Annotated in this window: 55 protein-coding genes (2 of these 55 running past the window's edge); 20 read left to right on the top strand and 35 right to left on the bottom strand. The window is 61.9% G+C overall.

Translation table 11 applies throughout. The features are described from left to right. Positions 1-379 carry the 5' portion of a TetR/AcrR family transcriptional regulator gene (locus tag ACSMXM_RS00245; protein ID WP_460312906.1) on the bottom strand. It extends 278 nt beyond the left edge of the window, so the window shows 379 of its 657 coding nt (coding positions 1-379); the start codon lies at positions 377-379; the stop codon falls past the left edge of the window. A 55-nt stretch (positions 380-434) separates the two neighbouring features. Beyond that, positions 435-1,424: a quinone oxidoreductase family protein gene (locus tag ACSMXM_RS00250; protein WP_460312908.1), complete on the bottom strand. Its 990-nt coding sequence runs from the start codon at positions 1,422-1,424 to the stop codon at positions 435-437. Between the two features lie 89 nt (positions 1,425-1,513). Here ACSMXM_RS00250 and ACSMXM_RS00255 point away from each other — a divergent pair, with 89 nt between their 5' ends. Genes ACSMXM_RS00255 through ACSMXM_RS00265 form a run of 3 tightly spaced genes read left to right on the top strand, consistent with a single transcriptional unit; the run spans position 1,514 to position 3,364 of the window. Then, positions 1,514-2,410: an SDR family NAD(P)-dependent oxidoreductase gene (locus ACSMXM_RS00255; RefSeq protein WP_460312910.1), complete on the top strand. Its 897-nt coding sequence runs from the start codon at positions 1,514-1,516 to the stop codon at positions 2,408-2,410. 2 nt (positions 2,411-2,412) lie between these two features. Further along, positions 2,413-2,757, top strand: a complete 345-nt coding sequence (locus tag ACSMXM_RS00260; protein ID WP_460312912.1) for a hypothetical protein — start codon at positions 2,413-2,415, stop codon at positions 2,755-2,757. Then, on the top strand, positions 2,750-3,364 hold the full coding sequence (locus ACSMXM_RS00265; RefSeq protein ID WP_460312913.1) for a Dabb family protein: 615 nt from the start codon (positions 2,750-2,752) through the stop codon (positions 3,362-3,364). Before ACSMXM_RS00260 ends, ACSMXM_RS00265 begins: the two co-directional genes overlap by 8 nt. A gap of 7 nt (positions 3,365-3,371) precedes the next feature. Here ACSMXM_RS00265 and ACSMXM_RS00270 read toward each other — a convergent pair whose 3' ends face one another. Beyond that, positions 3,372-3,785 (bottom strand): hypothetical protein, encoded by a 414-nt coding sequence (locus tag ACSMXM_RS00270; RefSeq protein WP_460312915.1) that lies wholly within the window; start codon positions 3,783-3,785, stop codon positions 3,372-3,374. Then, positions 3,775-4,236 carry a hypothetical protein gene (locus ACSMXM_RS00275; RefSeq protein WP_460312917.1) on the bottom strand — a complete coding sequence of 154 codons (462 nt, stop codon included), beginning with the start codon at positions 4,234-4,236 and terminating at the stop codon, positions 3,775-3,777. Before ACSMXM_RS00275 ends, ACSMXM_RS00270 begins: the two co-directional genes overlap by 11 nt. A 361-nt stretch (positions 4,237-4,597) precedes the next feature. On the opposite strand from ACSMXM_RS00275, the gene ACSMXM_RS00280 reads away from it, so the two are divergent. The 4 genes from ACSMXM_RS00280 to ACSMXM_RS00295 all read left to right on the top strand — a co-directional run bounded on the left by ACSMXM_RS00280 (position 4,598) and on the right by ACSMXM_RS00295 (position 8,726). Continuing rightward, positions 4,598-5,518, top strand: a complete 921-nt coding sequence (locus ACSMXM_RS00280; RefSeq protein WP_460312919.1) for a serine hydrolase domain-containing protein — start codon at positions 4,598-4,600, stop codon at positions 5,516-5,518. A 192-nt stretch (positions 5,519-5,710) separates the two neighbouring features. Then, entirely contained in the window at positions 5,711-6,457 is a 747-nt protein-coding gene (locus tag ACSMXM_RS00285; RefSeq protein ID WP_460312920.1) for an N-formylglutamate amidohydrolase, read from the top strand. Continuing rightward, the gene (locus ACSMXM_RS00290) at positions 6,454-7,665 is read left to right on the top strand and encodes a tyrosine/phenylalanine carboxypeptidase domain-containing protein (protein WP_460312922.1); all 1,212 of its coding nucleotides are present in this window, start codon (positions 6,454-6,456) and stop codon (positions 7,663-7,665) included. The genes ACSMXM_RS00285 and ACSMXM_RS00290 overlap by 4 nt, the downstream gene beginning before the upstream one ends. Next, on the top strand, positions 7,665-8,726 hold the full coding sequence (locus ACSMXM_RS00295) for an ATP-grasp domain-containing protein (protein WP_460312924.1): 1,062 nt from the start codon (positions 7,665-7,667) through the stop codon (positions 8,724-8,726). Before ACSMXM_RS00290 ends, ACSMXM_RS00295 begins: the two co-directional genes overlap by 1 nt. Positions 8,727-8,980: 254 nt before the next feature. Here the strand turns inward: ACSMXM_RS00295 and ACSMXM_RS00300 are convergent, their stop codons facing one another. After that, on the bottom strand, positions 8,981-11,062 hold the full coding sequence (locus tag ACSMXM_RS00300; RefSeq protein ID WP_460312926.1) for a serine hydrolase domain-containing protein: 2,082 nt from the start codon (positions 11,060-11,062) through the stop codon (positions 8,981-8,983). Between the two features lie 128 nt (positions 11,063-11,190). Here ACSMXM_RS00300 and ACSMXM_RS00305 point away from each other — a divergent pair, with 128 nt between their 5' ends. Continuing rightward, entirely contained in the window at positions 11,191-11,781 is a 591-nt protein-coding gene (locus ACSMXM_RS00305) for a TetR/AcrR family transcriptional regulator (RefSeq protein ID WP_460312928.1), read from the top strand. Positions 11,782-11,787: 6 nt separating this feature from the next. Here ACSMXM_RS00305 and ACSMXM_RS00310 read toward each other — a convergent pair whose 3' ends face one another. From ACSMXM_RS00310 to ACSMXM_RS00325, 4 genes are all read right to left on the bottom strand, one after another. Next, complete coding sequence (locus ACSMXM_RS00310) at positions 11,788-12,051, bottom strand: hypothetical protein (RefSeq protein WP_460312930.1); 264 nt, start codon at positions 12,049-12,051, stop codon at positions 11,788-11,790. Continuing rightward, positions 12,048-12,638, bottom strand: coding sequence for a DUF1989 domain-containing protein (locus ACSMXM_RS00315; RefSeq protein WP_460312932.1), 591 nt, complete (start codon positions 12,636-12,638; stop codon positions 12,048-12,050). The genes ACSMXM_RS00310 and ACSMXM_RS00315 overlap by 4 nt, the downstream gene beginning before the upstream one ends. Then, the gene (gntA, locus tag ACSMXM_RS00320) at positions 12,635-13,327 is read right to left on the bottom strand and encodes a guanitoxin biosynthesis heme-dependent pre-guanitoxin N-hydroxylase GntA (protein ID WP_460312933.1); all 693 of its coding nucleotides are present in this window, start codon (positions 13,325-13,327) and stop codon (positions 12,635-12,637) included. The genes ACSMXM_RS00315 and gntA overlap by 4 nt, the downstream gene beginning before the upstream one ends. A 106-nt stretch (positions 13,328-13,433) precedes the next feature. Next, entirely contained in the window at positions 13,434-15,062 is a 1,629-nt protein-coding gene (locus tag ACSMXM_RS00325; protein ID WP_460312935.1) for an alkaline phosphatase D family protein, read from the bottom strand. Positions 15,063-15,105: 43 nt separating this feature from the next. Between ACSMXM_RS00325 and ACSMXM_RS00330 the strand changes: the two genes are divergently transcribed. Continuing rightward, positions 15,106-15,696 carry a TIGR04282 family arsenosugar biosynthesis glycosyltransferase gene (locus ACSMXM_RS00330; protein WP_460312937.1) on the top strand — a complete coding sequence of 197 codons (591 nt, stop codon included), beginning with the start codon at positions 15,106-15,108 and terminating at the stop codon, positions 15,694-15,696. Next, on the top strand, positions 15,669-16,364 hold the full coding sequence (locus ACSMXM_RS00335) for a TIGR04283 family arsenosugar biosynthesis glycosyltransferase (RefSeq protein WP_460312939.1): 696 nt from the start codon (positions 15,669-15,671) through the stop codon (positions 16,362-16,364). The genes ACSMXM_RS00330 and ACSMXM_RS00335 overlap by 28 nt, the downstream gene beginning before the upstream one ends. An 8-nt stretch (positions 16,365-16,372) precedes the next feature. On the opposite strand, the gene nadB is transcribed toward ACSMXM_RS00335, so the two are convergent. The 13 genes from nadB to ACSMXM_RS00400 all read right to left on the bottom strand — a co-directional run bounded on the left by nadB (position 16,373) and on the right by ACSMXM_RS00400 (position 29,127). Continuing rightward, positions 16,373-17,986: an L-aspartate oxidase gene (gene nadB, locus ACSMXM_RS00340; protein ID WP_460312941.1), complete on the bottom strand. Its 1,614-nt coding sequence runs from the start codon at positions 17,984-17,986 to the stop codon at positions 16,373-16,375. Further along, entirely contained in the window at positions 17,976-18,923 is a 948-nt protein-coding gene (locus tag ACSMXM_RS00345; RefSeq protein WP_460312943.1) for an ABC transporter ATP-binding protein, read from the bottom strand. Before ACSMXM_RS00345 ends, nadB begins: the two co-directional genes overlap by 11 nt. Positions 18,924-18,976: 53 nt before the next feature. Next, the gene (gene tldD, locus ACSMXM_RS00350; protein ID WP_460316316.1) at positions 18,977-20,407 is read right to left on the bottom strand and encodes a metalloprotease TldD; all 1,431 of its coding nucleotides are present in this window, start codon (positions 20,405-20,407) and stop codon (positions 18,977-18,979) included. 70 nt (positions 20,408-20,477) lie between these two features. Next, the gene (locus ACSMXM_RS00355) at positions 20,478-22,061 is read right to left on the bottom strand and encodes an amino acid permease (protein ID WP_460312945.1); all 1,584 of its coding nucleotides are present in this window, start codon (positions 22,059-22,061) and stop codon (positions 20,478-20,480) included. Positions 22,062-22,123: 62 nt separating this feature from the next. After that, a complete protein-coding gene (locus ACSMXM_RS00360; protein WP_460312947.1) occupies positions 22,124-23,554 on the bottom strand; it encodes a sodium-dependent transporter in 1,431 nt (476 codons plus the stop codon). Positions 23,555-23,624: 70 nt separating this feature from the next. Continuing rightward, entirely contained in the window at positions 23,625-24,017 is a 393-nt protein-coding gene (locus tag ACSMXM_RS00365; protein WP_460312949.1) for a histidine triad nucleotide-binding protein, read from the bottom strand. A 47-nt stretch (positions 24,018-24,064) separates the two neighbouring features. After that, positions 24,065-24,382 carry a phosphoribosyl-ATP diphosphatase gene (locus ACSMXM_RS00370; RefSeq protein ID WP_460312951.1) on the bottom strand — a complete coding sequence of 106 codons (318 nt, stop codon included), beginning with the start codon at positions 24,380-24,382 and terminating at the stop codon, positions 24,065-24,067. After that, positions 24,379-25,158 carry an imidazole glycerol phosphate synthase subunit HisF gene (gene hisF / locus ACSMXM_RS00375; protein ID WP_460312953.1) on the bottom strand — a complete coding sequence of 260 codons (780 nt, stop codon included), beginning with the start codon at positions 25,156-25,158 and terminating at the stop codon, positions 24,379-24,381. The genes ACSMXM_RS00370 and hisF overlap by 4 nt, the downstream gene beginning before the upstream one ends. Positions 25,159-25,206: 48 nt before the next feature. Continuing rightward, positions 25,207-25,938: a 1-(5-phosphoribosyl)-5-[(5-phosphoribosylamino)methylideneamino]imidazole-4-carboxamide isomerase gene (gene hisA / locus ACSMXM_RS00380; RefSeq protein WP_460312955.1), complete on the bottom strand. Its 732-nt coding sequence runs from the start codon at positions 25,936-25,938 to the stop codon at positions 25,207-25,209. Positions 25,939-25,985: 47 nt separating this feature from the next. Then, on the bottom strand, positions 25,986-26,642 hold the full coding sequence (gene hisH, locus ACSMXM_RS00385; protein ID WP_460312957.1) for an imidazole glycerol phosphate synthase subunit HisH: 657 nt from the start codon (positions 26,640-26,642) through the stop codon (positions 25,986-25,988). A gap of 12 nt (positions 26,643-26,654) precedes the next feature. Beyond that, positions 26,655-27,248: an imidazoleglycerol-phosphate dehydratase HisB gene (gene hisB, locus ACSMXM_RS00390; RefSeq protein WP_460312958.1), complete on the bottom strand. Its 594-nt coding sequence runs from the start codon at positions 27,246-27,248 to the stop codon at positions 26,655-26,657. 169 nt (positions 27,249-27,417) lie between these two features. After that, entirely contained in the window at positions 27,418-27,738 is a 321-nt protein-coding gene (locus ACSMXM_RS00395; protein ID WP_460312960.1) for a hypothetical protein, read from the bottom strand. A 93-nt stretch (positions 27,739-27,831) separates the two neighbouring features. Continuing rightward, the gene (locus tag ACSMXM_RS00400) at positions 27,832-29,127 is read right to left on the bottom strand and encodes a PQQ-dependent sugar dehydrogenase (protein ID WP_460312962.1); all 1,296 of its coding nucleotides are present in this window, start codon (positions 29,125-29,127) and stop codon (positions 27,832-27,834) included. Between the two features lie 92 nt (positions 29,128-29,219). On the opposite strand from ACSMXM_RS00400, the gene hslV reads away from it, so the two are divergent. Together hslV and hslU are read left to right on the top strand one after the other, a co-directional pair. After that, positions 29,220-29,774, top strand: coding sequence for an ATP-dependent protease subunit HslV (hslV, locus tag ACSMXM_RS00405; protein ID WP_460312963.1), 555 nt, complete (start codon positions 29,220-29,222; stop codon positions 29,772-29,774). Beyond that, complete coding sequence (gene hslU / locus ACSMXM_RS00410) at positions 29,774-31,102, top strand: ATP-dependent protease ATPase subunit HslU (RefSeq protein ID WP_460312965.1); 1,329 nt, start codon at positions 29,774-29,776, stop codon at positions 31,100-31,102. The genes hslV and hslU overlap by 1 nt, the downstream gene beginning before the upstream one ends. A gap of 186 nt (positions 31,103-31,288) precedes the next feature. Here the strand turns inward: hslU and ACSMXM_RS00415 are convergent, their stop codons facing one another. Together ACSMXM_RS00415 and ACSMXM_RS00420 are read right to left on the bottom strand one after the other, a co-directional pair. Then, positions 31,289-33,274 (bottom strand): acetyl-CoA carboxylase biotin carboxylase subunit, encoded by a 1,986-nt coding sequence (locus tag ACSMXM_RS00415; RefSeq protein ID WP_460312966.1) that lies wholly within the window; start codon positions 33,272-33,274, stop codon positions 31,289-31,291. A gap of 80 nt (positions 33,275-33,354) precedes the next feature. Beyond that, positions 33,355-34,659, bottom strand: coding sequence for an N-acetylmuramoyl-L-alanine amidase (locus tag ACSMXM_RS00420; RefSeq protein ID WP_460312968.1), 1,305 nt, complete (start codon positions 34,657-34,659; stop codon positions 33,355-33,357). 415 nt (positions 34,660-35,074) lie between these two features. On the opposite strand from ACSMXM_RS00420, the gene ACSMXM_RS00425 reads away from it, so the two are divergent. Further along, positions 35,075-37,846 carry an Rne/Rng family ribonuclease gene (locus ACSMXM_RS00425; protein ID WP_460312969.1) on the top strand — a complete coding sequence of 924 codons (2,772 nt, stop codon included), beginning with the start codon at positions 35,075-35,077 and terminating at the stop codon, positions 37,844-37,846. Between the two features lie 105 nt (positions 37,847-37,951). Here the strand turns inward: ACSMXM_RS00425 and zapE are convergent, their stop codons facing one another. Next, a complete protein-coding gene (zapE, locus tag ACSMXM_RS00430) occupies positions 37,952-39,058 on the bottom strand; it encodes a cell division protein ZapE (RefSeq protein WP_460312971.1) in 1,107 nt (368 codons plus the stop codon). Between the two features lie 173 nt (positions 39,059-39,231). On the opposite strand from zapE, the gene ACSMXM_RS00435 reads away from it, so the two are divergent. Genes ACSMXM_RS00435 through ACSMXM_RS00445 form a run of 3 tightly spaced genes read left to right on the top strand, consistent with a single transcriptional unit; the run spans position 39,232 to position 41,602 of the window. After that, positions 39,232-40,611, top strand: coding sequence for a serine hydrolase domain-containing protein (locus ACSMXM_RS00435; protein ID WP_460312973.1), 1,380 nt, complete (start codon positions 39,232-39,234; stop codon positions 40,609-40,611). Between the two features lie 29 nt (positions 40,612-40,640). Then, entirely contained in the window at positions 40,641-41,066 is a 426-nt protein-coding gene (locus ACSMXM_RS00440) for a disulfide bond formation protein B (protein WP_460312975.1), read from the top strand. Between the two features lie 41 nt (positions 41,067-41,107). Then, a complete protein-coding gene (locus ACSMXM_RS00445; RefSeq protein ID WP_460316318.1) occupies positions 41,108-41,602 on the top strand; it encodes a demethoxyubiquinone hydroxylase family protein in 495 nt (164 codons plus the stop codon). A gap of 24 nt (positions 41,603-41,626) precedes the next feature. On the opposite strand, the gene ACSMXM_RS00450 is transcribed toward ACSMXM_RS00445, so the two are convergent. The 5 genes from ACSMXM_RS00450 to ACSMXM_RS00470 form a co-directional block, all read right to left on the bottom strand. Continuing rightward, positions 41,627-43,504 carry an ABC-F family ATP-binding cassette domain-containing protein gene (locus tag ACSMXM_RS00450; protein WP_460312977.1) on the bottom strand — a complete coding sequence of 626 codons (1,878 nt, stop codon included), beginning with the start codon at positions 43,502-43,504 and terminating at the stop codon, positions 41,627-41,629. Between the two features lie 53 nt (positions 43,505-43,557). Further along, a complete protein-coding gene (locus ACSMXM_RS00455; RefSeq protein ID WP_460312979.1) occupies positions 43,558-44,175 on the bottom strand; it encodes a septation protein A in 618 nt (205 codons plus the stop codon). A gap of 51 nt (positions 44,176-44,226) precedes the next feature. Beyond that, complete coding sequence (locus ACSMXM_RS00460; RefSeq protein ID WP_460312981.1) at positions 44,227-44,883, bottom strand: tetratricopeptide repeat protein; 657 nt, start codon at positions 44,881-44,883, stop codon at positions 44,227-44,229. 4 nt (positions 44,884-44,887) lie between these two features. Continuing rightward, the gene (locus tag ACSMXM_RS00465) at positions 44,888-45,622 is read right to left on the bottom strand and encodes an alpha/beta fold hydrolase (protein WP_460312983.1); all 735 of its coding nucleotides are present in this window, start codon (positions 45,620-45,622) and stop codon (positions 44,888-44,890) included. 85 nt (positions 45,623-45,707) lie between these two features. Then, entirely contained in the window at positions 45,708-46,262 is a 555-nt protein-coding gene (locus tag ACSMXM_RS00470; RefSeq protein ID WP_460312985.1) for an opacity protein, read from the bottom strand. A gap of 341 nt (positions 46,263-46,603) precedes the next feature. Between ACSMXM_RS00470 and ffh the strand changes: the two genes are divergently transcribed. The 3 genes from ffh (at position 46,604) to rimM (ending at position 49,066) form a co-directional block, all read left to right on the top strand. Further along, positions 46,604-48,037: a signal recognition particle protein gene (gene ffh / locus ACSMXM_RS00475; protein WP_460312986.1), complete on the top strand. Its 1,434-nt coding sequence runs from the start codon at positions 46,604-46,606 to the stop codon at positions 48,035-48,037. 73 nt (positions 48,038-48,110) lie between these two features. Further along, positions 48,111-48,569, top strand: coding sequence for a 30S ribosomal protein S16 (gene rpsP / locus ACSMXM_RS00480; RefSeq protein WP_460312988.1), 459 nt, complete (start codon positions 48,111-48,113; stop codon positions 48,567-48,569). A gap of 5 nt (positions 48,570-48,574) precedes the next feature. Continuing rightward, complete coding sequence (gene rimM / locus ACSMXM_RS00485) at positions 48,575-49,066, top strand: ribosome maturation factor RimM (RefSeq protein ID WP_460312990.1); 492 nt, start codon at positions 48,575-48,577, stop codon at positions 49,064-49,066. A 148-nt stretch (positions 49,067-49,214) separates the two neighbouring features. Here the strand turns inward: rimM and ACSMXM_RS00490 are convergent, their stop codons facing one another. Genes ACSMXM_RS00490 through zwf form a run of 5 tightly spaced genes read right to left on the bottom strand, consistent with a single transcriptional unit; the run spans position 49,215 to position 55,080 of the window. Beyond that, complete coding sequence (locus tag ACSMXM_RS00490) at positions 49,215-50,147, bottom strand: hydroxymethylglutaryl-CoA lyase (protein WP_460312992.1); 933 nt, start codon at positions 50,145-50,147, stop codon at positions 49,215-49,217. A 26-nt stretch (positions 50,148-50,173) separates the two neighbouring features. Then, complete coding sequence (locus ACSMXM_RS00495; protein ID WP_460312995.1) at positions 50,174-51,148, bottom strand: glucokinase; 975 nt, start codon at positions 51,146-51,148, stop codon at positions 50,174-50,176. Then, complete coding sequence (gene edd / locus ACSMXM_RS00500) at positions 51,145-52,959, bottom strand: phosphogluconate dehydratase (RefSeq protein ID WP_460312997.1); 1,815 nt, start codon at positions 52,957-52,959, stop codon at positions 51,145-51,147. The genes ACSMXM_RS00495 and edd overlap by 4 nt, the downstream gene beginning before the upstream one ends. Continuing rightward, a complete protein-coding gene (pgl, locus tag ACSMXM_RS00505; RefSeq protein ID WP_460312999.1) occupies positions 52,959-53,648 on the bottom strand; it encodes a 6-phosphogluconolactonase in 690 nt (229 codons plus the stop codon). The genes edd and pgl overlap by 1 nt, the downstream gene beginning before the upstream one ends. Continuing rightward, positions 53,641-55,080: a glucose-6-phosphate dehydrogenase gene (zwf, locus tag ACSMXM_RS00510; protein ID WP_460313001.1), complete on the bottom strand. Its 1,440-nt coding sequence runs from the start codon at positions 55,078-55,080 to the stop codon at positions 53,641-53,643. Before zwf ends, pgl begins: the two co-directional genes overlap by 8 nt. A gap of 196 nt (positions 55,081-55,276) precedes the next feature. Here zwf and ACSMXM_RS00515 point away from each other — a divergent pair, with 196 nt between their 5' ends. After that, positions 55,277-56,655: the 5' portion of a phosphoenolpyruvate carboxylase gene (locus ACSMXM_RS00515; RefSeq protein WP_460313003.1), read on the top strand. Its footprint extends 1,375 nt past the window's final position; the window shows 1,379 of its 2,754 coding nt (coding positions 1-1,379); it begins with the start codon at positions 55,277-55,279; its stop codon lies off the right edge, out of view.

Here is a 56,655-nt window from a genome sequence, read left to right on the forward strand (position 1 = left end):
GCTGAGCGCGGCGGTATATCAGGGCGGCATAGCTGCCTTCCCCGGCCATGCTGGCAAGTCGCAGCCGCGTCTCCTGTAGCGCGCCCGACGATTCCGATGCCAGACAGTCCCGAAGATATCGATCGACCATGGCGATCAGGCCGGCGGCGCTGGGTTCCGGCAGGCCAACCCTGTTGTAGATTGCATTCTGCTCTCGAATAAGGGTCTTCAGCACCGCCCGGTACAGCGCCAGCTTCGACGTGAAATGCTGGTACAGCAGCCCCTCCGATATTCCCGCCGCGCGCGCGATCTGCTGCGTTGTGGTCGAATTATAGCCATGCATGGCGAACAGGCGCCGTGCCGCGGCGAGGATCAGCTCCCGCCGGGCGCTTTTTTTCATGCGCACACCAGCCATGGATCAGGCGCCGCCGCCGCGCGATACGCGATGCATCACCTTATCCGGCCAGCGCCGGGTTCACGGCGAGCAGCAGCTTGCCCCGCACATGGCCCGCCTGCACGCGCCTGTGGGCCTCGGCGGCCTCCGCCAGCGGTAAAATGGTGGTTTCGGGCGCGCGGATACTCCCCCCGGCCAGTGCCTCGACCAGCAGGCGCAACTGGCGGGGCTGATTGGCGAAGTTGGAGATGGTGGGAACGACGCTGACGCCTGCAGCCTCTGCCGCTGCAGGGTCGATCCCCTCCTCGTCGGTGATCAGCGTACCGATCGGTGCGATGATCCCGCCCCGTTTCATAATAGGCAATATGTTGACGAAGGTGCCCTGGCCGACCGTATCGACGACGACGTCGACACCATCGGGTGACCAGTCACGGATCGCTGCGATGACATCTTCGTCGCGATACTCGATGGGGCGTTCGGCACCCAGGGATCTTACATAATCGAAGTTGCCCGTACTGCAGGTGGTGGCGATGTGCGCGCCTGCTTCGCGCGCGATCTGGATGGCAAAGCCGCCGGTGCCGCCCGCACCGCCATTGATGACGATGCGTGAGCCTGCGGTCGTCTTTCCTACATCGCATACCGCTTCCCACGCCGTCATTCCGGCTGTGGGGAGCGTTGCCGCCTCAGCAAGCGAGACGTGGTCAGGCAAACGCACCGTCCGCTCTGCTGCGGCGTGGACGAATTCGGCATAGGACCCGCGTTCGCCCATGCCCTGGTTCGAAGCGGTGACGACCCGGTCTCCTACTGCCAGTCCCTCGACGCCCTCCCCGACCTCGGCGACAATTCCTGCAGCGTCGAACCCCACCACGAAGGGAAAACGATAGTCGAAATATTGCGATAACCAGCCTTCGCGGCTTTTCCAGTCGGCGGGATTTACGGCGGCATAGGCGACCTCGACGACGACATTGCCCGGCTTCGCTAGCGGTCGCTCAATATTGGCCAGCTCCAGCACTTCGGGACCGCCAAACGCGCGCAAAACCATCGCCTTCATTCATATCTCCATCTACTCGTTGACAGATATTTCGCTCTGCCTCACTTAGTAAGTAAACGCTCATTAATAATGATCGGGGAGATTGCAACTTGGGCAATGGTGTACGCATCGATGGTCGCGTCGCGCTGGTAACTGGCAGCAGTCGCGGCATAGGCCGTGCTATCGCGCAGCGGCTGGCCTCCGCCGGCGCGACCGTCGTCGTCACGGCGCGCTCCTATCAAAAGCCGACCGGCGGGGTGCGTTTTGGCGAGCGACAGGACGTCGCCGGCACGCTTGCCGAGACCGTCGCCTTGATTGAGGAGGCTGGCGGCACAGCGATTCCTCTTGCCGCCGATCTGGAAAAGCCGAGCGAACGAGACACTCTGGTTGAACGGGCGGTTGCGGCGGCGGGCAGGCTCGATGTCCTCGTCAATAATGCGGGCTTCGCCGATTATGCCCGGGTCGAGGATATGAGCTTCGACACTTTCGATCGAACTCTCGATCATTATCTGCGCGCGCCCTTTGCGTTGGCGAGGGCAGCCATACCGCACATGAAGCAGGGGCGCGCAGGCTGGATCGTAAATGTCGGATCGATCACGGCCCTGCCGCCGGTTCGCCCCTATGCGGATTATGCGCGGGCCGGCGGCGATACCGTCTATGCGTCGGTAAAAGCGGCGCTGCACCGTTTTACGCAGGGCTTGGCGGCTGAAATGGTGGACCATGGAATCGCGGTCAATGCGGTGGGTCCTTCGACAGCGATCCGAACGCCCGGCGCCGATGCGCTGATCCCCGAAAATTATCCCACTGAGGACGTCGAATATCTGGCGGAGACCGTGTTGGCCATGTCCCACATGCCCGCCGCCGAACGAACCGGGCTGGTCGCCTTTTCCATGCATTTCCCCTGGCATCACGACCTTCAGGTCATGAGTCTGGATGGCAAGAGTCAGATGCCGCGCCGAGAGCCGCCGCCGACTTCGCATCCGGCCACCAGCGCATCGGGGGAGTGATGATGGACCAGGCGATCTATGTCGTTGACGAAATGCTTGGCGTGCCCGGCGAGGGCAGGGCGCTGCTGGAACGCTATCGCACCGAATATATGCCGTCGGCCGTGGAACGCGGCATGAAATTGGAGCGTGTTCTCGTGTCGCCGCCCATGTGGCTGGACGAACAGAGCAATCGTCTGCTCATCACCTGGACCGTCGATAGTGTCGGCGCATGGTGGGGAATGGCCTCCCAATCGCGCTACGATCCTTCGGTGAAGGACTTCTGGCAATCGGTGGGCGACCTGATCGTCGAGCGTCAGCGATTTTTCGCAAGCGCGGACCGCGACGTGGAGGCTCTTAGCGATGTATAATCTGATTGCACTTCTCCACGTCAGGGAGGGCGCCTGCGAGGAGATCGAGCGCCGCGTCGCCGGTCTGGGTGCTGCGGTCGCGCCCACCATGGAAGGCAGTTTCAATGGCGGGGATCTGATTGCCCGTTTCTTTCTGGATGACGAAGCGGCGTACCGCACGTTGCGGCCAAATCTCGACGCCCTGATCGACGGTCCCGATTGCGTCCGCGCGGACACGGCCTTCTATCGCCCCGGCAAAGGGCAGGGCGGTGCAGGCGTGGAACAAGACGGCCCCTGTATTTATCGCGCACTGCTACTGTGTGCTGATCGCCCCGTTCCGCCGGCGCAGCGCAGCAGGTTCGACGAAGAGATGGTTCTGATGCCCAAATATATCCCGGCAATCCGCAACTGGCGCTACAGCCCGGTTATCGAGGCATCGGGCGAACTTGGCTGGACCCATGTCTGGGAACAGGAATATGACCGTGTGGAGGATCTGCTGGGCCCCTACATGACCCATCCCTATCACTGGGCGCATATCGACCGCTGGTTCGACCCTGAAAGTCCGGACTGGCTGGTCAACACCCGGCTATGCCACAGCTTTGGTGCCTTTGAACGGCCGATGATCTAGGGGCCGGTCAGTCGCGGGCGGGAAACAGCGACTTCATCAAGCGCCGGGCTGCCGTCCATAGGAAAGTGCGCCCCGCCTCGCCGATCATGTCACAAACGAAATTGTCGAAGCTGTCGCGATCGTCCCGCCCAGCGGCGGTCGCAATATCGACCAGCAGCATCTCGTCATAGCTGAACAGCGGTTGGCATGGGGGATTAAGCGCAATCGGCTCGGGCCATGCGCGGCCCGCCTCGTCCAGAAAGACATGGAAGCTGCGCACGGCACATTCGCTGCCCAGATGTTGCGCCAGGACGTCGTGTGAGTAGCGACCCATGCGCCGGGCCATGTGATTATAGCGTAGCGCACAGACCAGGCCGGCATGAACAGGGGCGACCTCCCGGATGTCCGGCGTGCTCTTCAGGGTATCGAGGTCAAGCGGCATGGGCATTCCCGTCATAGCCGCGGGCATCGGAAAACGGGCACTGCCGGGGAGGGCCAGACGCCGGTGCGTCGTCGATTTTCGCCGCCGCACCAAGCTCCCGTCGTACCGCCAGCGCTGCCCATCGTACCGCCCCCGACAGACCGTGTGGCGCTTCAGTCGTGGTATGGACATTGCCGGCCCGCAATGCACAGCGGACGAGGCCGACAAGCGCCAATTCATCCGGTGACAGCATTCGACTGCAGCAGCATTCAGGCACCAATTGCCGCCCGAGGCTCGCCTCGACCAGGTCGAACAGGCTGGCGCAGGCGACACCCGCAACCGGCTCCAGACCCAGCTCACCGGCGCGCGCCAGAATGGACGGCAAGAGCGGCTGTTCCGCATCCCGCGCCGCATGCCAGACCCTGAACATTCTGATCAGGATCGCTTCGAATAGGGGTGTCGCTTCGCTCATAGCTCTCTCCGTCCAACTAATGCTATTGCGAATTGTTCTCATATGTAAAGCGCCAATTTGCGTGTCCTCTTGAATTTCTAAGGTGCTCCCCCCCTTCTCGATCGTCGCACCGCGCAAATGTTCAGGAACGAAGGAGGCCGTCGGTCGCTGTCAGGCGGTTACAACCTGTTGGAGGCGTCCGATTTCCAGCCTATTCTCTCGGTGCGGTGCGCCGTTCAGTCTGTTCGCTGCGCTGCTCGCGTCGGCATGCGACGCACAGACCCCACAGACAGCGCCCCCGGCCACAAACGTAGCAGAGGTCGCCGCGGCGACTGAAAAGCAGGCCACGCGTGGGCTCGATCCGGCACTCCTCGCCCGCACGTTGGACGCAGCCGAAGAGCTGCCACGGCTTCGCTCCCTCATTATTATGCGCGATGGCGAGACGCTGGCGGAACGCCGTTTTCACGACGGTCCGCCCCTCGATCAGCCGATTAACATCAAGTCGGCGTCGAAGTCGGTTCTGTCGGCCCTTACGGGCATCGCCATCGCGAAGGGCGTCCTTTCCGGCACCGACCAGCCAATTTTGAGTGTGTTGCGGGATCAGGCACCGCGGGACGGCGATGCGTTTTTGCAGGAGGTTACGGTCGGCCACCTCCTTTCCATGCAGGCGGGGTTGGAGCGTACATCCGGCCCAAATTATGGCGCGTGGGTGACTAGTTCGAACTGGGTACGCGATGCTCTTGCGCGGCCATTCGTCGACGAACCGGGCGGACAGATGCTGTATTCCACCGGCAGCTCGCATCTTCTTTCCGCGATGTTGACCGAGGCGAGCGGTCGCAGCACGCATGAACTTGCGCAGGAATGGCTCGCCGTCCCGCTTGGCATCGACATCCCCCGATGGACGCAGGACCCGCAGGGAATTTACCTGGGCGGCAACAACATGCTGATGTCGCCGCGCGGCCTCGCCCGCTTCGCGGAAATGTACCGGCAGGGCGGGCTTATAGACGGGCAGCAGGTCGTTCCGGCCGAATGGATAGAGGAAAGCTGGACTCCTCGTACCCGGTCACCGTGGAGCGGCAATGCCTATGGCTATGGCTGGTTTCTGTCGGAGGCGGGGGGGCATCCGCTGCGCTTCGGCTGGGGATATGGCGGCCAGATGCTCTATATCGTGCCCGATCTGGCGTTGACCGTCGTGATGACGTCCTCTGCAGATGCGCAGCGCGATGGCGGCCATATTCAGGCGCTGCATTCACTGCTGGCCGACGGCATCGTTCCCGCCGCGGAAATGGGTGCCGACCAATAATTGGTGCGGGTTGCAGGGAAGCCTTTTCTGCTGGCAGGAACGGTGCCGCTGGGCATGCGTTGGCCGGGCATGCACTTAACGACGACAAAAGCCGGTTCCTGCACGGCAGTTATGGACCAGGCAGAAACCAAAGATGAAAAAACACACCAGACCCCGCCCTGGGATCTGATCGTTCAACCGGGTCCTGTAATAGTGACGGCCATTCACGCCGGCCATACTATCCGAGATTCCCTGCTGCCTTGGCTTGAGATCGAGGAGGAGGAGCGCCTGCGGGAAGAAGATCCGTTGACGGATTATTTTCTTCCGGCGGGTGACACCATCTTTCGTGGCAACAGGTCACGTTTCGAATTCGACCTCAATCGCCCGGCGGAAAAGGCGGTAACGGTCGATCCCGAGGATACTTGGGGTCTGAAGATCTGGGATCCCGACCTGCCGCAGGCGGAGACAGACCAATCGCTGGCTCTGCACAGGCAGTTTTATGGCCTGATGGCAGAACGCGTCGAGGCAATGATCGCCGAGCATGGCCGTATCCTCGTTCTGGATGTTCACAGTTATAATCATCGCCGCGACGGGCCGGATGCCCCGCCTATCGCGCAAAGTGGCAGCCCCGACATCGATCTAGGCGCTACCACCCTCAACAAGGAACTTTACGGCCCACTTCTCGACAGGTTTGCGGCGGGCCTGCGATCGCGTGCGGTGCGCGGCGAGACACCCGATGTTCGGGTCAATGTCCGCTGGGAAGACGGCGGCAATTTTCCCGAATGGCTGCACGCGACCTATGGCGATGCGGCATGTGTCATTACACTGGAATACAAGAAGATATTTATGGATGAATGGGGCCGGACCGCCGACATTCTTGCCATGCAGGATTTACGCGACGGCTTTCTTGCAGGAGTGTCGGAAGCGCGCGACTGCCTCGCCGGGATGAGTGCTCCATGACGGTGACGGCGACCGATAAGCGACAGGATGACAGACCGTCCGGCCTTTGCGATGCTGCGATTTCCGTCGATCGCGAACTTGCGCAAATGGATCGCAAAATTGATTGGCTGACGCGCCTGACCCCCACCAATATCGATCATATCTGGGAGGGTTTCCAGGCATCTGGGTTTCGTGACATGCCCGACAGTCACTTCGGCGAAGGGCTGACCGATGATGCGCCGGGAATGCGAAAGGAGCTTTTCGCACTACCTGTGCGCGAAATCGAAAACCCGCTGATCGAAGCGCTGCTTCTTGAAAAACAACGCGAACTGGACCGGCAGATCGAACTCGTGCGCATGCGCGGGCGCGATGGATTCATCGTGGCAAGCGTGGATCTTTTCGGTCATGTCAGCGAACAATTGCTGGAAACCGCCCGTGAATTGCTGGCCACGGTGCCGATCCTGCCGCCGGACGAATGCGACGTGGATGCGGAGGGCGTTTGCGAAGCCGCGCGCGCTGCGGTTGATCGCTATCGCAAGCATTATCCCGATTTTACATGTGACGTAATCGTGGACCCGACGCCGGGCACGTCCATGTACGTGTCGGCGGGGAATTTTCATGTTGCCTTCGACTACCGCGCGCCTGGAAGCCGGGTGAACCCGCTGATCCAGCACGAGATCGGGACACACGTCGTCACTCGTCACAACGGCGATAGGCAACCCCTGCACACATTGGCTGGGGGACTGGCTGACTATGACGTGCTTCAGGAGGGGCTTGCGGTTCTGGGCGAGTACTTGGCCGGCTATCTACCTGCCGGTCGTCTGCGTACGCTAGCCGCACGCGTCGTCGCCGCGCACATGGCTGTGCAGGAGGCACAAGGCGCGGAAATCTACGCCTGTCTGGTGGACGAATGCGGCCTGAGCGCCGACGCGGCATTTGATACTGCCGTGCGGGCAAAGCGCGGCGGTGGACTGACAAAGGATGCCCTCTATTTGAAGGGGCTGGCCGAACTGCTCGCCTATCTTAGCCACGATGGCGATCTGGAGATTCTTTTCCTTGGCAAGTTTGCACTCAAGCAATTGCACAGCTTGGAAAAACTGATCGAAGACGGCATTTTGCACGCGCCGGAAATCATCCCTTCCTATCTGGAGGATCAGGCCGCGCTGCAAAGGCTGCAACGTGTCCGAACCGTGCCTCTCGCATCGCTGTACCAGGAAAGCCCCGAATAATGCCGGAAACCACTATCAAGATCGCCTTCGTCGTAAACGAGGTTGCCACTGAGAAGGATGACTTCACGACCATCCGCCTGGCGCGGAAAGCAGTGGCGCGGGGCCATGAGGTAGCGCTGATCGGCCTGGGCGATTTTATCTATGATTGGCAGGATGGAATTTGCGCGATGGCGACCGTCAGCAAGGTTGCCGAGTTCGACGACGACAAGACCTATCTGGCGCATCTGCAGGATCCGGAAATGGAGCGTACGCGCATCCGCCTGGCGGAATATGATATCCTGATGCTGCGCAGCGATCCGGCGGAAGAGCTTATTCCGCGTAGCTGGGCGCCATCGTCCAGCCTGCTATTTGCACAGCTTGCATCGCTGAATGACACAATCGTGCTGAACGATCCGAAGCACCTGACCGACGCAGTCAACAAGACCTATTTCCAGGGCTTTCCGGAGGCGGTTCGTGCGGCAACCACCATCACGCGGGAGCCGGCGGAAATTGCCCGCTTCCTGGACGCTCATTCGGGGAAGGGTGTCATCAAGCCGCTGCAGGGCTCGGGCGGGCAGGGCGTGTTCCTGATCAACAAGAAAAACCGGGAAAACCTGAATCAGATCGTCGAGGCAGTCATTCGCGACGGCTATGCGATCGTGCAGGAATATCTGCCCGCCGCAAAAGATGGCGATCTGCGGATGATCACGCTGAACGGCAGGCCACTGAAAGTCGACGGCACCTACGCTTGCCTGCACAGGTTCAGCGAGACCGACGACCATCGCAGCAATATTTCCGCCGGCGGCAGCGTGGAAATGGTCACGCCCGACGAGACCGCCCTGCGCATCGCAGAGATCATCGGCCCTAAGTTGATAGACGACGGCATGTACCTGACAGGGCTCGATATTGCGGGCGACAAGATGATGGAATTGAACGTCGACACGCCCGGCGGCATCAACTTTATCGAGGATCTAAGCGGCGTCGATTTTTCAGGCGCCATTGTCGACGATCTGGAGCGCAAGGTGCGCCTGCAACGGCAATATGGCGGAACGCTCAGCAATCGGCAGCTTGCCGTGATCTGAGCGGGTACCTTCCAAAGCACCGCAGACTTACAGGCAACCACGACGGCGCCTGATCGAGCGCAAACGCAATCCATAGGCGAGCGTAGTAATGCCAGTGACAGGCCCGGAAATTGACCTATTTGTTGCGGCGAAACGATCCGCGCAGATCGGTTGGTATCGAAGGACAGCTCTCGCTGACGCCAGCACTGCCTGAGCCTAGCATCTAAGGAAAATAGGCCGGGTCCGCCCTGTTGAGGGCGAACCCGGCAGGATCGTCAATAGTTGAGTGTAAGGCTCATCAGGCCGCCAATATGGGCGATCCACAATATTCCCAGCAGGGCTGCTGCGATCAGGATGCTGCCCAGCTTGATAATCCAGCTGCGACCGGAACGTATGGATAGAACTGCATTCCAGACGCCGACGACTGCGCCAAAAATCGGGATGATCATGGCAATCTGCAAGGCGCGGATCACAGGGTCCAGCGCCGCCGTATAGAAGGCTACGTTATTGCCCAGGATTGGCTGTATCACGGCGAACCACGCCCCGAGATAAACGAGATCCAGAACCGTCGCGATCCGGACCAGCCTGCGGATCAGCAGTGGCCGCCCGGTCAGGCTGGGCGGCTGGCGATAGGTTCGACGCGCCCCCTCTGCGATGATCCACGCCACTACGCCGCCGATCAGTATCAGTACCGAAACAGCGAATATGAACAGGTTCAGGTTTGAATTGCGGTGCGCCGGGACCGGTTGCAGCACCCCCGCGGGATTGTCGCTGCTGACGATCGTCTTGACGCCGTCGACGACCTCCATCTTCAACATTGCGGTGCCGCCGACCTCTCGCCACAAATAGGGCTCGACCTCCCGATATTTCGTATCGGGAGAAGATGCCATGCTGATCGTATCATCCGGATTCAGGATGATATCCGACTGTCCGATCAGGACATAGAACAGGCTCATGAAACCTGATTCTACTCGCCGGGACGTTTCGTAACGTCCGGCAACTTCCTGTCCGTGTTGCCGCGCGGTTGCGATGGCTGGCAGGTCCGCCGCTTCGTCCGGTGCGGGGAAGTAGCGGTCCATGAAGCTGCTGAACAGCCGCTGCCGAATGCCATAGACCGCGTCGCCCTGGCCGCGGCTGTTGAAGCTGACGAACAGGCCGACATTCTCTTCGGGAACGATGTTCATGTCGGTGTGAAAGACAATGGTGTCGCCGCCGTGCCCCAGGATCGTGCGGCCATTTTGCGTGGCACGGAAGAAGCCGTGTGCCATGTCGGTAAAGCCCTCTCCCATCGGGCGATTCGGCGTGTACATGCGCCGCATCGTCTGCGGCTGCAGGATTTGTGAATCCTGAAACTGGCCATATTGCAGCAGTGCGATCATGAAATTTGCCATGTCGTCTGCCGTCGACGTCAGGCTGCCGGCCGGGCCGAAACTGATCAGCTCGAACGGCTTGGCCGGGCCGTCGGAAGACATGTAACCCTTCGACATTTCTGCATCAATGTCTGCGGGCAGGGGCTGTACGAATGTTGAGCGGTTCATGTTCAGAGGCGTGAAGATATGGCGATCGACATAATCGTCGAACGGTTCACCTGATACGCGCTGAACAATATATCCTGCGATGGCGGTGCCGTAATTCGAATAGGCTGGCACCTTTCCGGGCGCAAAGATCATTGGCCGCAAATGCTCCTTCAGGAACACGTCGAGCGTTTGATAGTCCTCCGGCTTGTCGACGATGGCATCCTTCAGGCCCTCTTCGAACCCGCCAGTATGCGTCATCAGGTCGTTCATGGTCACGGGACGGTCGAACCGCTCCGGGATTTCGAAATCCAGATAGGTGTTGATGTCGGCGTCCAGATCGATCCTGCCTTGTTCGACCTGCTGCATGACCGCGATCCAGGTGAACAGCTTTGACGTCGAGCCCGGACGAACGAGCGTCCGGTCACCCGTCATCGGCGCCTCTGTTTCCATGTCTGCATAGCCATAGCCCTTGGACAGCAGCACCTCGCCGTCCTTGACGACCGAGATCACGGCGCCGGCGACCTTCCCTTGTTCCAGTGCGGCAGGAAACATGCCGTCCAGCCAAGCCTCTACATCGTCAGCCGTTAGCGTGTCGCTGTCTTGCGGCAGCTCCTGCTGAGCTTCATCGTCTGCCGGGGGCAGCGGCGCGACGGCGGTCGTCGAGGGGGCCTCAACGGGATCCTGCCAGAAAGCCTTGCCCGGGAAACCGCTGAGCATCGAAACTGCAAGCAGAGCGAGCGCGATGGTCATGCCGATAAGCGCCCAGTTACGCCTTGGTTTGCCCAAAACTGCCATCGAGGCGCGCCCCGCTCCCTTGTTGAAGTTTCCGGTCATAGCCATTCCACAATCTCCGATGCCGCGCAGGGGCACTGATTCAAATAATAGAGAATGATCGTCCGCTTTTTTTGCCAAACTGTCAACTTTGTTTATATGAGGCGATGAAAACCCAGTTCGATCAGGAAAATAAGATGCCGAAGCGGGACGCAGCCCATATGAATGCTCAGCGCGAACGCATACTTCGCGCCGCAATACACTGCATCAGCAATGTCGGGCTGGAGCGAACCTCCATTTCCGCGATCTGCAAGGAGGCGCAATTAAGCGCCGGGGCACTCTACAAGCATTTTGGCGGAAAGGACGAAATCGTCACGGAGGCGCTGCAATTTGCCGCCATGACAGAAGGTATGCTGCCAAAAAGCTGGACCGAATGGCGGGACGACATCAGCTGCCTGGACGATCAGATGGGCTTTAGCGTTGGAACGGTGGCGCGTGCGAAGCTGCAATTACTTACTGGGGCTACACGGCCCGGCGCGTTCCATGAACTGGTAAAGCCGCTGATGGAAACGTCGTTGGCAATGCTGGTGCAGCATCTGACCAAAATGGAGGAGAGAGGGGAAATTAAGTTGAAGATGCCCCCCCTGCAAACCGCAAAGGCCCTGTCGGCAATGTCGGACGGGCTGCTCTGGATCGGCTTGGCCACGGATCAGCCTCATGAGGAGATTTCCGCGGATATTGCTGCTGCTTTCGATTGCCTGTTCACAGTTCCGGGCGAAGCAGAGTAGGGCGCTTCAGCCCTCCGCTGCTGGCTCCGGCGGCTTCCCCGGCCCCAGATGGCGCCATACGCCGATCAGGTTGATGATCAGCAGCACGCAGTTCTGAACGCCGATGCCTATGCCCTTGTCGCTAAGGAAACCCCACGCGATCAGAGCAATGGAGGACGTTACGAAAATTACGAATGCCCACCCGACCTTGCGGGTACCCGGGTTCAGGGAAATCATGAACGCCGCGATCGCTCCGGCGATGGCACCGTACCATTCCAGAACCTCAATCATGAGTGGATCAGATAATCGATGGGTTTGTAGCGGAAATTGTTCGACTGTCCGGCCGAACAGGCGGTCAGGCCGATGATCAGGTCCATCTCCGCCCGCAGAGTGAAGCGGTCGCCGGGCTTCGACTTTGGCGGATCGACGCTGATCTGTCCCGTCTTGCCGTCGACGGGCACGTTCATGAAAACGTTGAAGGCTACGGGAATAGCGTCCGGGCTGACGCCGTGCGGGGCAAGAGCGGCGGCAAGATTTCCCAAACAGCCGCGGTGCGGCTCCTCCTCGCCATATAATTTCCGAAACATTTCCGCCGAACAGGGCGTCAGCAGAAAATCATGCGTGCCCACATCGTCGTGCATGATTGTCCACATCACATTGCTGCGGTTCGAATATATCTCGTCGCCGGTCGTGAAATAGAGTTTCGATGCATAGTCGATCGTGCGACCATTGGAGATCGCTTCGTTCGGATCTTCCAGGCTGAAACTGGCAAGATCGGCGACCTGCTCGCCCTCGGGATCGATAATGGTCAGCAATTCGCCGCGCTTCAGGATGAACGCGGTGCCCGACCGCGGCGGGATACGGGTAGGCTCGGTCATGCCATGGCCTTTAGCCGGTGTGGTTGAAAGGGACAGACCCAATCCTCGCCGACTGCGCGGCCGCTATATTGCCGCGCCTCCGAAACGCTGCCGTGCCGGGCTAGCATGGGATTGATGGAGCCGTTGGCGGCAAGGTCCCGCGCCAGGATCGTCTCTCGCAGCTTCTCGTACCGACCGTCGGCGCGCAGCCGCTCGAACTGGTCGTGCAGATTGAAAATCAGCGTGGGCCGCGAAAACCGTCGCGCGGCACGGCTGGCGTTCGGATGCAGGCCGACGATGAAAAAGGCCTCTCCACCGAGGCTGAGGCTGAAATCCGAAGCACCGGGATTGCTGTCGACCGACTCGTCCCAGCTTTTTCCCTTCCACTCGTCCTTGTCGTGCAGGGACTGCACACGATCCCAGAGGGCGGTTTCGAATGCCAGCTCGTCCAGATCGAGCGGGCCATCGAAAATGACCGCAAAGCTGGTGAACAATTCGCCTTCCCGCACATAGCGAGCAGCGAATTCGTGCAGGCGACGAAGGATGACCAGATCGTCCCACGCCGAGCGTATGTCGCGGGCATTCAATATATCGATATTGGCCTTGGCCAGCGCGCTTTTCGCGCCGACGCAGGGGAAACCCTCATCTCGGATGAATGCTGCCAAAGCTGGTGCGTGGTCCAGCTTTTCGGAATGATCTGATAATGACATCGCTGCGGCCTACCGGGCGACGGATCGGTCGCCAACTACATGGATTTACCGGCCGAGAACGTCGCAGCCGCGAAATGGTGCCATCATTTCGCGGCGGTGTGGGCCGTCATACGCGCAGGCGGTTCTCCCCGGCGCGTACCGACAGCCGCTTGCCAACACTGGCAGCCGAATTGCGGCTTTTGACCGTGTCGACATAGGTCCAGTCGCAACTTGCCTCCTCCCCCGTCAGCGTGACCACGGCATAGCCACGGCGCGACATGTCCCCCCATTTCATCTCCGGGCTGGATCCGACCAGCGCCTCCGCCATCAATTTGGGGTCCGTCCGGGTAAAATATGCCTCGTACCCGGGGGATGTGACGGAGGAGACGCCGAACTCAACGCCCGCCGGCGCATTGTCCTTCGCCAGGTCGAAAGCCCAGCTATTATGGCTGTCCCCGGCAAGGACCACCAAATTCGCATCCGCCGCCTGCGCACTTGCCAGCAGGCGCGCGCGCGCCGCGGGATAGCCGCCCCATGCGTCTAGGTTCGACGGGATGCCGACGCTGGCCATGCCAAGCGCACCTTTCAGCCGTTCCTGAACGAAGGGGGGCGCGGCGGGGTCGATCCATTCCGTGACGGCAGGTGGCGTATAGGCCGACCCCATGACCACCTGCTGTGCGAGGACCTGCCACCTGATGCCGTCGGCGCGGGAAGCAGCCATCGCTTCCGCCAGCCATGCCTCCTGCTTGGCCCCCAAAAGCGTCCGCTCCGGGTCCGCCCAGTCGCGTTCTGTCATGCGTTTCAGCGCCGCCTCGAAACTGCCGGCCTCCGCCGCGATGCGGGCGACGTCGATCTGCTCGTCGCGACCTTCGATTCTGGTGTCGAGGCGGAACATTGTGGCGAGGTCGCCGATGCGATAGGTCGCATAAGGTTCGTCGGAAACGGGCATCCAGTGACGATATGCGGCCTTTGCGACCGCCTTTCTTGCATCCCAGTCGCCCTCGGTGGCCGGATCGTGATTTTCCGCGCCGTCGGTCCATGCATCATTGGCGAATTCGTGATCGTCCCAGATGGTAATCATGGGCAGACTTTGGTGCAGACGCTGCAGGTCCGGGTCTGCGCGATAGATGGCGTAACGGCGATGATAGTCGTTCAGGCTGACGATCTCCGTCGCAGGATCGACATGACGGTTGCCGACGATCTGTTCCTGGGTGGGATATGCGCCATCGCGATATTCATAAATGTAGTCGCCCAGATGCACCGCCAGATGCAGGTCGCTGCGCGCCGCCGCATGGGCATAGGCATTGAAATAGCCGAAGGGAAGGTTGGAACAGCTCATCACGGCCATGGAGAACGGATCCATGCCATCGGCGGGCAATGTGCGCGTGCGTCCGATCTGGGAAACTTCGCCAGAGGGTGCGCGAAAACGATAGAAATACCATGTTGCCGGCGAAAGATCCGTAACCGTCGTTTTCGCACAATGAGCGGTTTCCTCGCTCGCAAGGGCCTCGCTTTCCGCGACGATGTTCGTAAAATCAATGTCCGTGGACAGTTCGACGGAGAGGCTGGTCGTGTCGCCAGACCCCACATAGCGGGTCCACAGCAGGATCGATGCGGCGGATGGCTCGCCAGAGGCTATCCCATGGGTAAAACCCCAGCCCATCGTGGCGGCCAGCAGCGAACCGGGCAATGACAGCGCAGCTACCCCGCCAAGTCCAGCGGCAAGGAAATGACGGCGACGCATCTTCAGGCTCATGCACATACTCCCGGTTTCGATGGCGCGCTGCTAGGGTGGGTTTGTGACAGCCGCGCTACGCCCGATCATCTTCGCCCGATACCCAGAGGCGGGGCGTTGCAAAACGCGCATGATTGCTGCCTTGGGCGCCGAGGGGGCGGCGGACTTGCAGGAGCGTCTGATCCGCCGGGCATTGGCGCGGCTGGCGTCGCTTTCGCCGATCCTGTCTGTCACGGGGGGCCAGTCGGATGCTGCATGGCGTCAGCGGTTCGGCGGGGGTTTGACGCTTCGGCGGGAAGAAGGCACGGACCTCGGCGCGCATATGCTATCGGCGCTGACACCCGGGCCTGCCCTCGTCGTCGGCAGCGACGTGCCTGACATGGATGCGGCGCTCGTATCGCGTGCGGCGGCCATGCTGGATCAGGCGCCCGTGGTTCTGGGGCCGGCGGTCGACGGGGGATTTTGGCTGGTGGCGATGCGCAGACTTGATGCGCGGCTGTTCGCGAACGTGAAATGGGGAAGCAGTACGGTGCTGGCGCAGGTTCTCGCCAATGCAGCGGCCGCAAATCTTCGCGTGGCGCTGGCGGAGGAACTTGCCGATTGCGACCGGCCGGAGGATCTCGCGCGTTGGCCAGATCTACTGCGCGACGCATGAGCCAGATTGCGGTCATCATTCCCGCCTTCAATGAATGCGAGAGGATCGCGGCCGCTCTGGCCGCGCTGGACGTAAACGATGTCGTTATTGCAGATGGTGGCAGCCGGGATGGTACTGCGGAAAGCGCGGCAGCGGCGGGAGCCAAAGTGATCGTCAAGCACGGCGCCCGCGGAACAGTTCTCAACCTTGCCGCCAGCAAATGCGCGGGCGACATGCTGCTGTTCCTTCACGCCGATACGGAATTGCCTGCTGATTGGCAGGATTGTGTCAGGCAGACGCTTGCCGATCCATCGGTGGCGCTGGGGGCGTTCTCGCTGGGCATAGCGGACGCCCGGCCAGCGGAACGTCTGATCGCACGCGCCGCCACCATCCGCAGCCGCCTCTTCGGTCTTCCCTATGGGGATCAGGCCCTGTTTCTGCGCCGACGCACGTACGAGGCGCTGGGGGGATTCGGCGCCCTGCCCATAATGGAAGATTTCGACCTCGTGCGCCGGGCAAGGCGACTGGGGCGCATTGTGACGCTACCCCAGCGTGTCGAAACATCCGCCCGGCGCTGGCGCACGAAGGGCGTCCTGCGGACGACGGCAATCAACCAGGCAATGCTGGCAGGCTGGATGCTGGGGGTTTCGCCCGAACGGCTCGCCGCCTTTTATCGGCGCGCGCGCTGACGAGCCGCCTAGGGTACCAGAATCGTGTCCGATGCCACGGGAAGGCTGTGCGGATTGTCGAGGTTATAGTGAAGCCCGCGGCTTTCCGGCCGTTCGCGGGCGGAACGAACGATCAGGTCCGCGACCGTGATCAGGTTGCGCAGTTCGATCAGATCGGGACTCACGCGGAAATTGCCATAATATTCCTCGACCTCCGCCTTCAGCATGGCAACGCGGTGGGCGGCGCGTTCCAGCCTTTTGTCGGTGCGTACTATGCCGACATAATCCCACATGAAGCGGCGAATTTCGCGCCAATTGTGCTGCACGACGACTTCTTCGTCAGGATTGCGAACCCGGCTCTCATCCCAGGGGCGGATGTCGGGCGGCGCCGCCATGTCGGCGCGATGTTCCAGAATATGCTGCGCGGCTGCCTCACCATAGACCAGGCACTCCAGCAGTGAATTCGACGCCAGACGGTTGGCCCCGTGCAGTCCCGACTGCGATACCTCCCCCGCCGCATAGAGACCCGGCAGGTCCGTTCGTCCCGCACGATCCACCAGCACGCCGCCACAGGTATAATGCTGCGCCGGAACCACGGGAATCGGTTCCCTCGTCATGTCGATGCCCAGGCCCAGCAGCTTCTTGTGGATCGTCGGGAAATGCTGCTCGACGAACGAATCTCCCTTATGGCTGATGTCCAGGTGGACATAGTCCAGGCCCAGACGCTTGATTTCGTGATCGATTGCGCGGGCGACGATGTCGCGTGGAGCAAGCTCGCCGCGCATGTCGAACCTCGGCATGAAACGTTCACCGCCGCCTTCCACGCCCGGTGGGAGCTTCAGCAGCCCGCCTTCGCCCCGCACAGCCTCCGTGATCAGGAAATTCTTGACCTCCAGATTGTAGAGGCAGGTGGGATGGAACTGCATGAATTCCATGTTGGATACACGCGATCCGGCACGCCATGCCATGGCGATCCCGTCGCCGGTCGCGCCGCGCGGCGCTGTCGAGAACAAATAGGTGCGACCGGCGCCGCCTGTTGCCAGCACCGTCGCCTTGCCCACGATCGTATCGACCCGCCGGGCTCGCCGATTATAGGCATAGACGCCCCAGACCTGACGTCCGTCATTTTCTTCGGATGGGGAATGTTTGCCGGTAACAAGGTCGATGGCCACCATGTCGGGCAACAGGGTCAGGTTCGGTTCCGCGCGGGCCGCTCGCTCCAGCGCTTCCTGAACCGACCAGCCGGTCGCGTCGTCGACATGCACGATGCGGCGGGCGGAATGTCCCCCCTCCCGCGTCAGGTGCCAACCTTCCTCGCCATTCTCGTCGGGATTGAAGGGGACGCCCAGTTCCGCCAGGCGGCGGATGGCGCGGGGGGCATTTTCCACGACGAATTCAACGGTGCGCGGATCGTTCAGGCCGGCCCCGGCGATCATAGTGTCGCTGATATGGGATTCGAATGTATCCCCCGCCTCCAGGACGGCGGCAATCCCCCCTTGCGCCCACGTCGTGGAGCCGGCGTTCAAATCGCCCTTCGACAGCACGGCGACCTTCATCGTGCGCGCAAGGTTCAGCGCAGCAGTCAGGCCGGCAGCGCCGCTGCCGATGATCACGGCATCGAAGCTCTGCGGCCTAGTGGCCATCGACGATGCCCGCCTGGGTAAGGTGCAGGAACACATCCTCCAGATCTGCCTCCCGTGTGGTCACGTCCGCGACCGTCAATCCGCGTTCGCCGAGAGAGCTGAGCAATTGCCCCGCAGTTACCTGGCTGCGATCATAGGTCAGGATCAACTCCCGCGTGCCTTTCAACTCCGCCTTCTTGACAGGCAGACCTTCCGGAACGGCCGCCAGATCCGCATCGAGGACTGCGATCAGTACCTTTTCCTGTGCGGTCGCCAGCAGGGTCGATGTCTCGTCGTTCGCGATAACCTGGCCATGATTGATGATGGCGATACGATCGCACAGCATCTCCGCTTCCTCCAGATAATGCGTCGTCAACACGACGGTCGTGCCCTCCGCGTGCAGACGCCGCACATATTCCCATAATTGCTGGCGCAGTTCGATGTCGACGCCGGCGGTCGGTTCGTCGAGGATCAGGATGGGCGGGTTGTGAACCAGCGCTTTGCCGATCAGCAGCCGCCGTTTCATGCCGCCGGACAGGGTGCGGGAATAGGCGTTTGCCTTGTCCTCCAGCCGCAGCGCCGTCAAAATCTCCATGGACCGCCGGTCCCTTGGCGCGATGCCGTACATTCCGGCCTGCAGTTCCAGCGCCTCATAGGGTGTGAAAAATACATCGAACAGGACTTCCTGCGGCACGATGCCGATGGCGCGCTTTGCGTTGCGCGTGTCCTTGTCGATGTCAAAGCCCCAGATCTTCGCACTGCCGCCGGTCTTATTGACCAGGCCAGCGAGGATGTTGATCAGGGTCGATTTGCCTGCGCCATTTGGCCCCAACAGACCGAATATTTGGCCGCGCGGCACGTCAAAGCTGACGCCCTTCAGCGCCCTTTTGCCGTCCGAATAGGTTTTTTCCAGATCGCGGATCTCGATGGCGGCGGCGGTAGCAGCGGTGGTGTTCATAGCCCGGCGTTAGCGTTCCGCACGCGGGCGGTCCACACCCCGTGGAGGAACCTTCACGCGGCGGTACCGCCGACGGTCAGCCCCTCGGCCAACAGCGTCGGTTGACCCACGCCCGCCGGTACGGACTGTCCGCCCTTGCCGCAAATGCCGACACCTTCATCCAGCGCGAAGTCATTGCCGATAGCGGTGACGCGGGTCATCACGTCGGGGCCGTTGCCAATCAGGGTTGCGCCCTTGATTGGCGCACCGATGCGGCCATTCTCGATCTTGTACGCTTCGGTCAGGCTAAAGACGAATTTGCCGGATGTTATGTCCACCTGGCCGCCGCCAAAGCTTTTGGCGTAAATGCCGTTTCCTGCTCGCTTGATGATCTCTTCCGGTTCCTGATCACCGCCCAGCATGAATGTGTTGGTCATGCGCGGCATGGGCGCGTGGGCATAGCTTTCGCGGCGGCCATTGCCGGTCGCGGCCACTCCCATCAGGCGGGAATTCAGCCGGTCCTGCATATAGCCCTTCAGCACCCCGTCCTCGATCAGCACGTTTTCCTTTGTGGGCGTACCTTCGTCGTCGATGCTCAGCGAACCGCGCCGGGCCTCCATTGCGCCGTTGTCGACGACGGTCACGCCCTTTGCTGCAACCTGCTGGCCGATCCTGCCAGAGAAGGTGGACTGCCCCTTGCGGTTGAAATCTCCCTCCAAACCGTGGCCGACCGCCTCGTGCAGCAGGACGCCGCACCAGCCAGGACCCATGACGACGTTCATCTCCCCCGCCGGGGCCGCGACGCTTTCGAGGTTGGTCAGCGCCTGTGCCAGTGCGATGTCGATGCCGCGCTGCCAGCTTTCCTCCGCCATCAGGCGTTCCAGATCGTAGCGACCGCCAAGGCCGTGATAGCCCCGCTCTCGCCGGCCATTCGCCTCGACCACGATCTCGATGTTCATGCGGACGAGTGGCCTCAGGTCACGCGCGGTGAATCCGTCTGCGCGCACGATCTCGATCGCTGACCAGGACGCCGACATGGACACAGAAACCTGCCGAACGCGCGGATCGCGCGCGCGGGCGGCTGCATCGATTTTTGCAAGAAGGCCGACCTTTTCCGCGAAGGGTGTCGCGTCGATCGGGGACTCATCGCCATATATCTTGCGATTGGTACGCGGCGGCGGCGCTGCGGCGATGGCATCATGGCCTTTCGCGGCCAGGCCCACCGTCTCGCCCGCTCGCCGGATCGCGGCCTCTGACATGATATTCGAATGCGCGAAGGCGGTTTTCTCCCCCGCCAATCCCCGCAGCCCAAATCCGCGCATATGGTCGTAACCGGCATTTTTCAGGCGGCCGTCGTCAAAGGCGAAGCTCTCCGAAACGGCGTTCTGCACATATAATTCGCCGTCGTCCGTTCCCGCGAGAACATCGCCGACAAGGGCGGGCAGGCGTGCGGGGTCTAGGTCAGTGCCGCCATATAGCAGCGCGCTTGGGTCGGGATGTGTCATGTCGGCTATATGCGTAGTCACCCGTCCCGATGCCAGCCCCGGCTGCGACTGCACACCGGGCTGGAATGGATCAGGCGTCCTTGCGGCCCGGGGTCGGGGCGTTCGGCATTGGCGGGACGGGCACGGGGGGCGCGTCCGCGTCGTCCTCGGGAACGTCGGTAATACCCTGACCGACGTGGCTGTTACGACGACCGTAGAGGAAATAAACGATCAGGCCCAGGCCGCCCCAAACGGGCAGGACCATCTTGGCCTCTAATGGCAGGTTAAAGAACAGGCCCACAGTCCCCAGCATCGCCAGCGGAGCGACCAGCCACACAAGAGGCGTCCGGAACGGGCGGGGCCGGTCCGGCTGTGCGCGGCGCAGGATCAGGACGGCAAGGGCCACCATGAAAAAGGCGAACAGCGTGCCGGAGTTGGAAATATCGGCCAGCTTTCCGACAGGAAGGAAGGCGGCGAAAATCGCGACGGCAACGCCGGTGATCATGGTCACCACATGCGGTGTCTTCCATCGCGGATGAATACTGGCCAGCTTGCTGGGCAACAGCCCGTCGCGGGCCATCACAAAGAATATGCGCGTCTGGCCGAACAGCATGATCAGGATGACGGAGGGCAGGGCCAGGAACGCCGCGATACCGATCAGGTCGCCGATCCGTTCCCAACCAATTTCCCTCAGTACGAAGGCAAGCGCCTCATGGCTGCAAACCAGCGGTTCGGTACCGGCGGCGATCATCGCCTGACATTGCGACGCGAATTCCGCCGTGCCGGGCTGAATAACGCTGCCGTCGGCGCCGGGGACGGGCTGTGCGCCCACGGCGCCAATCGCACCGGCGGCGACCAACAGGTAGAAAACCGTACAGATGGCCAGCGAACCGATCAGGCCGATTGGCACGTTTCGCTGGGGATTTCGGGTCTCTTCGGCGGCCGTCGAAACGGCGTCGAAGCCGACATAGGCAAAGAAGATGGATGCCGCGGCGCCGACAACGCCGAGGCCGGCGCCATTGCCATTGCCAAACACTCCATTGGGCATGAACGGTTCGAACTCCGCGCCGTTCAGAACGGGCAGGGTCAGCGCGATAAAGACGGTAAGCGCCGTCACCTTGATCGCGACGAGAACGGCGTTGACGCGCGCGCTTTCCGTTGTGCCGACCATCAGAAGCACGGTGACGAGGAGCGCGATGATAAGGGCAGGGAGGTTGACGATGCCGCCCGCATAGGGACCGACGGTCAGGGCCCGGGGCAATTCCACGCCCCAACTACCTAACAGGCCGACAAAATACCCCGACCAACCGACGGAAACCGCGCTGGCGGCGACGGCATATTCCAGAATCAACGCCCAGCCGACGGTCCAGGCGAGCAATTCGCCCATGACCGCATAGGTATAGGTGTAGGCACTGCCCGCGACCGGAACCATCGACGCGAGTTCGGAATAGCAAAGGGCCGCGACTCCGCAGACGCAGGCGGCGATCACAAAGCTCCACATCATGCCCGGCCCCGCCTTTTGCGCGGCCTCCGACGTCAGCACGAAAATGCCGGTACCGATGATGGCGCCGACACCCAGCAGCGTAAGCTGCACGGCGCCGAGAGTTCTGGTGAGGGCATGTTTCTCGGCCGTGGCGAGAATGGCATCAAGCGGCTTTACGCGGTCAAGAAACATATGGGACTGACCCTTTCATGGGCGTAACTATGCGATTGCGTCGCGTCGGCAAATAGCAAAAATCAGACGAGCAGGCTGGGGAAGAGCCCGAATAGCAGGATCAGCCCAACCGCGATCGGACAGAGCCAGGCAACGAGGAAGCGCCAGAGCGCAAACAGAGGTCCATCCAAGCCCGTTTCATGCTGCACCAGCCTCCTGTCGGCGCGCCAGCCGACGAAGATCGCGACCAAGAATGCTGCCAGTGGCAACATTACCTTGCCGGTGAAACCATCGACCACGTCGAAAATAATTGCGTCTTCAAAGATCGGCCAAAAGGAGAACAGGCGGACCTCGCTCCAGTAATTGAACGACAGCAGACAGGCGATGCCTACCAGAAATGCGGCGCCCGCGATGATGGCGGCACCCACTGGCCGAGACCAGCCAAGCTCATTCACCGCCCATGATGTTGGTCCCTCAAGCAGGGAGATCGAGCTGGTCAGTGCCGCAAAGAAGATCAGAATAAAGAAGAGGAAGCCGATCAGCGATCCGCCCGGCATTTGCTGGAACGCCACGGGCAGCGACTGAAAGACCAGCGTTGGGCCCGCGGCCGGGTCAAGCCCTACAGCAAAGACGATGGGGAAGATCATCAGGCCCGCAAGCAGCGCGACAGCCGTATCGGCAATGGCGATCATGCCCGCCGTGGGCGCAAGCTTCGTACCCTTGTCGACATAGGCGCCATAGGTCATCAGCGCGGCCGAACCCAGGCTCATTGAGAAGAGCGCCTGACCCAGCGCCTCATTCATGGCAACGGGGGTCAGGCGGGAAAAATCGGGAGTGAACAAAAAGGCAAATGTCGCGTCCAGATTACCGACCGTCGCGCCATAAAGCGTAATACCGACGAGCAGCACGAAGAAGGCAGGCATCAGGTACAGCGCCGCCTTTTCAATCCCGTCTCCTACCCCTTGGGCCACAATGGCATAGGTCAGCCCCATGAAGATCAGATGCATACCCAGCAGAAGGGGGACATTGGCAAACAGGTCGGTCATGCGTCCCTGTACCGCCTCCACGCTTTCGCCCTGAAGGGCGCCGACAAAGGGCGTGCCATCGGCTATGGCGCCCACTAGGTCTGCGCCCATCACGCCCGCATAATAAATCACCCAGCCGGCGACGACGCTGTAGAAACTGAGGATCAGGAACGCGGCCGTAATCTGAATCCATGCAAATGATGCCCAGCGCGGGCTGACGCCGGATTTCTTGGCGATTGCCTGTACACTGCCCACGGCGTCTTTCCGGCCGGCGCGGCCGATCATGATTTCCGACAGGACCAGCGGAAGGCCGATCAGCAGGACGCAACCGAAATAGAACAGGACAAAGGCGCCGCCGCCATTCTGTCCCGCAATCGTCGGGAATCGCCATACATTGCCAAGGCCGACGGCGGCGCCGATGGCAGCCAGCACAAAGGCGGAGCGACTGGACCAGCCGTCAGGCGCCTTTATTTGGGTTGCCCCTGCCATAGATGAATCTCCCCCTGAGGTGTGGCGGGGCTCCGCTTACAGTATTTCCTTCACAATTGAAGGGTGCTGCTCAGCCGCTCGCGCCGCCTGCAAGCATCGGGCCGAGCGCGCGTCCGCCGAATATATGCACATGAAGGTGCGGCACCATCTGATGTGCATCCTGACCTGCATTCGCCAACAGACGGTAGCCAGGCTCTTCAAGGCCCGCTGAGCGTGCCACATGTCCCACTGCGCGGATGAATCCGGCGATTTCGGTATCGGAAGCGCGCGAGGAGAAATCGGCCCACGATATGTATTTTCCCTTGGGAATGACCAGAATATGGGTGGGTGCCTGCGGGTTCAGGTCGGGAAACGCATAGGCCCATTCATCTTCGTAAATTTTTGTCGACGGGATTTCCCCGCGCAGAATCTTTGCGAAGACATTGTCCTCATCATAGGTGCCGGTGGCAGGTACGGGTGTCATGATCAGCCTCCTCGGTTGGAAAGATGATAAGCCGCGGTTGCGCGCATTCAGCGCGTGCGGCCCGCCTTTTCCGCGATACCGCTTACGCCTTCGCGGCGGGCGAGCTCGGCATCCAGATCATCCGGTGAAATGCCGGCATCCGCCCACAGGACGGAAAGATGGAACAGCAGGTCGGCGCTTTCGGCGATCAGGGCATGCCGGTCGTTCTGAACGGCGGCGATAACCGTTTCGATGGCCTCTTCGCCGACTTTCTCGGCGATTTTGGCGCGTCCCTTGGCAATCAGGGCGGCGGTATGGCTTTCAGACGGATCGGCATCGGCACGGCTGACGACGATGACGGCAAGGCGGTTCAGAATATCGGTCATGCGGCCTTTTGCTTCGCGCCCTTGCGAACCGCAATCCCGGCTGCGGCCATGGCAGCCCGCGCTTCGGCGACGGAGACTTCCCCGAAATGAAAGATGGATGCAGCCAGAACCGCGCTTGCATGCCCCTCACGCACGCCATCGACCAGGTGACGGACATTTCCGACGCCGCCCGATGCGATCACCGGAACGGCAACGCTGTCGGCAATGGTGCGCGTCAGGTCGAGGTCATAGCCGTCCTTCGTCCCATCGCGATCCATGGAGGTCAGCAGGATTTCCCCCGCGCCTTTCGCCACGGCCATTTTTGCGAATTCCACGGCGTCGATGCCGGTTTCGCGGCGCCCGCCATGGGTGAAGAGCTCCCAGCGGCCGTCGGCCACTTTCTTCGCGTCGATCGCGCATACGATACATTGTGCGCCAAAGCCGGCGGCGAGCCGCGCGATGACGTCAGGATCGCGTACCGCGGCAGAGTTGACCGCGACCTTGTCGGCGCCGGCCAGCAGCAGCGCGCGCGCATCCGCCACTTCCCGGACCCCACCTCCTACAGTCAGAGGCACGAAGCACTGGTCCGCCGTACGACTAACGATATCCAGCAGGGTGCCGCGATTCTCATGCGTTGCCGCGATGTCCAGAAAGCAGATTTCGTCGGCGCCCGCAGCGTCATAGGCGCGGGCGACCTCAACCGGATCGCCGGCATCGCGCAGAGATACGAAATTGACGCCCTTGACGACGCGCCCCTCGGCGACATCCAGGCAGGGAATGATGCGAACCGCAGCCATTTCTATGTCCTAGCGAAGAACAGACGGGAAGCGAAGCCGGTGCTATCTCTATCCCGCAATACTCAGCGCCTGCGCCAGCTTCAGCCGGCCATCGTACAGGGCGCGCCCGACGATGACGCCGGTGATGTTCGTCGTCGCGGATGCCTTTTTCAGTGCGCGAATATCGTCGGCCCCGGCGACGCCCCCTGATGCGATAACGGGAAGGCTGGTGCCTTCCGCCAGTTCCTGCGTCGCCTCCAGATTGACCCCGGTCAGCAGGCCGTCGCGGCCGACGTCTGTGAACAGGAGGGCGGCGACGCCCGCATCCTCAAACCGACGCGCGAGGTCCAGGACCGGCATGTCGGATGCCTCCGCCCAGCCTTCGGTGGTGACGAAGCCGCCACGGGCGTCGACCGCGACCACGACGCGCCCCGGCATGTCGGCGGCGGTCTGCTTCACCAGTTCGGGGTCCTTCAGGGCGGCTGTGCCCAGGACGACGCGCTTGACGCCAATGTCCATCCAATTCCAAATGGCGCCCTTGTTGCGGATGCCGCCGCCCAGCTGGACGCGTCCGGGGAACGCCTTCACGATTCGCTCGATAATTTCGGCGTTCTTCGCTCGGCCTTCGGTGGCGCCGTCCAGATCGACAACGTGCAGCCATTCGGCACCGGCCTTGCCGAATGCGCGCGCTTGCTCCACGGGATCGTCGGAATAAATCGTGGCGCGATCCATGTCGCCCTCGGCGAGGCGGACGACTTTGCCGCCTTTCACGTCAATGGCGGGATAGATTGTAAAGGGCATTCGCAGGTTCCGGTCGGGAGAGGACCCCGGCTACCTAGGGCTTCCCGCTAGACATTCCAGTCCAGAAATGTGCGAAGGAAGTCCAGGCCGTAATGCTGGCTCTTTTCGGGGTGAAATTGCGTCCCCAGAATATTGTCGCGCCCGATGATCGCCGACACCGGCCCGCCATAGTCGCAGGTGGCGAGCAGATGGGCGTGCTCCTTTGGTTCGAAATGATAGGAATGAACGAAATAGGCCTCGCCATTATTTTCCAGCTTTCCCAGCGCCGCATGGCGCAGGCCTGCAAGCTTCAGGGAAATGGGGCTCCAGCCCATATGCGGAATTTTCAGCGTGGGATCCGGCGGGTCCAGCTTCACCACTTCGCCCGGGATCCAGCCCAATCCCTGATGCACGCCATGTTCGCGGCCGCGGCGGGCCATCAACTGCATGCCGACACAGATGCCCAGAAACGGAACGCCGCCATGAATAACGCGCTCCGTCAGTGCCTCGATCATGCCCTCTACGGAGCGCAGGGCTGTGGCGCACTGGCCGAATGCACCGACGCCGGGCAGAACGATGCGATCGGCCCCGGCGACGGCATCGGCGGAATCGGTTACCACGATCTGTCCGCCCCTGCCGGCGTCCTTCGCGGCAACTTCCAATGCCTTGGCAACGGAACGCAGATTGCCCGCGCCGTAATCGATAACGGCGATCCTTTGCGCCATGACAGCCCTCTCCTAGCCCAATTGCCCCTTGGTGCTGGGAATGGCGCCGCCCAGACGGGGGTCCACCTCTATCCCCATGCGCAGGGCGCGTGCGACCGCCTTAAAGGTGGATTCGATAATGTGATGTGAATTCTCACCGTACAGGTTTTCAACGTGCAGAGTGATGCCTGCCGCCAGCGCGAAGCTTTCAAAGACATGCGGGAACAATTCGGTGTCCATTTCCCCCAGCCGCTGTTGCGGAACGCTGACCTTGTAAACTGTGTAGGGACGCCCGGAAATATCGAGCGCACAGCGCGTCAGTGTTTCGTCCATGGGTGCATAGGCCTGACCGTACCGCCTGATCCCCGCCTTGTCGCCCAATGCCGCCTTCACCGCCTCACCCAACGCGATGCCGGTATCCTCGACCGTGTGGTGCTGATCAATGTGCAGGTCGCCCTTCGTGACCAGATCGATGTCGATCAGCGAATGTCGCGATAATTGCTCCAGCATATGATCGAAAAATCCGATGCCGGTCGAAATATTGTATTTGCCGCTGCCGTCCAGATCGATGGCGAGGCGGATGTCGGTCTCTTTCGTCGTGCGGACGATCTCAGCGGTTCTGGTCATGCGGGGTATCTATAAATGAAAAGGGCCGTCCGCAACGCGAACGGCCCTCCAAGGAGAGACCCGCCGGAGCAGGGGTGTGCCCGGTGTCACACCGACCGGCCACAAACTCCGGGCTGCCTCAACCGTATGCCGGTCGCCTCGCGGCGAACGGCATTTTGCGACAACCGCCTTACGGCTGCTCGTCCATCATGGTGTCGTCGGTCATGGCGCCGTCGTCCATCATGGTGTCGTCGGTCATGGTGCCGTCGTCCATCATGGTGTCGTCGGTCATGGTGCCGTCGTCCATCATGGTGTCGTCAGTCATGGTACCGTCGTCCATCATGGTGTCGTCGGTCATCATGCCGTCGTCCATCATGGTGTCATCGGTCATGGTGTCGTCCGTCATCATGGGGTCGTCGGTCACCATTGTGTCGTCGGCGACTTCCGGCTCTCCGCAAGCGGATAGGCCAATCGCCAAAACAACGGCACTTGCTGCAAAAAATTTGGTCATGATCACTGTCCCTTTGCTTGCGGTCATACTGCACATTCTGCCGGGTCAACGCCCTCTGCGGGTACAAGTTTCATCGATGAAAAGAAGAAATTGTCAATTCACTTTCGGACCGACACGCCATATCTTGTTGCCCACATCGTCCGCCACCAGCAGGGCGCCCGTCTGGTCAAAGGCCACTCCGACGGGCCTTCCCTTAGCAATATCTCCAACTAGAAACCCAGTCAGAAGGTCTTCTGGTGGGCCGCTCGGCTGTGCGCCGTCGAAGGGGACATAGACAACCTTGTATCCGCTGCGCGGTTCGCGGTTCCACGATCCATGCTGGCCCACAACAGCGCCACCTCCCTTTGGCGTGAAGGCCAGGCCCAGGCTCGCGGTGTGCGGCCCCAGGGCGTAATCAGGCTGGATCGCCCGCGCGACAAGCTCGGGCTGGCTGTCGGCCGGCCGGTCGTCAACATTCTGGCCATAATAGCTGTACGGCCAGCCGTAGAAGCCGCCATCTTTTACGCTGGTCATATAGTCGGGGACCAGGTCGGACCCCAGCCTGTCTCTCTCATTGACGGCGGTCCACAACTCGCCCGAGACGGGATTCCAGGCCATCCCGACGGGATTGCGTAGCCCTGTGGCATAGGGACGCGTAGCCCCTGTGGCGATGTCATATTCGATGATCCTGGCACGCCCTTCCTCGACCTCCGGGTTCTCCTCCATCACGTTGGAGACCGAGCCGATGGCAATATACAGCTTTGTGCTGTCTGGGCTGGCGATCAGATTGCGGGTCCAATGACCCGGATTTTTTCCAAGGGTCGGGAATTCCAGAACGTCGGTCCCAGCATCGGTGATAGATGTTGCGCCGTCCTCATAAGGATACGCCCGCAGCCCTGCGAAGTTCGCGACGTAGAATGTGTCTCCCACCAGCGCCATGCCAAAGGGAGAAGCCAGCCCCTGCGTCAAGAATTCGTGGCGGGCATCGACCGTGCCGTCGCCATCGGCGTCACGCAGCAGGGTGATCCTGTTGGCGCTCGGCACCTTCGCCCCGGCGCGCGACATGATCTTTTTCTCAATCCACGCCATGAAACCCGATTTTTCGTTCGGCGGACCATTGGTTTCCGCAACCAGCACATCGCCGTTCGGCAGGCGGTACAGCCACCGCGGGTGATCCAGCCCTCCGGCATATTCGCTAACCGTGAAGCCGGGCGCGGCGGTCGGCGTTTCCCCCTCGCCCCAACTGCCAGGCTCAGCGGTATTGACGGTGGGGAACAGGGTTTCATTCGGCTGCGGCAATGCCGGATTGGCGCCGGTGCCCTCGCTGACGCTTAGATTTGCGCTGTCGCCGCAGCCTGCCAGGAACAGCGGCAGCGCGATCAGCGACGCAAGGGTAAGGTGGCGGCGCATGACGGGTCTCCGGGATCAAAACGGGCAGTGAATTGAAACCGCTCTACCAAGGCCCATATCGATAGTCGATTATCCATCATGACAGAGGCAAAATGTCCGAACCACAATCGATGCACGGCACGACGATCTGCTGCGTCCGCCGGGGCAATAGGGTCGTTATCGCGGGTGACGGCCAGGTGTCCCTGGGCCAGACGGTGATGAAGGGAAATGCGCAAAAGGTACGCAAGCTGGGTGACGGCAGCGTCATTGGCGGTTTCGCCGGCGCGACCGCCGATGCATTTACCCTGCTGGAACGCCTGGAAACCAAGCTGGAGCGTTTTCCCGGCCAGTTGAAGCGCGCCGCCGTCGAGCTTGCGAAGGACTGGCGCACCGACCGCTATCTTCGCAAGCTGGAGGCGATGATGATTGTCGCCGACAAGGACGTGACGCTGGTCCTGACCGGTACGGGCGACGTTCTGGAACCCACGCACAATGTCACCGCCATTGGATCAGGCGGCAATTTCGCCCTTAGCGCCGCGCGCGCCCTGATGGAGGCGACCGACCGGGAGGCAGAGGATATCGCCCGCCGCGCGATGGCCGTCGCCGCCGAAATCTGCGTCTATACGAACGATAATCTGACCATAGAAACGCTGGAAGCTACCACCTGATGTCCGAACAGAATTTTACCGTCCCCGATCGATCGATCGAGGGACTGACCCCGCGCGCCGTTGTTGCCGAACTGGACCGCTATATCGTCGGCCAGAAGGAGGCGAAACGTGCGGTCGCCGTTGCCCTTCGTAATCGTTGGCGCCGACAGCAGCTTGACGAGGGGCTGCGCGAAGAGGTCAATCCGAAGAATATCCTGATGATCGGGCCGACGGGTTGCGGCAAGACCGAGATTTCCCGCCGCCTCGCCAAGCTGGCGGAGGCGCCGTTCATCAAGATAGAGGCCACCAAATTTACGGAAGTTGGCTATGTCGGCCGCGATGTTGAACAGATCGTCCGCGATCTGGTTGAGGAGGCGATCCGTCTGGTCCGCGAGCAGAAGCGCGCCGCCGTAAAAGCGGATGCCGAAAAAGACGCCGAGGAGCGGCTGATCGATGCGCTGGCAGGAAAGGATTCCACCAGCGGTACGCGCGAGAAGATGCGCGAGAAGCTGGCGAATGGCGAGCTTTCCGACCGGCGCATAGAGATCGACGTGGAGGCAACGCCGTCAATGCCGTTCGAAATGCCCGGCATGGGCGGTCAGGTCGGCATGATCGATTTCGGCAACATGTTTGGCAAGATGGGCAAGCAGCAGAAAAAGCGGAAGCTGACCGTTGCCCAGGCCTTTGACGTGCTGCTGGCTGAAGAATCTGACAAACGCCTTGATGACGAGGAGATCGCGCGGGAGGCCATCGAGGCCGCCGAACAGAACGGCATCGTTTTTCTTGATGAGATCGACAAGATTGCCGTGTCCGATGTGCGCGGCGGCAGCGTTAGCCGCGAGGGTGTACAGCGCGACTTGCTGCCGCTGATCGAGGGCACCACGGTGTCGACGAAGCATGGCGCAGTAAAGACGGACCACGTCCTTTTTATCGCGTCGGGTGCGTTTCATGTTGCCAAGCCGTCGGACCTGCTGCCTGAACTACAAGGTCGCCTGCCAATCCGGGTCGAGCTGAAGGGGCTGACCGAGGAGGATTTCCGCCACATTCTGAAGGACACGGAGGCAAGCCTGATCACGCAATATCGTGCCCTGATCGGTACGGAAGGCGTCGACCTGGTCTTTACCGAGGATGCCATCAACCGCATCGCCAAGCTGGCAGCGGACGTGAACGCGTCGGTGGAAAATATCGGTGCGCGGCGGTTGCAGACCGTTCTGGAAAAGCTGGTCGAGGAAATCAGTTTCTCGGCGTCGGAACAGGCCGGCCAGCGGATCGAAATCGACGCCGCCTATGTGGACAAGCAACTTGCCGAGATCGTCGAGGACCAGGACCTGTCGAAATACGTGCTCTAGCTCGCGTGGACTGAGACCGCCGCATATCGAAAGATGCCCTGATCCGATTCACATAACCCGCTCACGGAAAGGGCGGGGTGATGGCCCAACGAGCCTGTCGCTGGCTCTTGCAAGTATAGGCTGACTTACGCGAGCGTCTGAGGTGGCTTATTAGGCAACCTCAGACGCTATTGAGGTGCGCGCGGCCTATTCGAACTCCAGGATGACGTCGTCGACGGCCAGGCTGGCGCCCGCCTCTGCCTTGATGGCTGCAATCGTCCCCGCCTTTTCGGCGCGCAGGATATTTTCCATCTTCATCGCTTCGACCACCGCCAACGGCTGGCCCGCCTCGACCTTGTCGCCTTCGGCAACATGTACGGCGACTACCAGCCCCGGCATCGGGCAAAGCAGATACTTCGACAGGTCGGGCGCGACCTTTTCGATCATGTGCGCCGACAATTTGTGCACGTGCGGTGCCAGCGTCCGAACATCGTGGCGGCTGCCACCGATACCCATACGGTCGCTTACCGTATGGGGGTCGACCTCGATCGCGATGGGTTCGCCGTCCAGCGTGCCCGTCAGCAACTTGTCACCCGGCATCCATCCCGTGGTTAGCGCCAGGGTGCGCTTGCCGATCGCGACGTCCCATTCCGGCGCGTTGCCCGTGATCGAAACGGGTGTGCTGTCACCGTCGATGACCACGACCCAGTCGTCGCCGAAATGAATTCCGCCGTTCAGCTGTCCGGAAATATCGCTGGCGCGAAGAGTCCGCATCGCCTGCATTGCAGCAGCGCCCGCAACCAACGCGTCCTTTTGTGCGTCGGTCAGCGGTGCCCCTTCGAAACCTTCGGGATATTCCTCGGCGATGAAGCCGGTGGTGATGTTCCCTTCCAGAAAGCGCGGATGCTGCATCACGGCGCTTAGGAAGTCGATATTATGGCCGATGCCGCGAATAACATAACTGCCAAGCGCCTGAAGCTGACGCGCTGCTGCCTCTTCGCGTGTGGGTGCCCAGGTTACCAGCTTGGCGATCATAGGGTCATAAAACATCGAAATTTCGCTGCCCTCGACCACGCCCGTGTCGACGCGCACTTCGCGTTCCCGCTCTTCCGGCGGGCGGTAGGTGGTCAGACGGCCGATGGACGGCAGGAAGGAGCGATAGGGATCCTCGGCATAGACGCGTGATTCGATGGCCCAGCCGTTCAGTTTCACCTCGTCTTGCGTCAGGGTCAGCTTCTCGCCCTGCGCCACGCGGATCATCTGTTCGACCAGATCGAGGCCGGTGATCAGCTCCGTTACCGGATGCTCCACCTGCAGGCGGGTGTTCATCTCCAGGAAGTAGAAGCTGCGATCCGCGCCCGCGATGAATTCCACCGTACCTGCGGACGTATAGCCGACCGCAGAGGCGAGTTGTACCGCCTGCTCGCCCATGGCCTTGCGCATTTCGGGCGTGACGAAGGGGGAGGGGGCCTCCTCGATGACCTTCTGGTGCCGCCGCTGGATCGAACATTCTCGCTCGCCCAGGTAAAGCGTGTTGCCGTGCTTGTCGGCCAGCACTTGAATCTCGATGTGGCGCGGGTCCTCGACGAATTTTTCGATGAAGACACGGTCGTCACCGAAGCTGTTCAGCCCCTCGGACTTGGTTGCCGGAAAGCCTTCGCGCACTTCGTCTGCGTTATAGGCCAGCCGCATGCCCTTGCCGCCGCCGCCGGCGGATGCCTTCATCATGACGGGATAGCCGATTCCGTCCGAAATTTCGACGGCGTGGTCGACGCTTTCAATCTCGCCGACAAAGCCGGGAACGATCGAAACGCCGGCTTCCCTCGCCAGCTTTTTCGATTCGATCTTGTCGCCCATGGCGGCGATGGCCGTCGCCGGCGGGCCGATGAAGGTGATGCCGGCCTTCTCGCACGCTTCCACGAAGGAGGCACGCTCCGACAGAAAACCGTAACCGGGATGCACGGCGTCGGCACCGGTGGTCTTGCACGCCGCCAGGATCTTGTCCGCCAGCAGATAGGATTCACTGGCGGGCGGCGGACCCAGATGAACTGCTTCGTCTGCCATGCGTACATGCAGGGCACCTGCATCGGCATCGGAATAGACGGCGACTGTTTTGATGCCCATCGCGCGTGCGGTCTTGATGACACGGCACGCAATCTCACCGCGATTGGCGATCAGGATTTTCTTGATCAAGCGAAGCCTCCCGGAATGTTGGGGGCGCTTGTTGCGATAAGCCGGCGGAACGTCAAGCGGTGCCGACCTGCAAAGTGGGATTATCTTTGTGCCAGCCGGCGCAGGAAATGGGCCTCCACCGCGCGGCGGACGCCCTTGGCGATTTCCTCCTGTCCCGCACGAGAGAAAAGATATTGGGCGTCCTTTTCGTTCGACATATAGCCGGTTTCCAAGAGGATGGCGGGAACGTCGGGGGCTTTCAGGACCAGAAATCCTGCAAAGCGATGAAAATGGCTGCGAAAGGGTACGCCGGCCCCCACCATCTCGCGCTGCAACAGGGCCGCGAACTGGGCACTGGAATTCATCGTCTCGCGCTGCGCCAGATCGATGAGGATGGATGTAACGTCGTCATTTTCTGCCGTCATGTCGACGCCTGCAATCAGGTCGGAGCGGTTTTCCCGGCTGGCCAGGCGCGCCGCCTCCTTGTCGGACGCGGTTTCGCTCAGCGTATATATGGTCGCTCCGCTGACTTCGGGATTTTGCGGAAAGCTGTCAGCATGGATGCTCATGAACAATTGCGCGCCATTGTGACGCGCAACGTCGGTTCGTTCGCGGTGCGGAATATAGCGGTCATCATCGCGCGTCAGGATGGTTCGCACCCGGCCGGACGCATCCAGTTCCTTCTTTATGGCCTTGGCGATGGCCAGAACGGCATCCTTTTCGCGCTTGCCGTCGATTGAGGGGCTGCCCGGATCGCGTCCGCCGTGGCCTGCGTCGATGACGACGACGGGCAGTCCGGTATGGCTACGCTGGGGTGGCGCGTGGCGCGTTCGCGCCGCCTTGGCAGCGATCTTGGTAGATGCGGCCGTCGCGGCGGTGCCGATCGGCGTTGGTGCCGCACGCGTGCGAACGGCATTCGCCGGGGGAGATGCGGCGGCAACCTCGATTTGCCGCGACCCCTTCAGGGTCTTGCGGCCTTTCCGCGTGAGGGCCGCAAACGCGCTGGCCTCCATCGGTTGCAGGCGGATCGTCAGCGTCTGGCCGTCTACTTCACTTTTGCCGATGCTCATGGGCGCGTTCAGGTCGAGAACGATACGCGCCTTGTGGTTGTCGAACTGCGCGGTCCTGATCTGTCGAATCTCACCGGCCCCCGGATAGGTCGTGCCGCCTGCGGCGCCACCCGGCAGATCGATGACCAGCCGGTCGGGCGAGGCCAGGGCAAAGCTTTGCGGCGCTTCAAATGCACCGTCGAAGTGGATTCGCACGTCGACACTCGCGCCCGTTTCCATGGCAGACACTGAATTCAGCGAAGCTGCCGCAGCGGGGCTGACAATCAGGGGCGACGACACCGCCGTTACAAACGCAGCGAACGCAATCGCCAGGCGCGCCAAGAGGATTTCCGACATACCCGCTCCGGAAGGTAACTGAAACACAACATTTTTCTCGATCTTGGGCGGGAATCCTAAAGCCAGCTCCTGCAACCTGCAAGACAGGTGCGGAATTAACGCCGGGTTGCATGTTGTTTGGGTAACAGTTTGCTGCTAGCCAGATTGATCTGGGGGGCGAATTATCGCCATTCCCTCGGCCCCGGACCATCCGGTTCTTTCACGGGTCGAATTCGAAGGTTTTGGCCAGACGGCATGACGGTGCAGCACACTTACGCGAAGAAACGGGCGACCGGCTTCGCGACGTGCGCGCCGCCGCCGCTGGCACCCGCATTTTCAACCAATGGCGGCGCGCATTTCCATGCGCCCGCCCCATCACATATCCGGCGCGCGCTCGTCAGAGAAGCGCGCTCCGCCGGATCACGGAGACAGTATAATGGCAACGCGCATGCTCATCGACGCGCGCCACCCGGAGGAAACCCGGGTCGCGGTCGCAAACGGAACACGTATTGAGGAATTCGACTTTGAATCGGCGCAACGGGCGCAGATCAAGGGTAATATCTACCTCGCGAAGGTAACGCGGGTCGAACCGTCGCTGCAGGCAGCCTTCATCGACTATGGCGGCAATCGACACGGCTTCCTCGCCTTTTCGGAAATCCATCCGGATTATTATCAAATTCCGAAGGCGGATCGCGAAGCGCTGCTGGCCGAGGAACGCGCCGCGGCAGAGGAGCATGCAGACGATCTGGACGACGATGCGCATGACGCCGAAACTGGTGAGGACAATGGCGAGGCCGGTCATTCGGAAGCCGGCGGCGACGACGATCATGTCGACAATGCGAAAAGCGACGCCCTGCGTCGTAAACGCCAGAGCCTGCGCAAGAAGTACAAGATCCAGGAGGTCATAAAGCGCCGCCAGGTACTGCTGGTTCAGGTCGTCAAGGAAGAGCGTGGCAATAAGGGCGCGGCGATGACGACCTATTTGTCGCTCGCCGGACGCTATTCGGTGCTGATGCCGAACACGTCGCATGGCGGCGGCATTTCCCGCAAGATCGCCAGCGCCGCCGACCGCAAGCGGCTGAAGGGCATCGTCAATGAAATGAACCTGCCCGTCGGCATGGGCGTGATCGTCCGCACGGCGGGTGCAAGCCGCACGAAAACCGAGGTCAAGCGCGACTTCGATTATCTGACGCGCCTGTGGGACGGTATCCGCAAGACAACGCTGGAATCGTCCGCGCCTGCCCTGATCCATGAGGATTCGGACCTGATCAAGCGCGCCATTCGCGATCTCTACACGCGAGAGATCGAGGAAGTGCTCGTCGATGGGGAGGCCGGATTCAAGGACGCCCGCGGCTTCATGAAACTGCTGATGCCCAGCCATGCGAAGAAGGTGACGCACTATGCCGATCCGGTCCCGCTATTTCAGCGCTATCGCATAGAGGAGCAGTTGGCGGAGATGTACCATCCCTCCGTCCAGCTGAAATCCGGCGGCTATCTGGTCATCAATCCGACCGAGGCGCTGGTGTCGATCGACATCAACTCCGGCAAGTCCACGCGCGAACATTCGATCGAGGAAACCGCGTACAAGACCAATGTGGAGGCGGCGCGGGAAATCGCGCGCCAGCTGAAACTGCGCGACATGTCAGGTCTGATCGTGATCGATTTCATCGACATGGATCACAATGGCAATGTTCGGAAGGTGGAAAAGGCGCTGAAGGATGCGCTGAAGGACGATCGTGCCCGCATCCAGGTGGGCCGTATTTCGCAGTTCGGCCTGATGGAAATGAGCCGGCAGCGGCTGCGCACCGGCGTGCTGGAAGCATCCACGCGCACATGTCCGACGTGCGACGGCGCGGGCGTCACGCGCACGACCGAATCCGCCGGACTGGGCGCGCTGCGCCTCGTCGAGGCCGAGGCGCTGAAGGGGCGTAACAATGATTATACCGTGCACCTGCCGACGGACACGGCGATCTATCTTTTAAACGAGAAGCGCGCATCTCTGCGCAATCTTGAGGACCGCTACGGCATTCGCGTTACCGTATGCCCGGAATATGAAATGCAGCCGGGCGACATCGATCTCGAGGCGCGGGGCGGACCGCCCACCCCGACGGTGGACATATCCCAGCCCGACATGACGACGGAAGAGCCTGAAGAAGAGGACGAGATCGTCCTGGACGAGGAAGAGGCCGACGAGGAAGAAGATCGCGGCGATCGCGGCCAGGAACGCGGCAATCGTCGCGAGCGTGGCGGCCGCAACCGGCGCGGCGGTCGCAATCGTCGTGGTCGCGGCAATGTAGAACGTGACGAAGCCACTGAGGACGAGCCGGTAGAGGAACATGGCGCCGAAGACGAAGAGGAAGATGATCGCGAGCAGGCGAACGGTTCTTCGCGTCGGGGCCGGGGGCGCGGACGTGGGCGTGGCCGCGGACGCGGGCGCGGCGGCCGCACCGAAGAGGTGGCGAAGGACGCTGCTTCCGATTCGGAAGATCGCGTCGAGACAGATGCGACCGAAGCGGCCGAAACGCCGGAAGTCGATCAAGAGGATGAGGCACCAAAGAGCCGTCGCCGTCGCGGTCGCCGCGGTGGACGCGGCCGCCGAAGCTCTGGCGGCGCCTCTGCGGATCGGAACGAGGATCGCGGGGACGACGCCTCTGTTGGTGAGGCCTCCGAGAGCGACGTAGCCGTTGGGGATGATGCAGTCGGCGACGCGGCAGCCAAGACGGAAACGTCTGCACCGGAAGCGTCCGCACCAGAGACGGCGCCTGGGGAAGCAGCAGCGCCCCAGGAAGCTGCGCCTGCTGCCGAGGCGGCCGCGGAGGAGCCGGCAAAGAAGCCGCGTCGCAAGCGTCGCACCAAGGCCGAGATCGAGGCCGACAATGCGGCGAAGGCAGCAAAATCCTCAAAAGACGAGGGGAGCGCTGCCGGCGATGACGCGGATGAAAAGCCCGTTGCCAAGCCGAAGCGCAAGCGTGCCGCGCCCCGGAAGAAGGCGGTAAAGGCGGATGCGCCTGCAAATGCCGTGGCGAAAGGCGATGAGTCGCCTGCCGCTAATCCAGCGACTGCCCCGGCACCTGCGCCCGCCTCCACTCCGCTGTCATCGGACGGCACGGACTCGGCGGCCAACGATGCTGGTTCGACCGCTGAAAATACTGACGAAGACACAGGTCCAAAGAAGAAGGGGTGGTGGCAGCGCACGTTCGGCGCCTAAACTCCCTTGAAACTGGCCCGCCATGCCCGCCGCCCACAGCGGTCGGCATGGCGGGATCTCCTGGCCTCGATGTCCCCCTAGACGGCTTGGGATCTTATCGCGGCGCTACGTGCCGTGGCTTGCCTCCAGATAATCCTGACTGCGCATTTCCATCAGGCGGCTGATGGTCCGCTTGAATTCGAAACTGCCATCGCCCGACGGATAGAGCGCGTCAGGTTCTGCGTCCGCCGCCATCAGCAGTTTGACGTGGTGATTATGCAGTGCGTCGATCAGCTGGACGAAGCGCGCGGCTTCGTTTCGCATTTCCGGTCCTAATACCGGTACGCCAACCAGGATGACGGTGTGATAAGTTCTGGCAACGGCGAGATAGTCCGCCGCGCCGCGCGCCTCTCCGCATAGCCGCTTAAAACTGAACACGGCGACGCCCTTCAGCGATTTCGGCACAAATAAAGTGCGCCCCCCGCCGACGTTCAGTTCGGCAGATGGGACATGTTCGCGATCATCGGGATCATAGTCCGTCAATCGGAAGAACGCTTCCGACAGGGCGGCGGTTGCTTCGGGGCCATTCGGCACATGATAGGTATCCATGCCGCCCAGCCGGTCCAGGCGATAATCGGTGGGACCGTTCAGACCAACGATTTCGAGTGTATCGTTCAACAGCGCAATAAAGGGCAAGAATAATTGTCTGTTCAGGCCATCCTTATACAGATCCTCGGGCGGCCGGTTCGATGTGGCGACGACAGAAACGCCTGCGGCGAACAGCGCTGTGAAAAGCCGCGACAAGATCATCGCATCGACGACGTTCGTCACCTGCATTTCATCGAAGGCCAGCAGGCGCGCCTCTCCGGCGACGGTTTCGACCACCACTTCCATCGCATCGCGGTCGCTTGCCCGCGCCCGTTTCATGGTGTCGTGCACCTCTAGCATGAATTCGGCAAAATGGACTCGGCGTTTCCGCTCTATGCTGACCTCGCCGTAGAACAGGTCCATCAGCATGGATTTACCGCGTCCGACCTCTCCCCACATATATATACCCTCGGGCGCAGGCTGGGCAGACTTGCCGAACAGGCGCGCCAGCAGCCCGGGGCTTTGCCGCCCCGCCTCCAGCTCCGTCTGCAACCGGTCCAGCCGCGCCGCCGCTGCCGCCTGGTCCTTGTCCTCACGCAGTTCGCCTGACGCGATCAGCGCCTCATATGCGGTTCGTGTGCTCATGACAGGTCGAAGGGCGCGACGTTCGCGCATTGGGGACATTCGTTCATGGTCGCGCTCGCTAGCGCGGCAGGGGGCGCCGCCGCTAGCCCTGTTCCTTTTTTAAGTACGCACGCCCGGTTCCTGTGCGTAAGGGGCGTATGTATACGGCGCGGCAAAAGGTTGGATACTGAACGATGAAATCGACGCTGATGCTTGGTCCGTTGACCGCTCTTGCGCTGCTCTCGGCCTGCGCAAGGCCTGGCGCGCAGTCATCGGCTGTTTCTGCGACCGCCTCCACCGCCGTCGCAGCAGCGCCGGCGGCAACGGTATCCACTTCTTTCGAGAATCTGCAGGCGCTTGCTGACCGCTATGTCGCTGAGCGGAAAGTCGCGAATATGGTCATCGGCGTTTCCCGTGGCGAAGCGCCGCCCGTCTGGATTCAGGCAGGCACACTGGGTCTCGAGCGACCCACTGCGGCGGACGAACAGTCGATCTACCGCATTTACTCTATGACGAAGCCGATCGTCGGTGTCGCCGCGGCGCTTCTGATAGAAAAGGGTGAATTCGCGCTGGATCAACCGGTCAGCGACTTCTTCCCCGAATATGCCGACATGCAGGTCGTTGTGGACCGCGCCGGCGACATTGGCGATACGCGTCCCGCAACCACACCAATTACAATTCGGCATTTGCTGACCCATACATCCGGCCTGACCTATCAGTTTCAGCCGAACAGCGTCGCCAGCGCCTACCGCGCGGCGGGCATATTGCCAGCACAACGCCGCGTGGGTGCGCTGCCCGGGGATGGCGAGCAGCCCGAAAGCCTGGCGAAATTTGCTACACGGCTCGCCAGTCTGCCGTTGGTGGCGGAGCCGGGAACGGAATGGCACTATTCGGTGTCCATGGACCTTATGGGCGCTATTATCGAAGAGGCGACGGGAGAGGCGCTGGACCAGCATCTGCAGCGTGTCATTTTCGACCCTCTGGGGATGGAGGACACAGGCTTCGTTGTGCCGCAGGCGGATAATGACCGGCTGACAACGAATTATTTCATCGCCGGCAAAATGCCTCCCGCCATGCGCCTGCCGGTGCCCGAAGAGACGCTAATACCCATAGATGCGCCGCCGGACAGCGAATATAATGCCGCAGCGGCGTTCCCTGCGGGCGGCGGCGGTCTCGCGTCGACGCCGCAGGATTATTTGCGCTTCCTGCGTGCCGTCGCGGCCCTTGGCATGGTGGACGGGCGGCAGATCTTTCCCCGCGCGGCGATAGAAATGGCCACGTCCGACCTTCTGCCACAGAATGTGCAGTTCCTGGCGTCTCCAGCCCTTGATCTTTCTGGACCGGCGCAAGGCTATGGCGCGGGCGGGCGCGTGGTCGTGGATGGATCGGGCGGTGAGCCGGTAGGTTCCTACGGGTGGGGCGGGGCGGCCGGAACGCTCGGCTTCGCGCAGCCTGCCACAGGAACCAGTATCGTCATGATGACACAATATATGCCTCAAGACGCATATGGTCTGGCAGGCGAATTGTCGAAGGCGGTGGCTGCAGACATGAAGGCGCTGGGAGTCGGTCGCTGAAACGCCTTGCCCATCTGATCGTGCTTCTGGTGCCCGCAGCGCTGCTTGGCGGCGCGCTTGCCGGACAACACCTGTTCGGTCTCGCTCCTTGCGAGATGTGCATGTGGCAACGCTGGCCGCACGTCGCGGCACTCCTGCTCGCGACCCTGGCGCTGTTCGTGCAGGGCAGGGCGCGCGGCCTTCTTATCGGTCTCGCCGCGCTCGCAATGGCGGTCAGCGGCGGCATTGGCGTACTGCATGCCGGGGTGGAATATGGCTGGTGGACGGGACCAACCACCTGCACCGCGCCGCCCGCCGTTTCCGGCGATTTTCTGGCCGATATCATGTCCGCCCCCATCGTGCGCTGCGATACCGCACCCTGGAGCCTGTTCGGCATCAGCCTGGCTGGCTATAACGCGCTTATCTCTCTGATAGGTGCAGGAGCGGCGCTGTGGATGACCCTGAAACGCAGATAGGCGGACGACTGCCCGGCGATCGTCCGATCGACACGGAATCGATGATCCGCGTGGACCAAGCGGGCGAATATGGCGCAGCGCGCATTTATTCCGGCCAGTTGGCCGTCATGGGGAACCGCTCCCCCATGAGCGGCGAGATCGGCCATATGAAACAGCAGGAACAGCGCCACCTCGACACGTTTAACCGGCTGATGACGGAGCGTAGTGTACGCCCGACGCTGCTGTCCCCGCTGTGGGATGCTGCCGGCTTCGCCCTTGGCGCCGCCACGGCGCTGATGGGGCCGAAGGCGGCGATGGCCTGCACTGCGGCGGTGGAGACGGAAATCGACCGGCACTATGGCGAGCAAAGGGCGGCTCTCGGCGCTGATACAGATCCGGAGCTGTCCGGCCATATCGCCGATTTCCAGGCGGAAGAGGCGGAGCACAAGGCGACGGCCATCGAACATGGCGCCGAACAGGCAGCGGGCTATCCACTGCTCAGCGCGCTGATCCGGGCCGGGTGCCGCGCCGCGATCACCGTCGCAAAGCGGGTATAGCCTTCGGGGCGGGCAGGCCCGGCCTTACGCGGCTATTTGTTCCAATTCGTCTTCCTTGGCCATCCATGCCGCCTCCGCGCGCTCCAGTTCCGCTTCGATGGCGCCGCGCTGTTTCATAAGGTCGGCCGTTGCCTTGCCGTCGGCCGTAATGGCAGGGTCCAGCAGAGCTGTGTCGATAGCCGCGCGCTTCTTTGCCAACCGCTCCACCTCTTTTTCCGCATCGCGGATTTCCAGGCGGATTGCCTTTTCCCGGTTGCGCTGCTGTGCGGCCTGCTTGCGGTCCTTCTTGCGGGCAGCGGCGGATGGGGCGGCCTTGCCCTTTTCGGGCTCATTGTCATTTTCACCGCGGCCCAGCACCAGGTCGGTATAATCGTCCAGACTGCCATCAAACGGCTGTGCCGTCCCGTCAGCGACCAGCACCAGCCGGTCTGCGACCAGTTCCACCATATGCCGGTCGTGGCTGACAATGATGACGGCGCCATCATAGGCGCTGAGCGCCTGCACCAGCGCCTCACGCGTATCGACGTCCAGATGGTTGGTGGGCTCGTCCAGGATCAACAAATGGGGGGCGTCGCGCGTAATAAGCGCGAGCGCCAGGCGCGCGCGCTCGCCGCCGGACAGGCTGCCGACCTGCTGCAGCGCGCGTTCGCCGGAAAAGCCGAAACGGCCCAGCTGGCCGCGCACCGCACCGGGCTTTGCGCCCTCCATCTGCCGCGTCATATGTTCCAGCGGGGTCGCATCCACGTCCAGTTCTTCAACCTGATATTGCGTGAAATAGCCCACCTGCATCTTGGATGAGGCATTCACCTCGCCGGTCATGGGGGGCAGTTGCGCCGCCAGCAGCCGCGCCAGGGTCGTCTTGCCATTGCCGTTCTGCCCCAGCAGCGCAATGCGCTCGTCCGGGTCAATTCGCAGGTTCAGCCGCTCCAGGATGGTCTTATCGCCATAGCCGGTGGAGGCCATGTCGAGCGTGATCAGCGGCGGTTTCAATTCCTGCGGACTGGGGAAATCGAAACTCAGCGTCGGGTCCTCGACGACCGAAGCGATGGGTTTCATCTTTTCCAGCGCCTTCATGCGGCTCTGCGCCTGCTTCGCCTTCGACGCCTTTGCGCGCCAGCGGTCGACGAAGGCCTGCAATTTCTCGCGCTCTGCCTGTTGCTTGCTGGCGGTAGCAGCCAGCTGGTTCAGCCGCTCGCGCCGCTGCCGCTCGAACGCGTCATAGCCGCCGGTGTAAAGCGTCGACTTGCCGCCCTCCAGATGCAGGATGTGCGTCACGACCTTGTTCAACAGATCGCGTTCATGGCTGATAATCACCACGGTGGAGGGGTAGGTGCGCAGGAAATTCTCCAGCCACAGCGTCGCCTCCAGATCCAGATGGTTCGACGGCTCGTCGAGCAGCAGCAGGTCGGGTGCGGTGAACAGCAATGCCGCAAGCGCGACGCGCATCTTCCAGCCGCCCGAATAGCTGTCGAGCGGGCGCGCCTGCATGGCCTCGTCAAAACCCAGTCCCACCAGAATGCGCGCCGCCCGCGCCTCCGCCGTCCACGCATCGATGGCCAGCAGGCGCTCATGCACCTCTCCGATCCGGTGGGGGTCGGTCGTCGTTTCCGATTCTTCCAGTAGCGCCGCGCGTTCCTTATCCGCTGCCAACACCGTTTCCAGCGGGCTGGACGTGCCGTGCGGCGCCTCCTGCTGCAGATAGCCGATGCGCGCGCCGGACGGCAGCGCCATCTCGCCCTCATCGGGTTCGATTTCACCGATCATGACTTTCATCATGGTGGACTTGCCGGCGCCGTTACGTCCGATCAGGCCTACTTTTCCGCCCGGCGGAATCGCTGCGGATGCGCGGTCGATAATGGTGCGCCCGCCAAGGCGCACGGTGATGCCATTCAGATTGAGCATGGCGCGCGCCATAGCATGATGGGACGGCGCTTGGCAGGTAGAATATGGCCAGGCTACTTCTTCGGCTTTTCCTCGGTATGTTTCATCATGATCGGTGCCTGTGCGATGGCCATGACAAAACTCAGCCCGGTGACGCCCCACACCTTGAACTGAACCCATTGGTCAAATGTGAACATGGCGCGCACCACCTCGTTCAATATGGCGAGGGCAAGGAAGAACAAGGCCCAGTTACGCGTCATCAGGTCCCAGCCGCGTTGCGACATGTCCGGGAAACCCGACTCCAGCACCAGTTTCAACAACGGTTTGCCGGTGAACAGTCCAACAAACAAAATCGTTGCGAACAGCAGATAGACGACTGTCGGCTTTATCTGGATGAACACCTCGTCATGTAGATAGATGGTCAGACCGCCGAAAACGCCGACGATGACCGCTGTGACGATCTGCATGGGCGTCACGCGTCGCGTTTTCCAGAAGCTGTAGGCCATGGTGATGGCGATGGCGATCATGAAGGCGCTGGTGGCCCAGACAGCCTGATCGATATCGTCGCCGGGCGCGAGCGCATTGACTGCGAAGAAGACGAGAAGCGGCCCCAGATCCAGCAGGAATCGTAGGCCGGGCGACAAATCGGCACGTTCTGGTGCTGTGGGATCGGGCAGGGGGGGATTGGACATGACGTGACTCTCTAGGGAAGGGGCAGGCGAGACTCTACTCTTATCCGTGGACTATTCGTCCTCTACAGCGATGCGCGCTGCCTCCTCCAGCACATCCGAATTGTCGGGTGCCAGGCGGATTGCCTGCTGAATCGCGCTTTCCGCCGCCGGCATATTACCGGCGCGCCGCTCAGTTGCTGCCAGCAGAAGCCATGCATCCAGATTATTGCGGTCGGCCTGCGTGGCGGCCAGCAGGTCCGCCCGCGCTGCAACGATCTTGCCCTGCTCGGTTCGTGCCAATGCGCGATCGATCAGCAGGCGCCCATGCAGATCGTCCCGTCCGCGCGCGGCACCGATCAGGGCCTGATCGAAATGCTGTTCGGCCGAGATGGCGTCCCCTGCCAGCAGGGCGGCATTGCCTGCCTGGCCATAGAGGTCAGCGGCAAAGGCACTGCCCTCGCTTTCAGCGATGCGCGCCGCTTCCACCAGCGTAGCTGCCGCGGCATCCGGTTTTTCCTGATGTAATTGCGTCATCGCCAGACAATGCCGCGCGGGCGCGCCGCCCTCTTGCGAGATCCACTGGCGGGCAAGACGGTCCGCATTCGTAGGATCGCTGGCACTCATGCGGATACAATCCTCATAGGCGTCCCGGGCCGTCGGCTCCGGCGGGGCTGCTTCGGCAGTCGGGGCAGTCTGCGCAGCAAGCGCAAGCGACATGAGGATCAGCATTGGGTCAGTCCGTTACGAGCGCTGCGACCGTATCGATCAACAGGGCGATGTCCTGATCGCGTGACAGGCGATGGTCGCCGTCCTTTATCAGTCTGATCTGTACGTCGGCTGACCGGAGTTTCTCCCCCAGTTGCAGTGAAATTTCCCAAGGCACATCGGCATCCTTCTGGCCGTGAAGCAGCCGCACCGGACAGTCCAGCGGGATAGGCCCGCCCAGCCTGCGATTTGCTTCGCCCGACAGCCAGAATGCTGCCGTAGTGATATAGGGCTGGTCGGAATATTCAGATGGTTCGGACAGGGTTTCGCCCCGCGCCAGCTTTGCGCGATCGGCATCGGAAAAGCCCCAGCCGGTGAAATCCGGCGCCGCGGCGATGCCCACCATGCCCACAATGCGGTCGGGACGGGCAAGCGCAACCAGCAGCATCAGCCACCCGCCCATCGAGGAACCCACCAAAATGACGGGTCCGTCGACGATCCCGTCGATCAAATGGATTACGTCGTCGCGCCAGCTATCAAGCGTCTGGTCGGCAAAGAGACCTTCGCTCGCGCCGCAGCCGGAATAATCAAGCCGCAGCATGGGCTGGCCGCTTGCGTGCGCCCATTCGTCCAGGGCCGTCGCCTTGCCACCCTCCATGTCCGACATATAGCCGGGCAGGAAGACGATCGTGGGGCCGTTACCTGTGCGGTGGCGATAGGCGAGGCGGATTTCATCGCGGACGGTGTAGCGCAGATCGGTCATCTTGGCACTGTAGGCGCATGGCGCAGATGCGAAAAGGGCGACATCCTTTCGGATGCCGCCCTTCTCGCGATAGAATACGCTTCTACTAGAAGTGCAGGATAACCGCTGCGTGCGGGCGGATGGATTCGAAATTCTCGAACGTGTCCACGCCCAGGCGCAGGCGCACGCCGCTTTCGCCGGTAATGCCGCCAAGACCGATGTCCTGCGGTCCGACCTCAAAGCCCATGCCGTACAGCATGCCCCGGTCGTCCTTGAAACCGCGCTCTTCCTCGATCCACTGGTAGCCGACCTTACCGAAGAACAGGCCGGATTCGCCGATGCGAAGACCGAAACGACCGGCGGCGCCATATTCCCATTCGATCTCGTCAAAGCCGTAGGCGAGATTACCTTCGGCACCGACGAAGAAGGCCCCCAGCGGTACGTTGACGCCGGCAAGACCCATGATCAGGGAGCCGTCGGTCGAGTCCGGAGCGCCGCCGAGAGCGGTGGAGCGGTTGCGGTCAAAATCGTGATAGCCGCCGCCGATGCCGACATAGGGCTCGATACCGAATGCGCGGCTACCGTCGGGGGCTTCCTGCGCGCTTGCGGCAAACGGAAGGGCGACAGCGGCAAGCGCCGCCACAAAAAACTTACTATGCATGATGGTTCCTTACTCATTACGCCGATAGATACACTGATCGGCAGGTGCTCAACTTTCTCGCGTCGGATCGGATGTTCCGTTCGTCGATCGCGTGCAGTGAAAACGGGACAGTTTACCCAAGGTTGCATGCTCCAGCTTTGTTTTCGCGGCGTGTTGCACTTTTGTCACGGTTCGATGACGGTCCGGCCAACCTTGACCCAAGCCTGCCGCTGCCCTATTGGCGCGTGAGAGCGTAGAGGCAGCTTTACGCAGAAGGAAAGTTCAGGAACCGACACCTGCGGGTGCCGCCGGTCAGCGAGATTCGCCCACCGGCGTTTTTTGCGTTGGAGATTACGGACCCCTTGTTTGAATCGCTTTCCGATCGCCTTGGCGGCGTTTTCGACAAGCTGCGCGGCCGTGGTGCCCTCAGCGAGGCGGACGTGCGTGCGGCCATGCGAGAGGTGCGCATCGCGCTTCTTGAGGCGGATGTCGCCCTGCCGGTGGCCAAGGATTTCATCGACAAGGTAACGGCCCGCGCCATCGGTGCGGAGGTGACCAAGTCCGTCACGCCGGGCCAGCAGGTCGTGAAGATCGTATCCGACGAACTGACCGCCATGCTGGGCGGCGATGCGGCGGAACTGGAAATCGGTGTTACGCCCCCCGCCGTCATCATGATGGTCGGCCTGCAGGGCTCCGGCAAAACGACTACCACGGCGAAGATTGCCCGCCGCCTGAGGACAAAGGACGGCAAGAAGGTCCTGATGGCGTCGCTAGACGTCAATCGCCCCGCCGCGCAGGAGCAATTGCGCGTTCTGGGTGAGCAGGTCGAAGTTGCGACGCTGCCCATCATCGAGGGGCAGCAGCCGGTAGAGATCGCCCGACGCGCCCTGCAGTCGGCAAAGTTGCAGGGCTTCGATGTCCTGATGCTGGACACCGCCGGTCGCCTGCACGTCGATCAGGCACTGATGTCTGAAATGCAGGCGGTTAGTCAGGCCGCCAGTCCGGCCGAAACGCTGCTGGTCGTCGATGCACTGACCGGTCAGGATGCCGTCAATGTCGCAAAAAGCTTTTCCGAGCAGGTGCCGCTGACGGGTACTGTGTTGACGCGAATGGATGGCGATGCGCGCGGCGGCGCCGCGCTGTCGATGCGCGCGGTGACCGGAAAGCCGATCAAGTTCATCGGTACGGGCGAGAAGGTCGATGCCCTCGATGCGTTCGATCCCGCGCGCGTTTCCGGCCGCATCCTTGGCATGGGCGACGTGGTCAGCCTGGTCGAGAAGGCTTCGGAGGCCGTGCAGGCCGACGAAGCGGAGGCCATGGCGAAGAAATTCGCCAAGGGCCAGTTCGACATGAACGACCTGCGCCAGCAGCTTAACCAGATGCAGCGCATGGGCGGCATGGGGGCGATGATGTCCATGATGCCGGGCCTCGGCAAGATGAAGCGGCAGGCGGAAGAGTCGGGTGCCGACGACAATATGCTGAAGCGGATGGAGGCGATCATTCTTTCGATGACGCCGAAGGAACGCGCCGGGCCGCAGCTTTTGAACGCAAAGCGCAAAATTCGCATCGCCAATGGCGCCGGCACCACTGTGCAAGAGGTGAATCGCCTCATCAAGATGCACAAGGAAATGTCCACCGCCATGAAGAAGATCAAGAAAATGGGTGGCCTGAAGGGCTTCGCGAAGATGCTCGGCATGGGCGGCGGCGCAGGCGGCGACGGCATGCCGGACCTTGGCGCCCTGGGCGGTGGCAAGATGCCCAAATTGCCTCCCGGTTTCGACAAATTCGGCAGATGAGGCGCCTTTGCTTCGCTTGCCTTCTCCACAACTCGCACAATCACAGACAAAATTGTAAATAAGGAATAATCAAATGGCAGTCGTTATCCGTCTTTCCCGCGGCGGCGCAAAGAAGCGCCCCTTTTACCGTGTCGTCGTTGCCGACAAGCGCTCCCCACGCGACGGCAAGTATCTTGAGCGCATCGGCAGCTACAACCCGCTTCTGCCGAAGGATTCGGATGAGCGCGTGAAGCTGGATACGGAGCGGGCCAAGCATTGGCTGTCCGTCGGCGCCGTGCCGTCCGATCGCGTCGCCCGCTTCCTGGAGGCGGAGGGCCTGATGAAGCGCGAAGCCCGCAACAACCCCAAGAAGGGTGAGCCTGGCGCGAACGCGAAGGCGCGTGCTGACGAAAAAGCCGAGAAGGCCGCTGCTGCCGAAGAGGCTGCCAAGGAAGCTGCCGCCGCCGAAGCTGAGGCTCCTGCCGAAGAAGCTGCCGCTGAAGAGGCACCTGCTGAAGAAGCGCCCGCCGAAGAGGCCGAAAAGTCCGAATAAGCATCGTGACCGAGCCTGCCCCCATCACGTTGGCGGCCATAACCGGCGCGCACGGCGTGCGGGGGGAGGTTCGGCTGAAGCTGTTCGCCGAGAGCGAAGCGGGATTCCGCGCCTATGGTCGCTATCGCGCCGGGGAACGGGAACTCGTCCTGAAGAACCTGAAGCGCGCGGGGAAAACGCTCGTCGCGCGCTTCGAGGGCGTTTCGACGCGGGAGGCGGCCGAGGCATTGCGGGGCACCGCGCTGACGGTTGACCGCGCTGCCCTGCCGCCGCTCGAGGAGGGCGAGATCTACGTCGCCGATCTAGTTGGCAGGCCCGTTGAGGCCGTCGACGGCACGAAGATGGGCCGCGTCCATGCCGTCGAGAATTACGGCGCGGGCGATATACTGGATATCGAGCTGGCAGACGGAAAACGCGTTATGCTGCCCTTCACTGCCGACGCGGTGCCATCGGTCGATACGGTCGTACGGATAAATCCGGCCTATTTGCCGGATTGAAGCAGGAAAAGAGCGTCCCCTCGGCCCGCCGAAGAAGCGGCGTCGGCGTCTGCTACGCCTCGTTGTCGGTGCCTGCGGCGCCGAGCTTACTCAGTATGAATCGCCGCCCGCGAAATTAATGTGTTCGGGGTAATGGGCAGCGAAGCCTTTACCCGCCCCAGCCAACCGGCAGGCCAGCGCGCGACACAACGCTGGGAAGGGGCTTGCCGATGACGCTGGTGAACCATTTGTTGACGGCAATGGCCTCGGCAAGGTCCATTCCCGTGTCGACGCCGCTGGTTTCCAGCAGATAGATCAGATCTTCGGTGGCGATATTCCCAGTCGCGTTTGGGGCAAAGGGGCATCCGCCAAGACCTCCCAGGGAAGAATCCAGTGTTCTGACGCCTGCGTCCCACGCCGCCCAGGCGTTGGCGATACCCATGCCGCGCGTATCGTGAAAATGCACCCTTAGCGGCAGGTCCGGCCCGATCGCCTCTCGCACGGCGCCGACCAGATGCGATACCTGCGCGGGGACGCCGACGCCGACCGTATCGGCCAGCGCGATTTCCTCCGCACCGGCCTCTGCCATTTCACGGGCGCAGCGAACCACGGTTTCCACCGGCACCGGCCCCTCGAACGGACAACCGAAGGCGGCGGAGATGGTGACTTGCGCAGTCAGGCCATGCTCTTTTGCCAGACGGATCATATCGCGATTTTCGGCAATTCCTTCTGCAATGGTCTGCCCCTGGTTTTTCTGCCCGAAGGTATCCGAGGCAACGAGCACACAACCGGCCTCGTCAACGCCGCGCTTGTTTCCTTCGCCCGCCGCAATGGCGCGCATGACCCCGCGCTTGTTCAGGCAAAGGCCGATATAGGACACGTCCTCGCGGTCGGGCAGGGCGGCGATCACCGCCTCTGCATCCGCCATTTGCGGTACACGCTTTGGATGAACGAAGCTGGCCACCTCTATGCGGCGCGCACCGGCATCGATCATGCGCGTGATCAGCGAAACCTTGTCCTCGGTCGAGATGATCTCAGGTTCGTTTTGCAGGCCGTCGCGGGCGCCGACTTCGACGATTTGGGCAGTAGCGGTGTTGGTCATAGGCTACATAATGGGGACCGTCGGCCCTAGTCGCAATGCTGTTTCGCAAAGGCGGCAGCGGCTCCATAGAGACCGGGTTCGGGATGTGTGATCAGTTTTACCGGCAGTTGTTCCATCATTGCCTGATAGCGTCCCTTTGCCACGAAGCGATGGCCAAAGCCGATATCGGCGAGCCTTTGCCCGATGCGAAGGCCGAGACCCCCGGCAATGACGACAGGGCCCGGTCCATGGCTGAGCGCCATATCGCCCGCGACCGCGCCGAGGCACATGCCGAAGCGGTCGAGGGCTGCAGCCGCAAGGCTGTTCGTGCCGGAAAGCGCAAGTGTCCACAGATCCTTGTCGTCGCCGGAGGGCATCGCTACCCCCTCCCGCTCCGAAAGCACTTCCATGATCGGGCGCAGGCCGGGGCCGGCGACGATGCGCTCCACACTGACGCGGTTGTGCTGCGCGCGAAGGCGTTCGAGCAGCCGGTCTTCAACGGCGTCCAATGGCGCGAAATCGACATGACCGCCCTCCGTCGGAAGAATGTGCGTGTGGCCATCGACGCGCAGTAACAGGGCGACGCCGAGGCCGGTTCCCGGACCGATAACGGTAACAATTCCGGTGGGAGGCAGCGGAACGTCGGGACCGCACAGATGGAGGAACTGATCCTCTGGCGCCGCGCCGACGGCATGTGCGACCGCCGCAAAATCGTTGATCAGCAAATGCCGGTCTACATCCAGCTTCTCCGCGATCAGACTTGGCCTGATAATCCATGGGTTATTGGTCATCTTGATCGTCTCGCCCCGCACCGGCGCAGCGATGGCGATCGCGGCGGCACGGGGCAGGTCGCCGCCGACATGATCCTGAAAGGCCTCCCATGCCATCTGAAGGCTGGCATGATCGGCGGTGCGCATCTTCAGCGGCTCATCAAGATGTTCGACGCGTCCTTTTTCCACCTTGGCAAGCGCGAAGCGCGCATGCGTTCCGCCAATGTCTCCGACGACGATCCGTGTCGTCACAGGCCCGCCTCGGCAAGCATGGCGGAGCCGCCCTTTTCCGCCTCGTCGGCATGGGCGCGCATGAGGGCATAGAGCTCCCGGCCCAGCCCATCGCGAGTGGCCGGCGGTTCGGCAAGCGGCCGTGCCGCCCACTCGTCTGCGTCGACAAGAGCCTCTATCGACCCGGTTTCGGCGCACACGCGGACCACGTCACCGTCCCGCAAGCGCGCGAGCGGTCCGCCGCCCAGCGCCTCTGGACTCAGATGGATGGTTGCTGGGACCTTGCCGCTGGCACCCGACATGCGGCCATCGGTGAGGAGGGCGACGCGGTAACCGCGATCCTGCACTACGCCGAGGGGCGGGGTCAGCTTGTGGAGTTCCGGCATTCCGTTGGCGCGCGGTCCCTGAAACCGCACAACCACAACGACATCCCGGTCCAGCCTGCCATCTGCAAAGGCGGCAATCACCGCCTCCTGCGTATCGAAAATCTGGGCTGGCGCCTCGATCGTCCATCTGTCCCGATCGACGGCGCTGGTTTTCATAATGGCGCGCCCCAGATTGCCCTTCATCAGGCGCATGCCGCCGTCCTTGGCAAAGGGGGTCGCGGCGGGCTTCAGCATGGCGTCGTCGCCGCTTTGCGCCGGTGCAGGCTGCCACGTCAGTTCCTCACCTTCCATGGCGGGTTCTTGCGCATAGGCGGACAGGCCCGAATTCCACACCGTCATGACATCGCGGTGCAGATGGCCGCTGGCCAGCAATTCGCGGATGACGAACCCCATGCCGCCCGCCGCGTGAAAGCTGTTCACATCGCCCGAACCGTTGGGATAGACCCGCGCCAGCAGCGGGGTCGCCCTGCTGAGTTCGTCCATATCCTGCCAATCGATGATGATCCCGGCGGCACGCGCAATGGCCGGTATATGTATGGCGTGATTGGTGGATCCCCCCGTCGCCAGCAGGCCAACGGTGGCATTGACGATCGCCTTTTCATCGACGCAGCGGCCCAGCGGGCGGTAATCGTCGCTGTCGCGCCCTATGGCGGCAATACGGTGCACGGCTGCGCGGGTCAGCTTTTGCCGCAACTTCGTACCGGGATTTACAAAGGCGGCGCCGGGAACGTGCAGCCCCATGACCTCCATCATCATCTGGTTCGAATTGGCGGTGCCGTAAAAGGTGCAGGTGCCCGCACTGTGATAGGAGGCGCTCTCTGCCTCCAGAAGTTCCTGTCGGCTTGCCTTCCCCTCCGCATATAGCTGGCGGACACGCTGTTTTTCCTTGTTGGGCAGGCCGGACGGCATCGGTCCGGCGGGCACCAAGATCGACGGCAGATGGCCAAAGCGCAGCGCTCCGATCAGCAGACCGGGCACGATCTTGTCGCATATGCCCAGCAGCAGTACCGCTTCGTGCATGGCGTGGGACAGGCCGATGGTTGTCCCCATCGCGATATTGTCGCGGCTGAACAGCGACAGTTCCATGCCATCCTGGCCCTGGGTAACGCCGTCGCACATGGCCGGCACTCCGCCCGCGACCTGCGCGGTTGCGCCAACCTCTCGCGCCCAGACCTTTATCTGCTCGGGATAGCGGTAATAGGGGGCATGCGCCGACAGCATGTCATTATAGGCGGTGATGATGCCGATATTCGGCGCCTGCGACGCGGCAATCGCCTGCTTGTCATCGCCGGAACCCGCAAATCCGTGGGCCAGATTGCCGCAACTGAGCGCTGAGCGCCGGATTCCTTCCTCTCGCTGGCGGTCGATCAGGTCGAGATAGCGTTGGCGTCCGGGCCTCGACCGCTCGATGATGCGCTGGGTGACGGCTTCGACGGTAGAATTCATCATGGGCTCCAATGGATGATGGGCTTAGTGCCGGCGAGCGCAGGTCCGACCGGATAGGCGCTGCGCTCTCCCTCCGCCAAGGCGTGCTCAAGTACCTGCCGCTTCGTTTGCCCTGTAATGGTCAGCATGATCGTCCCGGCCGAACGGATCGCGGATCCTGTCAGAGTCACGCGCTTTACCGGAGCCTCTGGGGGCAGGGGGTCGGGCGTAACTGTCATAACACGCTCCTTGGTCCGCAGCGCGGCTTGGCAGTCCGGGCCGGGGAGGATGGAGGCGGTATGGCCATCCTCGCCAATGCCAAGCCATATCAGGTCCGGCGGCCATTCGAGCGCGGCGAGGCGGATTTCCGCATCAGCCGCCGCTGCCGCCGGATCGAGATCGTCGCCGATAAGGGAGACGAGCGTCGCGCTGGTAGAGTCCATAATCTTGTCGACCATGGCGAAGTTGGACAGCCTGTCGTCACGGGCTACCAAGCGGTCGTCGCCGGGAAAGATGGTGACCTTCTCCCATGCGAGTGGCTTGTCCTTCAAACGCTCCATGACGGGGCGCGGAGTGCCGCCGCCCGGCACGGCGACGACCGCAGATCCCTTGCGGGCCAGCGCGGCGGAAATAATGTCGGCCACCGCCGTCGCCGCCGCCCTGACCATCGCCTCCGGGTCCGCATATTCATGCCACACTGCGTCAGTCATTCCACGAAACCCCGTCTCGTTCCGTCAAGGCGATGCCGGCAGATGGCCCCCAGCCGCCCGCACTGTAATGTTTCAATTCTACGCCGGATTTTTCCCGCGTTGCCCGGATATCGTCGATCCAGCGCCACTGCGCCTCGACCTCGTCGCGGCGCACGAACAGCGTTGGGTCGCCGTCTATCAGATCGAGAAGCAGGCGTTCATAGGCGATCCGGCGCGGACGCGACTTGAAGGTCTCCGAAAGGCTGAGGTCCAGGGGTACCTGGCGCAGCGTAACCTCGCCGCGATCGAGACCCGGCTCCTTCGCCATAACCAGAAGCCTGACATATTCCTCTGGCTGCAGCCGGATGACCAGCCGGTTCGCGGTCAGCTTGGCTCCGCGCGATGCGAAGATGGAATGGGGTACGCATTTGAACTGGACGACGATTTCGGAACGTCGCTCCGCCAACCGCTTGCCCGTCCGTAAATAGAAGGGGACACCCTGCCAGCGCCAATTGTCGACATGTGCCCTGATCGCGGCGAACGTTTCCGTATCGGAGGCTTTCCCCAGATCATCTTCATATCCCGGAACCGAACTTCCGCCCGACGATCCGGGGCCGTACTGGCCAAACACCATTTCCGTATCCGCGACCGGACGCAGCGCCCGCAGCACTTTCACTTTCTCGTCGCGAACAGCGGTCGCGTCGAAATCGGCGGGCGGCTCCATCGCCGTCAGCGCCAGTAATTGCAGCATATGGTTCTGCACCATGTCGCGCAGCGCGCCGGTGTCGTCATAGAAGCCGCCGCGCCCCTCCAACCCGACGGTTTCCGCGATCGTTATCTGGATGTGGTCTATATTGGCGGCGTTCCATAGCGGCTCGAACATCATGTTGGCAAAGCGCAGCGCCATCAGGTTCTGCACCGTTTCCTTGCCCAGATAATGGTCGATGCGGAATGTGTGGGCCTCATCAAAGGCGCGCGAGACCGACGCATTGATCTGCCGCGAGGTTTCAAGGTCGCTGCCGAGGGGCTTTTCTAGGCCGATGCGCGCGCCGTCAGCAATTCCCGCCGACTTCAGGCCGGCGATGGTCGGTTCAAAGAATTGCGGCGCCGTCGAAAGGAATATGGAAAGGTCGCCGCCGCCGCCGCCCACGGCGCGGGCAAGATCGTCGAACCCCTCCGGCGTGGTCACATCCACAGGTAAATAGCTCAGCTGCGCCAGAAACCCGTCCATGACAGTGGGGTCATAGCGGTCCTCCGCCAGGTGGACTTCGATCGCGTCCTTTGCCTTGGCGCGGAATTCCTCGTCCGTCAGCTCGCTGCGGGCGGTGCCTACGATCGTCAGACCTGAGGGCAGCAACCCGTCCTTGTGCAGTGCATAAAGCGACGGCAGCAGCATCCGCTTGGCAAGATCACCGGTGGCACCGAACAGGATCAGGCTTGACTTGCGGCTCATCAATATGTGCTTTCGTCGCTGGCGGCTTCAGATGTGCTGGATGTGGGTCAATCGTTCCAGTTGTGGGCTTGTTCCTGCAAAACGCCACATCGCGCACAATGAAGTCAACGGTTGCAACTATGGCACACCAGTGCATGTACCGGACGGCGCCGGCGAACGGCCCCATCAACATGCGGCTAGGGGAATTGACAAGGATATGGACGTTTCAGCCCAATCTCTGACGGAGCGGCTTGCCGAACTTTATGAGCGGACGCGGGAAACGCCTCTGTTCAACCCGGTGGCGCAGCTCGGCTATGAACTTTCGCGCGCGCTTGAAAGCGGGGAAACGGACATTGGCACGCTGAAGCAGACGGTGGCGGCGATCACCGCACAGGAATTCGAGGCGCGGGGCGCACGGCTGCACGAGTTCGTGAACCTGAAATCGGGCGATGCCGCCAGCTTGGACCCCTTCCTGATGGCGGAAAACTTCGCTGCGTTTCGCGCCCGGTGGGAGCGGCAGCTGCTGGGGTGCGTCTTTACCGCCCACCCGACCTTCCTGCTGTCGCAAAAGGCTTACGGAGCGCTGGCAGCGGGTGAACCCATGCCCGCAGACGCGGCGGAGGGCGGACCCAGTCTTGCCGACGAGCATATGGCGGTTCAGTCGGCGCTGGCACGTGCCACGAGCGCCCGCGACAAGATCAACCGCCAATTGTTCAGAAGCGCGCGCAAGCAATTCGGCCATGAATGGCGAACTCTCCGCCCCGCGCCGTTCAGTTTTGCCACCTGGGTCGGCTATGACATGGATGGGCGCACGGACATTGACTGGGCGACGCCCATCCGGTTCCGCCTGCAGGAAAAAGTGCGGGCGCTGTCCACCTATCTTGCCCGTTTGCGGGATCTGGAGGATGACCGCCTCGACAAGATAAGCGACAGGCTGTCTGAAGCGCTGGTCCATGCGGAGATGGTTGCCGAGGCATTCGAACCCGCTCTCGACACGCCGGAAAAGATCAGCGCGGCCGCCAATCTCGCCACGCGAGACGACCCGCGCGCGCTGACCAGCCTGACATCCGTTATCGACGATCTGGAGGCGATCGCGCTGCAGGCGCCCGAACAACTGGCTGAAGATATACTCGTCCTGTCGGCCGCCATGCGCAGTGAGAGGCTGGGCGTCGGCACCATCCATTTCCGCATGAACGCATCGCAACTGGATAACGCCATCCGCCGCCGTCTGGGCAGCGATACCGGCTTCGCCATGGGCAGCCGCACCGCCATCGCGCGACTGCGGGAGCTTATTGCGGATGCGAAGCCGCTGGAGGTCAATTTTGCCGCGCTGGCGATCGAGAGCACGACCGCGATCCGCCAGTTCATCGGCATTACGCAGATCCTGCAGCATATCGATGGCGACAGCGCCATTCGCCTGTTGATCGCCGAAACCGAGCAGCCCGCAACAGTGCTGTCCGCGCTCTACTTTGCGAAGCTGTTCGGAGTGGACAAACAGATCGACATATCCCCGCTTTTCGAAACGGGGGATGCACTGGAACATGGCGGCCGCTTCCTCGACGCGCTGCTTGCCGAGCCGGTCTATCAGGATTATGC

This window comes from Pacificimonas sp. ICDLI1SI03 (assembly GCF_054740865.1).

Bases quoted from the DNA above. Each gene is read 5' to 3' on its own strand.
- ACSMXM_RS00250 (WP_460312908.1), bottom strand. From the start codon at position 1,424: ATGAAGGCGATGGTTTTGCGCGCGTTTGGCGGTCCCGAAGTGCTGGAG.
- ACSMXM_RS00260 (WP_460312912.1), top strand. From the start codon at position 2,413: ATGGACCAGGCGATCTATGTCGTTGACGAAATGCTTGGCGTGCCCGGC.
- ACSMXM_RS00265 (WP_460312913.1), top strand. From the start codon at position 2,750: ATGTATAATCTGATTGCACTTCTCCACGTCAGGGAGGGCGCCTGCGAG.
- ACSMXM_RS00270 (WP_460312915.1), bottom strand. From the start codon at position 3,785: ATGCCGCTTGACCTCGATACCCTGAAGAGCACGCCGGACATCCGGGAG.
- ACSMXM_RS00275 (WP_460312917.1), bottom strand. From the start codon at position 4,236: ATGAGCGAAGCGACACCCCTATTCGAAGCGATCCTGATCAGAATGTTC.
- ACSMXM_RS00290 (WP_460312922.1), top strand. From the start codon at position 6,454: ATGACGGTGACGGCGACCGATAAGCGACAGGATGACAGACCGTCCGGC.
- ACSMXM_RS00295 (WP_460312924.1), top strand. From the start codon at position 7,665: ATGCCGGAAACCACTATCAAGATCGCCTTCGTCGTAAACGAGGTTGCC.
- ACSMXM_RS00300 (WP_460312926.1), bottom strand. From the start codon at position 11,062: ATGGCTATGACCGGAAACTTCAACAAGGGAGCGGGGCGCGCCTCGATG.
- ACSMXM_RS00305 (WP_460312928.1), top strand. From the start codon at position 11,191: ATGCCGAAGCGGGACGCAGCCCATATGAATGCTCAGCGCGAACGCATA.
- ACSMXM_RS00310 (WP_460312930.1), bottom strand. From the start codon at position 12,051: ATGATTGAGGTTCTGGAATGGTACGGTGCCATCGCCGGAGCGATCGCG.
- ACSMXM_RS00315 (WP_460312932.1), bottom strand. From the start codon at position 12,638: ATGACCGAGCCTACCCGTATCCCGCCGCGGTCGGGCACCGCGTTCATC.
- gntA (WP_460312933.1), bottom strand. From the start codon at position 13,327: ATGTCATTATCAGATCATTCCGAAAAGCTGGACCACGCACCAGCTTTG.
- ACSMXM_RS00325 (WP_460312935.1), bottom strand. From the start codon at position 15,062: ATGAGCCTGAAGATGCGTCGCCGTCATTTCCTTGCCGCTGGACTTGGC.
- nadB (WP_460312941.1), bottom strand. From the start codon at position 17,986: ATGGCCACTAGGCCGCAGAGCTTCGATGCCGTGATCATCGGCAGCGGC.
- ACSMXM_RS00345 (WP_460312943.1), bottom strand. From the start codon at position 18,923: ATGAACACCACCGCTGCTACCGCCGCCGCCATCGAGATCCGCGATCTG.
- tldD (WP_460316316.1), bottom strand. From the start codon at position 20,407: ATGACACATCCCGACCCAAGCGCGCTGCTATATGGCGGCACTGACCTA.
- ACSMXM_RS00355 (WP_460312945.1), bottom strand. From the start codon at position 22,061: ATGTTTCTTGACCGCGTAAAGCCGCTTGATGCCATTCTCGCCACGGCC.
- ACSMXM_RS00360 (WP_460312947.1), bottom strand. From the start codon at position 23,554: ATGGCAGGGGCAACCCAAATAAAGGCGCCTGACGGCTGGTCCAGTCGC.
- ACSMXM_RS00365 (WP_460312949.1), bottom strand. From the start codon at position 24,017: ATGACACCCGTACCTGCCACCGGCACCTATGATGAGGACAATGTCTTC.
- ACSMXM_RS00370 (WP_460312951.1), bottom strand. From the start codon at position 24,382: ATGACCGATATTCTGAACCGCCTTGCCGTCATCGTCGTCAGCCGTGCC.
- hisF (WP_460312953.1), bottom strand. From the start codon at position 25,158: ATGGCTGCGGTTCGCATCATTCCCTGCCTGGATGTCGCCGAGGGGCGC.
- hisA (WP_460312955.1), bottom strand. From the start codon at position 25,938: ATGCCCTTTACAATCTATCCCGCCATTGACGTGAAAGGCGGCAAAGTC.
- hisH (WP_460312957.1), bottom strand. From the start codon at position 26,642: ATGGCGCAAAGGATCGCCGTTATCGATTACGGCGCGGGCAATCTGCGT.
- hisB (WP_460312958.1), bottom strand. From the start codon at position 27,248: ATGACCAGAACCGCTGAGATCGTCCGCACGACGAAAGAGACCGACATC.
- ACSMXM_RS00395 (WP_460312960.1), bottom strand. From the start codon at position 27,738: ATGACCAAATTTTTTGCAGCAAGTGCCGTTGTTTTGGCGATTGGCCTA.
- ACSMXM_RS00400 (WP_460312962.1), bottom strand. From the start codon at position 29,127: ATGCGCCGCCACCTTACCCTTGCGTCGCTGATCGCGCTGCCGCTGTTC.
- hslV (WP_460312963.1), top strand. From the start codon at position 29,220: ATGTCCGAACCACAATCGATGCACGGCACGACGATCTGCTGCGTCCGC.
- hslU (WP_460312965.1), top strand. From the start codon at position 29,774: ATGTCCGAACAGAATTTTACCGTCCCCGATCGATCGATCGAGGGACTG.
- ACSMXM_RS00420 (WP_460312968.1), bottom strand. From the start codon at position 34,659: ATGTCGGAAATCCTCTTGGCGCGCCTGGCGATTGCGTTCGCTGCGTTT.
- ACSMXM_RS00425 (WP_460312969.1), top strand. From the start codon at position 35,075: ATGGCAACGCGCATGCTCATCGACGCGCGCCACCCGGAGGAAACCCGG.
- zapE (WP_460312971.1), bottom strand. From the start codon at position 39,058: ATGAGCACACGAACCGCATATGAGGCGCTGATCGCGTCAGGCGAACTG.
- ACSMXM_RS00435 (WP_460312973.1), top strand. From the start codon at position 39,232: ATGAAATCGACGCTGATGCTTGGTCCGTTGACCGCTCTTGCGCTGCTC.
- ACSMXM_RS00445 (WP_460316318.1), top strand. From the start codon at position 41,108: ATGATCCGCGTGGACCAAGCGGGCGAATATGGCGCAGCGCGCATTTAT.
- ACSMXM_RS00450 (WP_460312977.1), bottom strand. From the start codon at position 43,504: ATGCTCAATCTGAATGGCATCACCGTGCGCCTTGGCGGGCGCACCATT.
- ACSMXM_RS00455 (WP_460312979.1), bottom strand. From the start codon at position 44,175: ATGTCCAATCCCCCCCTGCCCGATCCCACAGCACCAGAACGTGCCGAT.
- ACSMXM_RS00460 (WP_460312981.1), bottom strand. From the start codon at position 44,883: ATGCTGATCCTCATGTCGCTTGCGCTTGCTGCGCAGACTGCCCCGACT.
- ACSMXM_RS00465 (WP_460312983.1), bottom strand. From the start codon at position 45,622: ATGACCGATCTGCGCTACACCGTCCGCGATGAAATCCGCCTCGCCTAT.
- ACSMXM_RS00470 (WP_460312985.1), bottom strand. From the start codon at position 46,262: ATGCATAGTAAGTTTTTTGTGGCGGCGCTTGCCGCTGTCGCCCTTCCG.
- rpsP (WP_460312988.1), top strand. From the start codon at position 48,111: ATGGCAGTCGTTATCCGTCTTTCCCGCGGCGGCGCAAAGAAGCGCCCC.
- ACSMXM_RS00490 (WP_460312992.1), bottom strand. From the start codon at position 50,147: ATGACCAACACCGCTACTGCCCAAATCGTCGAAGTCGGCGCCCGCGAC.
- edd (WP_460312997.1), bottom strand. From the start codon at position 52,959: ATGAATTCTACCGTCGAAGCCGTCACCCAGCGCATCATCGAGCGGTCG.
- pgl (WP_460312999.1), bottom strand. From the start codon at position 53,648: ATGACTGACGCAGTGTGGCATGAATATGCGGACCCGGAGGCGATGGTC.
- zwf (WP_460313001.1), bottom strand. From the start codon at position 55,080: ATGAGCCGCAAGTCAAGCCTGATCCTGTTCGGTGCCACCGGTGATCTT.